Origin of the sequence: uncultured Desulfovibrio sp., assembly GCF_944324505.1 — a bacterium.
Taxonomy (GTDB): Bacteria; Desulfobacterota; Desulfovibrionia; order Desulfovibrionales; family Desulfovibrionaceae; genus Desulfovibrio.
The window spans coordinates 1-57,671 of the sequence record NZ_CALUWO010000005.1 but is presented as its reverse complement, the minus strand read 5'-3'; the positions used below and the strand labels follow the sequence as shown (position 1 = coordinate 57,671).

Genomic DNA, 57,671 nt, shown 5'->3' with positions numbered 1-57,671 from the left:
TGACTGCTGCCGGGGAAAACGCAAGCCACGCAGCACCGATGCCCGCGCCCATGCCCGTCTGCCGACAGGGTACGGGATGCGCCTCTTTGAGGATTTCTGTTTTCCGTTTGAGGGATTTCTGTTTTTCCGCCTGGCCAGACGTGCCGCGGCCCCGCCGGGGACAGTTTTCTGTCAGCCCTGGAACAGGCCCGGAATGGGAAAACCAAGGGAACAGGGCGTCATCTGCGCGGAAAAACGGCCACCACAGGCAGGCGAGAACCTCTGCCCCTCGCCGCGCGATCCACCACGGGCAGGTAACAAACAGCCGTGCCCCGACAGCAGCCGGCGCCCCACAGAACGACAGAACAGACGAAGATGGCAGCGATCCGGCGGAAAACGACAGGGCTATCCGGGGCTATTCCAGGGGTATTCTCTTCCGGGCTATTCCAGGGCTGGCCGCAATGTGGTCGCAAAAACAAAAAGAGGTTATCCCACGCCGTGGTCTAACCTCTTGCTGTTGTCTGGTCGGAGCGACTGGATTCGAACCAGCGACCCCCTGCTCCCAAAGCAGGTGCGCTACCAAGCTGCGCCACGCTCCGTAATCTCCGAGTATATGTCAGCCGGCTGTGCTTTGGCAAGCCGTGCATGCCGGCACCGCATGAAAAAGCCCCGCACCGAAGTGCGGGGCATGCTTTCTGGGGCGAAAGAAGGGGCTTGAACCCTCGGCCACCTGGGCCACAACCAGGTGCTCTACCAACTGAGCTACTTCCGCCGTGTGGAAAAGGTATTTATACAAACTTTTTTGCTTTGGCAAGTAAAAATTTCAAAAAAGAGGCTCTGGATTTTTTCTAGAAAAAGGACTAGCCTTGCCTCGTATTTTCTATCCCGCACGCATATCTGTCGAGGCACCATGGACAAGCTCATCATCCAGGGGGGCCATGCCCTGCATGGCACCATTGACATCAGCGGCTCCAAGAATGCCGCCCTGCCCATTCTCTTTGCCGCCATCCTGCCGGAAGAGGGCGTTACCTTCCGCAATGTGCCGGACCTGCGGGACATTCACACCACGCTCAAGCTGCTGGATGTGCTGGGCTGCCAGTGCACGCATGACGATCACAGGGCAACGGTGCAGGCCGGCGCCCTGCGCCCTGAAGCGCCCTATGACCTGGTCAAGACCATGCGGGCCTCGGTGCTCTGCCTGGGGCCGCTGCTGGCCCGTATCGGCCAGGCCCGTGTGGCTCTGCCCGGCGGCTGCGCCATCGGCGCCCGCCCCGTGGACCAGCACCTCAAGGGGCTGGAACTCATGGGTGCCCGCTTTGATCTGGAAGGGGGCTATATCCTGGGGCACTGCCAGCATCTGCGGGGCGCGCACATCACCCTTGACATGCCCACCGTGGGCGGTACGGAAAATCTGCTCATGGCCGCTGTGCTGGCCCAGGGAGAAACCGTGCTGGAAAATGCGGCCAGAGAACCCGAAGTGGTGGACCTGGCCCGCTTCCTGCGGGCCTGCGGCGCCCGCATCGAGGGCGAGGGCAGCAGCACCATCCACATCCAGGGCGTGAGCGCGCTGCATGGCGCCGACTATACCATCATGGCTGACCGCATCGAAGCCGGAACCTTCATGGCCGCCGCAGGCATCACCGGTGGCGACCTGCTGCTGCGGAACTGCCCTTACGACGAGCTGGAAGCCGTCATCCTCAAATTGCAGAGCATGGGCATGCTCATCGAAAAAACCGCCGACGGCGTGCGCGCCGCCTGCCCCGGCCCGCTGCGCGGCACGGATGTAAAAACCCAGCCCTTTCCGGGCTTTCCCACGGACATGCAGGCCCAGATCATGGCCCTCATGTGTCTGGCGCAGGGCGCCAGCGTGGTGGAGGAAAGCATTTTCGAAAACCGCTTCATGCACGTGCAGGAACTGGCGCGCATGGGCGCGGACATCAAGGTTTCCGGGCATACGGCCATGGTCCGGGGCGTGGATCGCCTGACCGGGGCACCGGTCATGGCCTCTGACCTGCGGGCCAGCGCCTCCCTTGTGCTGGCCGGTCTGGCGGCCCGGGGCGAAACCCACGTCCAGCGCATCTATCACCTGGACCGCGGCTACGAACGCATCGAAAACAAGCTCAATGCCGTTGGCGCGCACATATGCCGCGTTGCCGAACAGGCCTGACCCCAAGGAGAAATTGCATGCGTCTCTTCGCCTGCCTGTTGCTTCTGCTGAGCCTCTGTTCCCTCACAGGCTGCGGCGCCGCCTATGGCCTGTATGACGACAAGCGGCTCATGGATACCATCACCGATGACAAAGGTATCGCCACGTCCATCAAGAGTGACCTCATGAGCAGCAACTTCAGCAAGGGCTGGGATACCTCGGTCTACTGCTACTACGGGCGCGTCTACCTGGTAGGCGAGATCCCCGAGCACATGCGCGACCGCGCCGTGGCCATTGCAAAGGGAACCAAGGGCGTGCGCAGCGTCACCACCCACTGGTTCAGCCCGGCCAAGAGCGATACCAGCAATGTGGTCCTGGCCACCCGTCTGCGCACGGCGCTCATCGGGGCCAAGGGGCTTAGCTCCACCCGCGTGGATACGGAGGTCAATGCCGGACGCATTGTGCTCCTGGGCGTGGTGGACAGCGCCAGAGAACGAGACATCGCCGTGGATACCGCCCGGCGGGTGGAAGGCGCCGTTTCCGTCACGAGCTATCTGATACTGCCCCCCACCAGCAGCGGCGGACAGCTTTCCCCCAAGACGGTCAAGGCCATTCCGCCCCAGAAGAAAAAGGCCACGCCCAAGGCCACACCCGACGAGACCCCGGAACTGGATACCGGCCCCTCGGACCAGAGCCGGGGCGTGGAAGAACGTCCCCTCTAATCCCGCAACCTTCCTTCGGCGGCGTCTGTCTTCGGGCAGGCGCCGCTTTCTGTTGTCCGGCCGCCGGAGACACCGGCTTTTCGCCGCCGGCGCAGGGCCTCTGCCAGACGACGCACCGCCGGCGCAGCCGCCGCCAGACCGGCATAGTTCTCGGCCCGCAGGCGCAGCACTGCCGCCACCACGTCCAGGGCCTCCTCGATGCTGTCCACCCAGGCGGTCATGGCGCCGTGCAGCATGAGGCCCGGCCCTTCCAGCGGACCGCGAATGCCCAGCAGCGGCGTGCCCACGGCGGCAGCCAGACCCACTTCCACCCCGGCATCCTGTCCTGACGCACCGTAATAAATGACCATATCCGCCGTAAGACAGGCGTCTCGGCAGAAGGCATAGACCTGTCCGCCGTTCTGGTCCGTATCCATCCAGAGGCGGCGCTGTGCCGGCGTAAGTCCGGGCGGAGGCGCAGCCTTTTCCGTCCAGTCCAGCACATGGCAGCCCAGGGCGCGCAGCTCGCGGCCCAGCAGACGGACGCCGTGCAGATGCCGGAACGAGGCACAGATGTACATACGCAGCATATCAGCTCCAGATGCCCGGCAGCGCATGGCCGCAGGCCGGGCACTGCCCTGCCGTGGTCCCCAGGCACTGAACGCGCCAGCCATCACGACGGATGCAGACCGCTCCGCAGCGCGGACACACGGTATGCCGGCTTTCGGTGTCAGGCACATTGCCCACATAGACAAAGCGCAGCCCTTCCGTAAGCCCCAGTTCCCGGCAGGATTCCAGCAGGGAAGGCGGCGTGGACGGATGCGTGCGCATGTGGTAGGCCCCGTGAAAAGCCGAGAGATGCCACGGCGTTTCCGGCCCCAGCTCCTGGCAGATGAAGCGGGCCAGCTGGCGCAGCTCGTCGCGGCTGTCATTGATGCCGGGGATGATCAGGGTGGTGATTTCCAGCCACCAGCCACAGGCCTTCATGCGGCGGAGATTGTCCAGCACAACGTGCAGCCGCCCGCCGCACCAGCGGGCATAAAAATCCTCGCTGAAGCCCTTGAGGTCCACATTGGCCGCCCGCACAAGCGGCCCCAGTGCCCGCAGGCAGTCCTGACTCATGAAGCCGTTGGTCACCAGCAGCGACGGCAGCCCCCGTTCCGCTGCCAGTGCGGCCGTGGGGCGCAGCAGCTCCAGGAAGACCGTGGGTTCGTTGTAGGTAAAGGCCACCGAGGCCGCCCCCTGCGCCACGGCCATTTCCACCAGCTGCGCAGGGCTGGCATGCTGCCCCGGCAGCTGCCCGCTGTCCGCGGGCGTGCGGGAGATGTGATGGTTCTGGCAGAAACGGCAGGAAAAGTTGCAGCCCGCGCTGCCCACCGAAAAGGTCAGACTGCCGGGCAGCACATGGTAGAGGGGTTTCTTTTCCACCGGGTCCATGGCAACGCCGGTCACCACATCTTCCACCAGGCTGATCAGCGTGCCGTTCTCATTGACGCGCACGCCGCAGCGCCCGCGCTGCCCCGCGTCAAGATGGCAGAAATGGGCGCACAGCCGACAGCGTACGGCCTGACGGGGCAGCGCTGTCCAGAAGGCAGCGGGCATGATGCTCTCCTTTCCGGCGGCAGACCGGTGCCTCCCGGCCCGGCAGTCTGCCGCGGGCAACAGATTTTCTGCCCCTAGCGCTGGGGCGGATACTGCCCCGGCTGGGGGTACTGATCCCAGGGGCTGTAGGGCGGCGCAGGCGGCCAGGAGGACGAACGCCGCCCGGTATTGCCCGGATCCGCCGGGCGCAGCGGGTCCGCCGGACGCCTGGCCCGCGGCGAAACCGGAACAAGCTGACGGGGCGGACGCATGGCCGGCGCCGGTGACGGGGCCGGACGCGCCGGCAAAAAACTGCCGGAGCCCGCAGACATGCTCCCGCCCACGGCAGCGGACAATACGGGCGGCAGATGCCCTGCCGCGGCAAAAAGCGGCACGGCAGCAGCGGTCAGCAGGACGCACAGGCCCCCGCAGAAGCAGAGTGTTCTTACGCGCATGCTTCACTCTAGCAGCGAGGCGCCGCGCGGTCCAGACATGGCCCGGCCTGTGCGTTGCTGGCGTGGTTCTGCTGCCAAAAGCCAAAAAATCCCCCATGATGGCCCTTGGGATTTCCGGAAAGATATGCTAGGTAAGGGGGCGAAGGAGGCACGTGATGAGCACAGACCGTTCCAAGGCATATACCGCTGCCGGCGTCAACATTCAGGCCGGCAATGATCTGGTAAGCCGCATCAAGCATCTTGTTTCCAGCACCCATACCAAGGGTGTCATATCCGATATCGGCGGCTTTGGCGGCCTGTTTCGTCCCGAACTGAGCGGCATGAGCGACCCCGTGCTGGTCTCCGGCACCGATGGTGTGGGCACCAAGCTCAAGCTGGCCTTTGCCTTCAACAAGCACGATACCGTGGGCATCGACCTTGTGGCCATGAGCGTCAACGACATTCTGGTACAGGGCGCCGCCCCGCTCTTCTTCCTGGACTATTTTGCCACCGGCAAGCTGGATGTGGATGTGGCCCATACCGTCATCAGCGGTGTGGCCGAGGGCTGCCGCCAGGCCGGCTGTGCCCTGCTGGGCGGAGAAACCGCCGAAATGCCCAGCATGTATGCCGATGGCGAATACGATCTGGCCGGCTTCTGCGTGGGCATTGTGGACAATGCCAAACTGGTGGACGGCTCCACCATTCGCGTGGGCGACCACCTTGTGGGCATTGCCTCCTCGGGTCTGCATTCCAACGGCTATTCGCTGGTGCGCAAGGTGCTGGAACAGAGCGGCCTTGGCGCGGATGATCCCTTCCCCGGCGCAGACGGCGCCACCGTGCGCGATGTGCTGCTGACCCCCACCGTCATCTATGTGGACACCGTGCGCCAGCTCCTGCGCGACATTGACGTGCGCGGCATGGCCCATATCACGGGCGGCGGCTTCTACGACAATATTCCGCGCGTTCTGCCCTCGCAGGTGGAGGCGCGCATCCGCTTCGGCTCCTGGGACATGCCGCCGGTATTCACCTGGCTGCATGAGGCGGGGGGACTGTCCTGGCCCGAAATTCTCCAGATATTCAATGCCGGTATCGGCTATGTGCTGATCCTGCCCCAGGATCGCGTGGAAGAAACCATCAGCCGCATCCGCGCCGGCAAGCTGGGCCTCGGCGCCTGGGACATCGGCACCATCGCCCGCCGCACCGGCGATGGCGAACAGGTCGTGGTCTCTTTCGACTAGGCCGGCACATCCTTCCCCCCGGCGGGAAGGCCACATGCGCTCACAAAGGACGCCCCTCTGCGGAAGGGCGTCCTTTGCTGTCTATGACAGCCGGGCCAGGCCCCGCCGCTCCACATGGCACCAGCCTGCCAGCGTCAGCAGCCCCACCACGCAGGCCATGCCGCCCAAGGCCCAGAAGGCATCGGGCCAGAAGGGCAGCGTGCAGAGAAACATGGATGCGCTGCCGCACAGCAGACCGCCGCTGTTGATCAGCGCCGTCATGGTGCCGGTATCCGTATCAAGCTGGTTGAGCATGAGCACCGTGGAGCGCGGACGCGTTGCCCCGGAGCAGAAGGCAATGGGCGCGCACAGGGCGGCAAAAGCCAGCGGATGCACGTGCCCAAAACAGATCAGGGCCGCTCCGGACACGGCAATGGCCCCCAGAAAACAGCAAAAAAAGCGCCTGTCCGACCACATGTGAAACCAGCGGCCGTAGCACAGCGGTCCCAGCAGGGACATGGCCGCATTGACGGCAAAAAAGCCGCTGAACTGCTGCGGCGTCAGCTGGAACACATCCTGATAGATGAGGGACGACACGGCCAGATAGCCCATGAAGGGCATGCACACGGCCGAAAAGACCAGAAGCAGCCAGCGGAAGCCCTGCTGCCCCATCACGTAGCCGATGCGTCCCAGCAGGCGGAACATGTGGCCCTCACTGCGCTGCACAATGGTTTCGCGCAGAACCAGCCCCCCCACGCCGGCCAGCAGGCCACAGCCGGCCAGGCAGAAAAAAATGCCCCGCCACGAGGTCACGGTGAGCAGCAGCCCGCCCAGCAGCGGCGCCAGCATGGGCGCCAGCGTGGTAAAGGTCTGAATGCTGGTCACCACACGAGTCATGGCACTGCCCTGCATCACGTCCTTCACAATGGCCAGCGACATGGAACTGATGCCGCCGCTGCCAATGGCCTGCACCACACGCCAGGCCAGCAGCACCTCGATGGAGCGGGCATAGGCAATACCCAGGCTGGACACCACATAGAGCGCCGACCCCAGCAGCAGCACGGGCCGCCGCCCCACCCTGTCGCTGTAAGGCCCCCAGATCAGCATGGACAGGGCAAAGGCCAGCAGAAAGCAGCTTATGGTCAGACTGGTCAGGGCATTGGTGGTTTGCAGGCTCGCTGCCATGCCGGGCAGGGCAGGAAGATACATATCCGTGGACAAGGGGGCAAAGGCGCTGATGAAGACCAGATAGGCCACCAGCAGCCGGCTGACGGGAAAAGAGGCACGCTGCGACATGAAGGCTCCGGAAAGGCCCGGCGGGTCCGGCCGGGTGTCCCCCGCCGCGCACAGCAGCGCAAGCGGTACCACCTGTTCCCGCGCCTGACGCAGAAACACAAAAGACCCGCCCAGTGGGCAAGGGAAGGGTAAGGTCGGTGCCGCCAATGGTCAAGGGGCACACGCCCCGCCGGGAAAGGCCCCTCCCGCCGGGACATGCCGGCGTGACAGGGCCCTGCCCCTGCCGCACACGGCCCGGCCTCCGCCAGCCCGCTTCACCAGGCGCGTATGCCGGGCGCGTATGCCGGCCCGTGTTGCCCGTGCGCCGGCGCCAGCGGCAAAGAAACGCGGCCCTGCCCGGCGCCGTATCCCCGGAAAAGCACACGGAAACGGAAAACACCGCGGGGGAGGAGGCTCGCCGCGCACAGGCAGCGAAGTTCCCCCTCCCCCCGGAAGCATATGTTTTTGTGGGCAGGCAGGTCTCGGCCTTTCCGCCGGATCAGCCCTGCTGACCGGCCAGACCGCCCCGCACCTGAATGGCGTGCAGCAGCGTGCCCAGCACCCCCTCGATATCCAGAGCGGACGTGTCCACGATGATGGCATCCTCCGCAGGCTTCAGGGGGGCAATGGGACGGTTGCGGTCCAGGGCATCACGCTGGCGGATCTGCTCGGTGAGGGTGGCAAGATCGGCCTGCTGCCCCCGTGCCTCCAGATCGCGCAGACGACGCAGGGCACGGACCTCGGGGGTGGCATCCAGAAAGAACTTGAAACGGGCCGTGGGAAAGACCACCGTGCCCATATCACGCCCTTCCACCACCAGCGGCCGCTGTCGGGCCAGCTCGCGCTGGGCGGCGCACAGATAGTCGCGCACCAGCGGCACGGTTCCCAGACGGGCAGCCAGCATGCCCACCTCTTCCGTGCGGATTTCACCGCGCACCGGCTGATCGTTACAGAACAGCTCGCTGAAGCCCCCGGTTCCCCGCAGGCTGAAGGTACAGGCCGCGCAGGCTGTGCGCAGGCGCTCCTCCGGCCACAGGTGCGCCCCGGCCCCCAGCCGGAGCGCCAGACAGCGGAACATGGCCCCGGTATCCAGATAGGCAATGCCCAGACTGTCGGCCATGCGGCGGGCCAGCGTGGTCTTGCCCACGCCGGCAGGGCCGTCCAGCGTTACTACAGGCAGCTGCCGGCTCATGCCTGTTTCCCCTGCAGAAAATCGCCCAGCGCCGCAAGAAAGACCGCATTTTCCTCTTCCGTCCCCACGCTGACGCGCAGATGCTGCGGCAGGTCATAGCTTTTGAGGGCGCGGATGATGATGCCGCGCCGCAGCAGAACGTCCACGCAGGCGCCGGCATCCTTGCCGCCGGGCAGCTGAAACATAAGGAAATTGGCCGCACTGGGCCATACCGTGCAGCCCAGTTCCTCCATCCCCTGACGCAGCTGCACGCGCCCCAGGCGGGTCACCCGCAGGGTTTCCTCGTGAAAAACCGTGTCTTCCAGCGCCGCCAGGGCCGCCTCCTCTGCCAGGATATTCACGGAAAACGGCAGCCGTGCTCTCCAGCAGTATCCGGCCAGCGCTTCAGGCAGGACGGCATAGCCCACGCGCATGCCGGCCAGCCCCCAGACCTTGGAAAAGGTGCGCACCACCGCCACATTGTCCGGCAGACAGCCCCCGGCCAGCAGCGAATACTGCGCTTCGGCCGCATCATCGTCCCCCACAAAGTCCATGTAGGCTTCGTCCACCACCAGCAGACAGTCCGGCGCCGTCTTGGCCAGGTGGGCGGCCAGGGCTTCCACCTCGGCCCGCGGCGGACAGTAGCCCGACGGATTGTCCGGCGTGGTCACAAAGACCAGACGGGTGCTTTCATCCACCAGCCCGGCCAGAGCCGCATAGTCATGGCTGAAGTCCTGACGCAGGGGCTGACGGCGCACCTCCACGCCGCAGACCTGTCCCTGAATGGGATAGATGCTGAAACAGGGCGCAAAGCAGACCATGGAATGCCTGCCGGGCGTCAGCAGCAGGCGGATGAGCAGGTCCAGGATTTCATCGGACCCATTGCCCACCACCACACGCGCTTCCGACACACCGTGACGCCGGGCCAGCGCCTTCACCAGACGGGGATTGCCCCCCTGGGGATAGCGAAAAGCCGTGGCGGCGGCATCCCGCAGGGCCTGCTGTGCCAGCGGGGGCGTGCCCAGGGGATTTTCGTTGCTGGCCAGCTTGATGACCTGGGAAAGACCGTATTTTTCCTGAATTTCAGCAATGGAAAGGCCCGGAACATAGGCCTTGAGGCCCCGAATGGCCTCACGCACGGGGGAAGCGTACATCTTGACTCCTGGGCAATGCCCGTAAAAAGAAGGGTGCGGTCCCGGAAGGAACCGCACCCCTGAAATGGCAACCATTTTCGCCACATCTGCCGACGGCGCAGACCGTCACGCTGCCGAAACGCGCGGTTTCCGGCCATGATCCGGCAGACTGTCAGGACAGGCGGAACAGGCCGCATGCCCCGGCACAGGCTGCTTAGTCTTCGTCATCGTCCGTGGGACGAATGGTCAGCACCGGCATGGTGGCATTCTTGACCACCTTTTCCGCCACAGAACCAAAGAGGATGCGGTCAATGCCCTTGCGGCCATGCGTACCCATGACAATGAGATCCACCTTTTCCTCTTCGGCACGGCTGAGGATTTCCTCGGCCGCATAGCCGATGAGCACATAGCCCTTGGCATCCATGCCGGCAAAGTTTTCCGCCACAAAGGCTTCCATGGACTTTTCCGCGCCGGAAACGATCTCGCCCACAAAATTCTCAATGGTGTTCGGCGGCACGTGGAAGCCCACGTACTGGCTCAGCGAGGGGGCCGCATACACAACGATGATGCTGGCGCCCATGCCCTTGGCAAGCATGGCGGCATATTCGGCCACGGACTTGCTGTGATCGGAGAGGTCGACTGCGCAAAGAATCTTCTTGATTTCCTTCATCATGAAAGCTCCAGGCCATGTCCGGCTGAGGTTGGCGCTGCCGCCTCCGCGCCGGAGCCGGAAGCCGCAGCTTGTCTCTGCAAACAGGATACGGGCTTTTCACCACTTAGACAAGCTCTTTCCGGCCTGCCCCGCTGCCGCCGGAATCCCGGCCCGGCACGCGGCAGCCGTGCTGCCCGCAAAAAAAAAGGCGCGGTCCCGCAGGACCGCACCTTGCAAAACGCTGTTAGTCGTCCGAGGGACGAATGGTCAGCACCGGCATGTCGGCATTCTTGACCACCTTTGCGGCCACGGAACCAAAGAGCACACGATCCACACCCTTACGGCTGAAGGCACCCATGACAATGAGATCCACCTTTTCCGTATTGGCACAGCGAAGAATCTCGTCAGCCGCATTGCCGCTGAGCACATAGCTCTTCACATCCATGCCGGCAAAGTTTTCTGCCACAAAGGTCGCCAGGCTTTCTTCCGCGCCGGCAGCCACCGCCGCCGCAAACTTTTCCACCGCAATGGGGGACACTTCAAAGTACACGTCCGCGCTGGGCGACGGGGCCACGGAAAGGACGACGATGCTGGCGCTCATGCCCTTGGCGAGCATGGCGGCATATTCGGCCACTGCCTTGCTATGAGCGGAAAGGTCGACTGCACAAAGAATCTTCTTGATTTCCTTCATGGGGGCACTCCCTGGTCATGTTCCGGCAGGGTGACAACTGCCGTATCCGCGCCGGTTCAGATACCGCAGCCTGATTTCCAGAACGTATGCCTGTATCCGAGACCCCGGATACAGCGGGGGAACTTCAACGAATGAGGTAATGTTCACAACATGCCCAATGCGCCCATGGCGCAGCCGGCACTGCCGGACCAGCAGGCTGATATGCCTTGCATGTCTTCCTGTTCACATTACGAACTTTTAAATGACTAGACAAGGATTTTTCTTGCCTGTCTGCCCGTATCCGGGCATTTTTTCGGTATCACACCGGAACGATAGCCTTTTTTGTGAAAAAATATTCAAACGCCGCCCCTTCCCTTTCGGAAGAGGCGGCGTTTTTCAGCACGAGCAGAACCAGAAGCAGCGTGCATTCACAACAGGACGCAACAGCTGCTCGCCGCGATGCACGGCATATTTCTCAGGGCGCAGTATCCGAAATGACGCGAGCGCCACGCATCATCGGGCGCACAGCCCTGTTTTCCGGCAGCGACGCCATGCGGAAAAGGCCGGCGTGCCGCAGGCAGCATAACCACCCTGCCCTAGACCTCCCACGAGGCGCGGTCCTTGCGGGCACGCAGCAGACCGTCCAGGATGCTCCACGGATGGGGAGGACAGCCGGGAATATAGACATCCACGGGCAAAAGGCCCTCAAGCCCGTTGCAGCATTCCTGACTGTCCCGGAAAACCCCGCCGGAAATGGGGCAGCTGCCCACGGCAATGACCAGGCGCGGCTCCGGCATGGCATGATAGGTGGCCAGCACGGCCTCGCGCATATTGAGGCTTATGGGACCGGTGACCACGATGCTGTCGGCATGCCGCGGCGAAGCCACAATGTCGATGCCGAACTTGCCCAGGTCATACACCAGCGTTCCCAGCACATTGATATCCGCTTCGCAGGCATTGCAGCCGGCAGCGCTGACCTGACGCAGCTTGAGCGAACGGCCGAACAGCTTGCCGGACTGCCGGGGGGGCGTCAGGGGACGCGGCGTCCGGGTCAGGATCAGATCCTCCCGGGCAAAGACCGCCACATGGTGGTCTCCGGTAAAGCGTATGCCCCCCTGTGGGCAGGCCCTGGCGCAGGCGCCGCAAAACAGGCAGCGCCCCATGTCCAGGGCCGGGCCGCGGCTTTCCCCGCCCGGGCCGGGCTGCTCCGGCGAAAGCATGCGCAGCGCGCCGGACGGACACACATCCACGCAGGCATGACAATCCCCGCACTCAACGGGCAGCACCTCGGGGCGGCCCAGATAGCGCGCCGGCAGCGTGGGCTGAACATACGGATAATCCAGGGTACGGTATTTCTGATGCAGGCGTTCCTTGATGATATGCAGCATGATGGCCTCTCCTAAAGGTCATGCCCGCAATAGGACAGGTTGAAGCTCTTGTTGCACAGCGGGAAGTCGGAAACCTGCTGTCCGCGCAGGGCCACTTCCAGGCCCGGCCAGTTGTGGAAGGACGGATCGTAAATCTTGTAGCAGGCCAGCCGGCCGTCTTCTCCCGTGATGGCCACATGGCACAGCTCGCCGCGCCAGCCTTCCACCTGCGCCACGGCCAGACGCCGGGGGGGCAGTGTCCGGGGCATGGCGGCGCGAATGGCGCCTTCGGCACCGGAAAGGGCCTTGAGGTCAGCGCTGACCAGCGTCACGGAATCGGCCAGCTCGCGACTGCGCACCCGGGTCCTGGCGGCCACGTCGCCCGTGCTTTCCATGCGTATGGTGGTATCGCACAGCGGCAGGCAGGACAGCGGCGCCTCAAAGCGGGCATCCCTGGCCAGACCGCAGGCGCGGGCAGGCACCCCCACCATCCCCAGTTCCGTGGCCTGCACGGCCGTCAGGGGGCCGGTGCGCTCGATACGTTCCAGCACACTGGGCGAAGCCAGCATGATGTCCACCGCCCCGTGCACATCGCGCCAGTACAGTTGCAGGCGCTGATAGATGTCCTCGCACATGGCATGGTCCAGATCGGGCAGCACGCCGCCGGGGCATATCCAGTCCCGCCCAAAGCGGTTGCCGCAGACCTCGGCCGTCAGATTGAGAAAATCGCCACGAATGCGGCCATTCCAGGCCGAGGTGGGCAAAAAGCCCGTATCCCCGGAGATGGCCCCCAGGTCCCCGGTATGGTTGGCCAGGCGTTCCAGCTCCAGCCCCAGACGCCGCAGGCGATTGGCCCGCTCGGGGATGGAAACCCCGGCCAGACGTTCCAGCGCCGTGGCATAGGCCGTGGCATGGCCGATGCTGGTATCCCCGGCCACACATTCCATCATGCGCGCCGTGCGCGGATACGGTCCGCCCATGAGCAGGCGCTCCACATCCCGGTGCTGAAAGCCCAGGCTGATTTCCAGGTGCATGACATTTTCGCCGTAGCACTGAAAGCGGAAATGCCCCGGCTCGATGACGCCGGCATGGACCGGCCCCACGGCCACCTCATGCACCTCGTCCCCGTGGACCTGATAGTTTTCCTGACAGGCCGGACCGGGCCGTTCCCCGTGCAGACCGGCAAGCACGCCGTGCGGCACAAAGCGCAGGGGTTTGCACCAGGGATGCCCCTCCGGCACGATATCCCACTGTTCGAACAGCTCGCGCTCAAAGCGCTGGGCCTGCGGGCAGTCGGGCGTCAGCGCAGCGTAGGACGTGAGGGGCTGGGTCCGAGCCGCCCAGATCACCTTTTCATCCGTATGCCAGAGCAGCGCACACAGGCCGGCATCCCGGGCGGATGCCGTGGCGGAAAAGACCCGCTCCGGCAGGCCGAACAGCGCCAGCAGGCGCCAGCCGTCAGCCACCCGGTCAAGGATGCCGCGACGCAGCGCGGGGGCATCCAGCACATCCACTTCTTTCAAATCAATGGATTTCTCATACGTGAACTGCATGCCTAGCCTCCGATGAGCGCTGCTGCGCGGGTGAGGAGATTTTCCAGCCACGCCGGCGTATAGATACCCAGCCCCAGCACCAGCAGGCCCAGGCAGAAGGGCGGCAGCACGCTGAGCATGCTCTCCCGCCGGGTCTTCTTCACGGCATCGGGCGGCGTGCCCTGCACCATGTGCAGCACGGGAACGGACATGCCCACAAAGATGATGCCCAGAGCCAGCAGATAGCAGCAGGCCACCAGCCAGCGCCCCTGACTGAGAATGCCCTTGAGAATAAGAAACTCGCTCACAAAGAGGCCGAACGGCGGCGATCCCACAATGGCCAGAAAGCCGGCCGTCCAGAGGGCGCCGGTTATGGGCATGGTCCAGCGCATGCCATGCACGTCATAACAGGCCAGGGTGCGGTAGCGCGTCAGGATATTGCCGGCCAGCAGAAAGAGCATGCACTTGGTCAGCGAATGCCCCACGGCATGGAACATGGCGCCGAAAACGGCAGAGCCGCCCAGGCCGATGCCCAGGGAAAGAATGCCCATGTGCTCCACACTGGAATACGCCAGCAGGCGCTTGTAATTGCCCTGCCCCACAATGAAGATGGCTGCCGTGAACAGGGAAACCAGCCCGAAGAAGATCATGAGGCCGCCGCTGAAATCCCCCAGGCCGGCCGCCAGCATGATCTGATGACCGCGCAGAATGCCCAGCAGCGCACAGTTGAGCAGCGCGCCGGACAAGAGCGCCGACACCAGGGACGGGGCCTGGCTGTGGGCATCGGGCAGCCAGTTGTGCAGGGGGGCCAGGCCCATCTTGGTGCCGTAGCCCACCAGCAGAAAGATGAAGGCAGCCTTGAGCCAGGGGGACTGCATGTCGTCCAGCCCGCTTTCCACCACGGCGCGGGCAATGGCGGAAAACTGGCTGACCTGGTCAAAGCTCTCTTCTCCCACGGGGCCGCCGCCGGGATTGTGAAAGGCGATGGAAATGAGCAGATTGCCCAGCAGGGCCAGGGCAATGCCCACGGAACAGATGATGAGGTATTTCCACGTGGCTTCCAGCGATTCGTGGTGCCGGTGAAAATAGATGAGCGGCGCACTGGCAAGAGTCGTGCATTCAATGCCCATCCACAGCGCCCCCATGTGGCGGGTGGTGGTCACCAGGGTCATGGCCGCCAGAAAGAAGCAGAGGCAGGCCGTGAAGCGGCGCTCCGGGGCATTGGTGAAGGTCTTGCCGTCCTGGAGACAGACGCGCCGCTCCTTGAGGCTTTCGGCATGCAGATAGCCCACGCCGTACACGCTTGCCGCCAGAAAGAGGGTGCTGGCCAGCGTCAGAAAGAGCATGCTGAGGGCATCAGGCGCCATGAGGCCAGCCAGGGCTTCGGGCGTCTGACCATTGCCCACCGCATGCAGGGTAAGAAGGGTGAGAAGGAAATGCGCCACGGCCGTCACCAGCAGCAGGCCGCGCCACAACAGGGGCGTTGGCAGGACGAAACTCAGCAGTCCTGCGCAGAGAGGGATGAAAAACAGTGCTTCGAGCATGTCACAATATCCGTGCGGCCGGGGCCTAGTCTCTGAGGTTATGGAAGCGGTTCACGTCGATGGATTCAAAGGTATTGTTGATGTGGTTGATGACGATGCCCATGACGAAAACCGCCACAAAGATGTCCAGCAGCAGGGTCATTTCAAACCAGATGGCGCTGCTGGTCATGAGGGGCATGCTCAGAAGAAAGATGCCGTTTTCCGCCACCAGATAGCCGATGACCTGCGACAGCGCGGTCACGCGGCTGACCACCATGATGAGGCCGCAGAACAGCGTGGTCAGCCCCACGGGCAGCAGCAGCGGCGGGAAGAATCCCCGCGGCAGCAGGGGCAGGCTTGCCTCCAGCCAAAGGGAAAAGACCAGCCCCGCCATGCCCAGCAGCGTGGCCCAGACACAGCCGAAGCGCTGCGTCAGGCGCGGATCGGCCCCAATGCGGCGCCGGGTGCGGTCCAGCAGGATGGGCAGGATAAAGCCCTTGATGGCCAGCACGGCCAGGGCCAGCGCAGCATGCCCCTGGGCCAGCAGCAGGCCGCTCAGCAAAAAGCCCTGCAAGGTGACCATGCGGATAAGCCCCCGGAAATAGGGCACGCCCATGAGGGCCAGGTCATTGAGGGCCAGACCAAAGATCAGTATCTGAAAGAGTGTGGACACGTGGGCCTCCCTAGCGAATCTGGGTCAGGATGAGAGCAAGGGCCGCCAGCGCGCCCGCACTGCCCAGAAACTTGGGCACGGACCACATGCGCAGGCGCGCCATCACCGATTCCACCACGCCCACCACCACGGCCACGGCCAGAATGACCAGCAGCCAGCAGAGACCCTGCAGCCAGAGGGGTAGATCAGGCACGATGATGCCTGCCAGCAAGGCCGCAAAAAACCACATCTTCAGCGCGGAGCCATAGAGCACAAAGGCCAGATTGGGACCGGAATGGTCCAGAATCATGACCTCGTGGATCATGGTCAGCTCCAGGTGGGTATCGGGATCGTCCACGGGAATGCGGCAGTTTTCCACCAGCAGCAGCGCAAAGAAGACCACCGGAACCAGCAGCAGCTCGGCGCGCCCCAGCAGCCATTCCGTGCCGGGACGCCCGCCCAGCATGCGCGACAGGGAAAGGTAGTCGTCCAGTCCCATGCGGACGCCCACACAGGCCAGCGTCAGCAGGCAGAGAAAGAGCACCGGCTCGGCCAGGGCCGAAAAGGCGGCTTCGCGGCTGGCGCCCATGCCCTCGAACGAGGACCCCGTATCCAGCGCGGACAGGATGAGGGCAAAGCGCCCCATGCCCAGCAGATAGGCAGCCAGCAGGAAATCACCGGTAAAGTGCAGGGGCGAGACCGCGCCCCCCAGCGGCAGCAGGGCCAGCGCACAGAAGGTGGTGGCCACGGTAACCGCCGGCCCGAGGCTCAGCACGCCGGAGGTGGTCGTGCTGATCACCTCACCCTTGCGCAGCAACTTGAAGATATCATAGTACAGCTGAAGCACAGGCTTGCCGTGACGGCCGGAATACTTGGCCTTGATGCGGTTGATGATGCCGGGCAGCAGCGGCGCCAGCACCAGGGCCAGCACAAGATGCAGAAGATAGGCCAGGAGCGGACTCATGCGTGCAACCCCCAGATCAGCAGCGCCACCAGTGTGACGAGAATGTAGAGAATATACAGGTAAATCCTGCCGTGCTGCATGATTTTCAACGCATTGCAGACATGGGCAATACCCGCGAACAGCGGCGTGTACAGCAGGGTGCGCAGACGGTCCGGCGCCGAAATGGACAGCATGGCCCGGCCGGGGAAATAGCCGTGCCCCAGCTTTTCCTGCACCTTCAGACCCATGGGCGAGGCAAAGATGCTGCTCAGAGGTTCGGCAAAGGACGCGCTGGTATACTGGATGCGTGCCGTTCCGAACTGATAGCCGCATCCCCAGGTTTCACGCCGCGCCACGCTGCGCCCGGCCAGCAGCCGGCGCCGCAGACACAGCAGGGCCACCACCAGAACAATGCAGCCCATCCCCACCAGCGCCACGGTATCCAGCATGCGCCCCACTTCCTGCACGGCACTGGCGCCGAAGCGTTCGGACAGGGGCGGCAGATGCGCGGCCAGCTGTGCCGTGGGGGCCACCAGCTCAAAGCAGCGCCCGGCCATGAGGCCCATGATCACGCAGGCCGCGGCCGGTACGGCAAGGGGCCATACCGTGCGCCAGGACGAGGGATGAATATGTATGGCCTCCGGGGTGCGGGCCTGTCCCAGAAAGGTGATGCCGTATGCCTTGGAAAAGGTGGCCGCCGCCAGGCCGCTGACCAGTCCCAGAATGACCAGCGAAAACAGCAGCCCCAGCTGCAATTCCACGGAATAGAGCTTGACCCCGTCCAGCAGGGAAAGCGCCAGCACGAATTCGCCGGCAAAACCGTTGAAAGGCGGCAGGCAGGCAATGGCTGCCGCCCCCAGCAGAAAGGCCCCACCCACCAGGGGCATGCGCTTCTGCAGACCGCCCAGACGGCTCATGATCACCGTGCCGGTGGCCTGCTGCACCTCGCCGGCGCACAGGAACAGCAGCCCCTTGAAACAGGAATGGTTGAGCATGTGAAAGAGCGCTCCGGCAAAGCCCAGCGTGGCAAGCCACGGGTAGTCGCTGGCGGCCCCCAGCATGCCGGCCCCTATGCCGATGAGCATGATGCCCACATTTTCCACGCTGGAATAGGCCAGCAGCCGCTTGAGATTGCTCTGGGCCTGGGCCTTGAGAATGCCGATGAGCGCCGACCCCAGGCCCACCACCAGAATGCTCCAGCCCCACCACAGGGGGGCATCGGCCGGCTGTCCCAGAAAGTCAAAGCCGCGCAGAATGCCGTACAGGCCCATATTGATCATGGCACCGGACTGAAGAGCAGCCACATGGGTGGGGGCGGCGGGGTAGGCTTCGGGAATCCAGACGTGCATGGGCGCCAGGCCCGACTTGGCCCCGAAACCCAGCAGCCCCAGCAGGAAGAGCGCCTGGGTGAATTCCGTATGCTTCTGGGCGGAAAGCACGCTGAAATCCGTGCTGCCGCCCACCTGCCAGAGCAGGGCAAAATAGGCAATGAGCAGCACGGCGCCCAGATGCGCCGCCACCAGATAGACCCACGCGGCATCGCGCACCTTGCGCTCGCCATGGTTGAAATCAATGAGAAAGAAGGGAGCCAGCGACATCACTTCCCACGAAATGAGGAAGAATACGGCGTCGCGTGCCGCCAGCACCAGGGCCATGCCCAGAACCAGCAGCACATAGAACAGCCAGTGCGCCGCCAGATTGTGCGCCTTGTGCGGCATGTCGCGCAGCAGCAGTCCCCCGTGCAGGGCACAGATGGCCCCCAGCCCGAAGACCGGCAGAAGAAAGAGTCTCGTCAGCGGGTCCAGCCCCAGGGACAGTTCGCCCACGGGCAGCCACCACGGACGCACCAGGCGCACCACCTGATCCCACGGTCCGCTGAATATGCCTGCCAGCCCCAGCCCGCAGGCCACCACCACCACGCAAGGCCCCACCGCATTGACCAGTGCCGTCAGGCCCCGCGTAGGTCGCAGGCAGGCCAGCAGCGCCAGCAATACGGCGACCCCGCCCAGCAGACAGAGCGCCACTACAAATAAGGTCATGAAAAGCTCCCTTCGCGGAAAACACAAAAGGCCCCACGGGCCTTCCTCACCGCCGCCAACCGGCTTTCTGCTCCGGAAACCGCGTTTTCCGGCAGCATGCGGCTCCGGGACAACCTTTCCCGGAGGTTGCAGATATGGTTGAGGCAGGCCCAGAGGCCTGCCTGCATGTACAATCGCCCTAGGCCAGTCCGGCCTTCAGCTGCGCGTCGAAATACGCAATGGTTTTTTTGAGGCCGTCCTCCAGTCGCACCACGGGTTCCCAGCCGATGACCTCGCGCGCCAGGGAAATATCGGGGCGGCGCTGCCTGGGGTCATCGCCGGGCAGCGGCTCATGGACAATCCTGGATGCGCTGCCCGTCAGCTCCACCACCTTCTGCGCCAGTTCCAGAATGGTGAACTCCCCGGGATTGCCCATGTTCATGGGGCCGGTGAAGGTATCGGGCGTTGCCATGAAGCGGCACATACATTCAATGAGGTCATCCACATAGCAGAAGGAGCGGGTCTGACTGCCGTCGCCGTAGATGGTGATGTCCTGCCCCTTGAGGGCCTGGATGATGAAATTGGAGACCACGCGGCCGTCATTGGGATGCATCTTGGGACCGTAGGTATTGAAGATGCGGCCCACCTTGATGGGCAGATTGCCCTGCCGGCGGTAGGCAAAGAACAGGGCCTCGGCGCAGCGCTTGCCCTCGTCATAGCAGGAGCGGATGCCGTTGGGATTCACATGGCCCCAGTAGGATTCGGGCTGCGGATGCACATCGGGATCGCCATAGACCTCGCTGGTGGACGCCTGAAAAATGCGCGCATGCAGGCGCTTGGCCAGCCCCAGCATGTTGATGGCCCCGTGCACGCAGGTCTTGATGGTCTGCACCGGATCGTGCTGATAGTGCACCGGCGAGGCCGGGCAGGCCAGGTTATAGATTTCGTCCACTTCCACATACAGCGGAAACGTCACATCATGCCGCATCAGCTCGAAGCGGTGATTGTCCATCAGCTCTTCCACATTGGAACGTGCGCTGGAAAAGAAATTGTCCACGCACAGCACCTCGTGCCCCTCGTTCAGCAGACGGGCACACAGATGCGAACCAAGGAAGCCGGAACCTCCGGTAACCAGCACACGTTTACGCAGATGCATAGTCTTGCTCCTTAAAAAGTCCAAACGGCGCCGTTACCATACGCCCAAAATCCGCATCATGCAATGCCCATGGACCATGATTCCCCGCTGCTTTCCCTGCCGTATCTTGTCACCGGGGCCGCGTCCTGCTACCACAGGCCTGCGACAAGGCGGAACATCATGAGCCACAAGAAAACCATTCGTATCGATCCCCTTACCCAGGCCCTGCCCCCCGTGGGTGTGGACAGCCACGCCCATCTGCACAGCGAAGACTTTGATGCCGACCGCGAAGACGTGCTGGCACGCGCCGCAGCCTGCGGTATTGCCCGCATCGGCAATATCTTTCTGGACCCGCTGGACTTTGACACGCGCAAGCACCTTTTTGACGCGCACCCCGAAGTCTTCTTTGTACTGGGCATCCATCCCTGCGACGGCCAGACCTGCACCCCCCAGGCCCTGAACGCCATGCGCGCCGCCTTTGCCAGCGAACCGCGCCTGCGGGCACTGGGAGAAATCGGCCTGGATTTCTTCTGGGACGACTGCCCCCGTGAACTGCAATACCTGGCCTTTCAGCAGCAGCTGGACCTGGCCCGCGAGCTGGAACAGCCTGTGGTCATCCACTGCCGGCAGGCTGAAGCCGAAACCCTGACCCTGCTGGAAGCGCGCGGCTTCATGGGCTATCCCCTGCTCTGGCACTGTTTCGGCGGGGATGCCGCCCTGGCCCGGCGCATCATCCGCAACGGCTGGCACATTTCCATCCCCGGCCCGGTGAGCTATCCGGCCAATACGGCACTGCGCGAGGCCCTGACCGTCATTCCCGATGACCGTCTGCTGCTGGAAACCGACTGCCCCTACCTTTCGCCCCTGCCCTGGCGGGGCAAGCGCAATGAACCGGCGTTCACGGTCTTTACCGTGCGCCACATGGCCCAGGCGCGGGGCATGCAGCCCGAAGCCCTCTGGCAGCTCTGCGGCGACAATGCCCGCCGCTTCTTCGGCCTGGACACCGCCCGCGAAAGGCCGCAGGACTGACCGGCGTTCCCGGCCGCCCTCCCCGCCTGTGCCCCCGGCAAGCGCATCCCTGGAAACGCCCAGGCAGCGCGCCCGGCCCTAGCGCAGCAGGCGGCCCAGCTCGCTGAAGCGCACCCAGTGTTCGGCCCGGCGCAGCAGGTCCCAAAAGTCCGGTCCCACCGCAAGGGCAAAGAGGCCCACCATGCCCGCCAGAAAGACGTATTCCCCCAGGCTGCCCGTGGAACAGAGCTTGAGCGAGAACTTGTGCTGCCGGCTGAAGGGCTGAAGCGGCACGCCTGACGGCGTCAGCATGTCCAGCAGCACATGGCTCAGCCCGCCAAAGCCCAGCCCCAGGGCCACGGCCCGCCAGTGCGGCGGCACAGGCAGCAGACTGGCCCCCAGAAACAGGGCCAGCCACCAGCCGAACCAGTGGGTGGTGCCCCGGTGCAGACGATTGAAGGCGCGCTGGGGGTTACGGGAAAGGCGGGCGGCCCGCTGATCCAGCATATCCGGCAGCACGGCCCCCAGACAGGCGGCCAGTATCCCTTCCAGAGGCAGATGCAGCAGCAGGGCCGTGCCCACGGCTGCCGTCTGATGTGTCATCCATTTCATAATTGTCCTTTGATCCTTCCCGCCCGCAGCCGGAACCGGCACGGGCTGCACAAAAAAGGGGAGGCCCTGCCACGGGTCTCCCCTCACCATATGCGTCATGCGCCCGCCCCCTTTCCGGCATCGTGCCCGGCAAGCACCTGCGGCCCGGGGCGGAGGCGCGCCCAGGTATGCCGGTCCCTAGCCGCAGCGGGAAAAGCCGCAGGCAGGGCAGATAAGGCAGCCTTCCTGAAAGACCAGCACGGCATGACATTCGGGGCAGTGCTGTTCCTCGATATCGGTCACCCCGGAACCAAGATGCTCTCCCTGAAGGTAGCGACGCTCCAGCACCCAGGCAATGGCATCGGGAATGGACAGCAGCAGGCCCTTGCCGCGAAACACGGGATGTTCGCCGCCAATGCCCTTGATCTGGGCCACGATGTCGCGCACTTCCACGCCGGAGCGCAGGGCCAGCGACACCAGGCGGCCGATGGCTTCGGCCTTGGCCGTGATGGAACGGCCGGACTTGCCGATGGTGGCAAAGACCTCAAAGGGCTTGCCGTCCACTTCATTGACCGTAAGATACATGGCCCCCAGCCCTGTCTGCACCTTCTGGGTAAAGCCGTTCACAATGTCGGGGCGCTTGCGCACGGCCGCTACGGGGGCCGGCTGTGCCGCACCGTCCAGCTTGCGCTGCCCTTCGCCCGTGGCCAGCACCTGCGAGGCCTTGCAGCCGTCACGATAGACCGTGACCCCCTTGCAGCCTTCGCGATAGGCCAGCCAGTAAATATCGTGAATGTCCTGTTCCGTGGCATTGGCCGGCAGGTTCACCGTCTTGGACACGGCATTGTCCGTGTGCCGCTGAAAGGCCGCCTGCATGCGCAGATGCCAGACCGGCGCAATATCCATGGCCGTGACGAAAACCCGGCGCATGTCCTCCGGCAGGAAATCCATTTCCTGGATGGACCCCTTTTCCGCCACGTAGTGCGTGAGTTCCTCGCTGTCCAGACCGGCCCGGATCACGGCTTCCTCAAAGTGGGAATTGACTTCCACCAGCTTCTCGCCATCAAGGATATTGCGCGTGAAGCAGAGGGCAAAAAGCGGCTCCACCCCGGAGGAACAGCCGGCAATGAGCGACAGCGTGCCCGTGGGAGCAATGGTGGTTACCGTGGCATTGCGGTAGGGACCCTCGTGGCGCTGCGCAAAGACGGACGTGCCGTAGGCGGGAAAGGCGCCGCGCGTCCGGGCCAGTTCGGCAGAAGCGGCATGGCCCTCCGCATTGACAAAGGCCATGATCCGTTCGGCCAGGGCTATGCCCTGTTCCGAATCATAGGCAATGCCCAGCTGGAAGAGCAGGTCCGCAAAGCCCATGACCCCCAGCCCGATCTTGCGATTCCGGTGCACGGTCTCCGTGATGCGCTCCAGCGGGAAGCGCGAAACATCGATGACATTGTCCAGAAAGTGCACGGCCAGGTGTGCCACGCGGCGCAGCTCTTCCCAGTCAATGCCCTCATCGGCGGGATTCGCGTCCTCGTTATGCCCCGGCCGGTAGAAATTGGACAGATTGATGGAGCCAAGATTGCAGGCCTCAAAGGGCAGCAGGGGCTGTTCGCCGCAGGGATTGGTGGATTCGATCTCTCCCTGGTCAGGCGTGGGATTGTCCCGGTTGATGCGATCCAGGAAGATGATGCCGGGATCGCCGGACTGCCAGGCCTTCTTGACCAGCAGGTCAAAGATTTCCCGGGCGCGCATGGTCCTCACCACCTCGCCGGTATGCGGGGCACGCAGCGCGTATGTTTCGTCCTTTTCCACGGCCTGCATGAAATCTTCCGTCAGCCCCACGGAAAGATTGAAGTTATTGAACTCCCCGTCCTTTTCCTTGGCCCGGATGAAATCCACGATGTCGGGATGGTCCACACGCAGGATGCCCATATTGGCCCCCCGCCGCGTGCCGCCCTGCTTGATCTGTTCCGTGGCCGTATTGAAAATGCGCAGGAAGGACACCGGGCCGGAGGCCACCCCCCCCGTGGACCCCACACGGCTGGCCTTGGGCCGCAGGCGCGAAAAGGAAAAGCCCGTGCCTCCGCCGGACTTGTGGATCATGGCCGCGTACTTGACGGCATCGAAAATCTCCTCGATGGAATCCCCCACGGGCAGCACAAAGCAGGCCGAAAGCTGCCCCAGCTCCGTGCCCGCGTTCATGAGCGTGGGCGAATTGGGCAGAAAGGTCCACGAGGTCATGACATCATAGAACTGCCTGGCCAGCCGGGCCTGTTCCTCCGGGGACGCGCCATAGGCGGCGTCTCCGGCGGCAATGCTTGCCGCCACACGCCAGAAAAGGTCTCGGGGTTCTTCGCAGGTTTGGCCGTAGTCATCCTTGCGCAGATAGCGCTTGTCAAGCACCACCTGAATATTGGGCTTGAGCTGCGGATGCGGCAGGTCTGAAGGCATAGCAATCATCATAACATTCCCGGCAATTCCAGGTTAAGGATCAAAAAAAAGCGACCGCAGAGGCGGCCACGGGAGGAAACATTCCATCCCGCACTGTATACGTCATGACAGCCCGCTTGAAAAGCCCGCCGGCGCCGTCACTGCCGCCGGCAGAAGGCCGTCCCCCCGTGTTTCCCGCAGCAGACCGGGCGGCTCAGGAACGTCCGCCCCGCCTGACCGCCGGTCGTCCCGTGACAGGCGCGCGACGTTTTTCGGGCCTGTCTCCGCGGGCAGGCCGTTCCTGCGGCCTGCCGCCGTCTGCGGCCTCCCGGCCGGCAGAGGAAGCCCCATGGCCGCCGTGCCGCATGGCCCGCGGCTCGCTGTGTTCCGGCCTGCGCTGTTCCGTCCCGCGGCGTTCCGGGACAACGGACCGCTCCCCAGCGGCCGGTTCCCGCACGGGCATGTCCTTGCCCAGCAGCAGCGCACCGCTGCGCCGGTCAAAAAGCGGGCGTTGCGGCACCACGGCTTCCAGCAGCCCCCCGGAGGTCAGGGCATCGGCCTGCGCCAGCAGGGCCAGGCCCCCTACCCCGCAGGCATAGCGCGCCCGGCCGGGCAGGCCCGGCACCGCAAAGGGCGCGGAGAGCACCCGCAGCATGACACGGGGCAGCCCCCCCTGCCGTTCGCTGTCCAGAGTATCCTGCAAGGTTTCCGCCCCCGGCGACAACAGCAGGGGCGCCAGACTCAGGCTGGCCTTTTCCAGACCGGCCGCGCCGGCCAGCTGCGTCAGCCATGACGGCGCGCCGCTGCAATCAAAGGTAAAGTGGCACCAGCCCCGCCCGCTGCGTCCCCGCTCCAGCGGGCAGTCCGCCCCATGCGTGCAGGGCGCCAGAGGCACCAGCCCCCGGTCCAGCGCAGCAGAGCGCAGACGCATGACCGTGGCCCCGCCCAAACGGGTTCCCGGCTCCACCACCAGCAGGGAGGGCGGCAGCGTATCCCCGGCGCCCACCTCGAAAATATCCTCGAACAGGTCCATGAGGCTTTCCAGACGCTGGGCCATGAGGCTGTCCGCCCGCGACGACAGGCCGTCATCCCGGGCGCCGCCGGCCTCGTCCGGCAGATCGTATTCCTCAAGGTCATCATCCGCCGCATGCCGGCGTCCTGCCCGGCCGGATGCCCCGCCCGACAGCAGCTCATTGAGCACATTGGCCGCCGAGACCAGCCAGAGGGCACTGCCCCGGCAGCCGTCATCCCCTGTTCCGTGCCCCTGCCGGCCGCCCCGCAGGCGGGCCAGCTGACGGGCCGCCTGCCCCAGCGGGGCACGCACGGTGCGCACCGTCCAGACAGGCTCATGCAGCAGATCGCCCAGGGCCTGGAACAGGGCGCGCCCCAGCTCCAGCGGCTGCGGCGAATTGTCCAGCGCCACCACCTCCAGGGGCACGGTGCGCCATTCCGGCCGGGCCAGCCAGAGGGCCAGCGGCAGACTCAGCGGGCCGGACCCCAGGTCCAGCAGCACGGGCCGCTGCCCCTGTTCCACCCAGGTCCGGGGATCGGGCAGGGGCATGGCCGCCAGTAGGCGCATCTGCCGCAGCACGTTCCACGGCAAAAAATAGTACAGATAGGCGCTGGTCAGGGCCGGCGATGCCCAGTAGGGCTGATGCAGGCCAGCCCGCTCCACGGTGAGCAGGCGGGACAGCCGGGCCACGTCCTCGGGAAGGCTGCGGGCATGCACGGCGCCCAGCGGGCGCACCCTGGCCAGCGCGGCCCCCAGCTGGTCCAGCTCCGCCGCCATGCGCCGGTTCGGCAGCGGCAGCAGCAAGTCCTGCTCCCGCCACGGGGAAAATGCCGGCTGACGGGGCTGGCCCCTGTCCGCAGGGTGCGCATCCCGTGGCGCTGTCCGCTGCGCATTGTCCGGCCGCGCCTCCTTCCGGGCATGGGACCGGGCGTCCTTCCAGGCATCGGACTGGGCATCCTTCGGGGCATCGGGCCGGCGTCTGTCCCGTGCGTTGTACAGGCCGTGATCCGCCTCCGCATGCGGCCGTGCGCCATGCAGTGCCGGTCCGTCCTTCCGGCGGGCGGCCCTGTTCCGCTGCCCGGTGTGGGGCACATCGCCGGCAGCGGACAGCCGCGATGCCGGCACCGGGCCGTTTTGCGCCGGCGGCCGCTGCGGCGGAACCTCGTCGACAAGCAGCAGATCATCCGTGAGCAGGGGGCTGTCCTCGTCCTGCCAGGGCGCAGCGGCGGCTTCCCGCCTGCGGGAGGAACGACGGCCTGCCGGCCTGCGGGAAGCAGGGCGGCCCGAAAAATGCGACGACATATCAGACTCCAAAGCGCATGTGGCGCAGATAGTTCTGGTGAAATTGCGTATCCTGAACCAGCGGCAGCAGATGCGCCGCCGCACAGGTGCGGGCCAGACGCTCCCGCAGTGACACGTCCCCGGCCAGCAACACAGCACCGTGCAGGGCCGCATTGCCCACACCACGCAGGCGCTCGCCCAGGCCGGACGGCACAAAGCCCAGGGCTTCCAGCCAGGCCGCGGACACGTGTTCGCCCAGCGCCCCCGCCAGACAGAGGGCAGCCAGGGAGGCCGCCGGCAGCCCCGCGGCCGCCAGCAGGCTTTCCAGCGCCAGCGAAAAGGCGGCCTTGACCTTGAGCAGCTCTTCCACATCCTGTGCCGACAGCCACAGACCGTGCGGCAGCCACAGGCAGGGCCGGCCGTGCCGCGTTCCCAGCCCGGCCGCCACCCGCCGGGCCAGCGGTGTGGGCGGCTGCGGGTCAAAGTGTCCGTCCGCATCCATGATGCCCCACTGACGCAGCAGCGCCAGCAGCGAAAGATAGCCCGTGGCGCTGATGCCCGTCACCGGCTCCGTCGGAGACCCGGCCAGGCCGCGCACAGCCTCCAGCCCCTGCGGTGTCAGGCGAAAGGCCGTGACGCTGCCCGGCCCGGCCTGTTCCCCGCAGTCGGGACCAATGCCCTCCAGCGCCGGCCCCAGCGGCACGCTGGCAATGAACAGGCGATCCGCCGCATCCAGCAGGGCCAGTTCGCCATTGGTGCCCAGATCGGCCAGCACCAGCGGACGGGGCAGACCGGCATGCAGCAGAAAGGCCAGGCCCGCACTGGTATCACCGCCCACAAAGGGCGCCATGAGCGGCGGAATATAGACCGGCGGCAGCCCGGGCAGGCAGACCGTTTCCTGCCCGGTGCAGGGCAGGCTGCCGGGCGCCGTGGCCAGGCAGCGCACATCCTTGTCCAGCAGAATGGCGGTCATGACCGTGTTTCCGGCCACACACAACTGCTCCACCCTGCCCCCGGCGGCCTCGCTGCGGCGCACGCACTGTGCCACGGCCTGACGGGCCAGCTGACAGAGGCGCGCCCGCCCTTCCGCGTGCAGGGCCACCTCCAGCCGGGAAATCACGTCCGCACCGGCACCGGCCTGGGGATTGAGAAACTGTCCGCCGGCAAGCACGCGCTCCGCGGCCGTTCCCTGCCGGGCCTCGGCCCGGAAGTGCACGGAGGTGGTCCCCAGGTCTATGCCCAGCACCACGGGACAGGCCCTGCCCGCCGTTTCGCCTGCCGCCGGCACATCGACCGGCCGCGTTGCCCGCAGCGCCGCTGCCGGCAGTTCCAGCCGCAGGCAGCCGTCCGCCGCCATGGCCGGCACCCGGTGGCGGCAGGCCAGCCGCCAGCCCAGGGCAAGGGCCTCCGGCCCCAGAATTTCCTCTTCCTCCCGCAGGGGCGGTGGCGGCGCATCCAGAAAGCGCACCCGGCAACGCCCACAGCGCCCCAGCCCGGAGCACATGGCCTGCGGCGCCACACATCCCGACAGCCATATGGCCCGCGACAAAACATGCCCCGCGCAGGCCGTAAACCGCGCGGCTTCCTGTGCTGCCTGTCCCGGCAGTCCGTACAGAGCTATTTCCATGAGCGCATGGTGCCGCAAGACGGCGCCCGACGCAAGACATCCCGCCGGGCCGCCCCCGGACGTCCGCCCACGACGTGCAGGCCGCAGGACGCCTTCTTGCCGTTTTCACCGGGGCAGGCCATGGCCCGGCATCCGCCTGCCGGGAACACCGCAGCGCAGCTCCGGCACCACCGCTTCCCTGAAAACGACGCACCGAAACGGGGCAGCACTCCAGAGAACGCAGAACGCCTCCCCACCGCCCCACCACCGGCGGGCCTTTCCCTTCTTCCACGCCCGGCGTCTGCCAGGATGACCGGCCAGGGCGAAAAAAGCCCGGCAGGAACCGGGCCTTTTGACGGGACAGCATCCAGGCGACAGCCGGCCCGCAGGGCAGACGCCCCGGGATGACCGCCGCATGACGGGGTGCCGGGCTGACGGCCTAGCGGCCGCGTATCCAGTAGGTATCGAAACCGTCATCCAGCCAGCCGTCGGACACATTCTGAAAGCCGCTGTCCGCAAACAGCTTCTGGTATTCCTTGCGGGTACGCCGCCAGCCCCAGAACTGCTGCCGCCGGATGCCCAGAAAGTGCAGGCCGGCCCGGATGATATTCTTGAGGAAATTGACAAAGCTGCCCACGGGCGAGTCCTCTTCCAGCAGGGAGGCCGACAGGCAGATCAGTTCTCCGCCGGGAAGCAGCTGGGCGCGCAGCTCGGACAGCAGGCGCTCCAGTTCACGCTGGGCAATGCCATAATCCACCGTGGACAGGTAGATCATGTCGTACTGCACATCCGAGGGCAGACAGGCCGGCGGCAGGCCGATATAAATGCGTTCGCTGGGCACATACTCGCGCAGCCAGCGCAGGCTCACCGTGCTGGGTTCATTCACGTGCAGTTCCAGCTCCGGCATTTCCTCCAGCAGGGTTTTTTCCATGAAGCCCACACCGCTGCCGATGGACAGCACGCGCACCGGTTCCGTGCGCCCGGGGGCCTCCTGGGCCAGCTGGGCGCGCAGTTCGCCGATGAGCCATCGGGCGTCCTTCTGCTTGTTCCGGCGCCATTCCGCCGGCAGGTCTGCCCAGCTCTGATAGCGCCGGAACAGCTCCTCGTAAAACACGGCATAGAACTTGGGTTCCGCCAGATGGAAGAAGGAGATGTGAGAAAAGGACGTAAAGGGAATGCCCTGCCAGCTTTCCTGATAAAATCGCCGCACGTTTCCTCCGCTTGCCGCCACGCCCGATATTCCGTGGACAGCCATTTGCTGAGCATAGCCCATTGCAGGGAATGGCGCAATGTCGGAACCCCTGCGCCGGCGGGCGCCTTCCGCCGCAAACGCTGCGCCGGTGCCCCGTCATGACATCATGCCCGGCAGCCATACAGCATGCCGGGCACCGTTTGTCAATCAGGCCGTCCCTTGTGGTGCCTCAGTCCGCGTGCCGCTCATAGGGGCCATCCCCCTGGCAGATGCGGCAGACCTCGCCCAGAACGGCCGGGTACCATTCGCCGCATTTGGGGCAGCGGCAGACAGCGCCCTTGCCCCGACGCACCAGAAAATCCGGATGAATCCGGGCGGGAATTGCCTGGAGCAGCTGCATGCCCGCGGCCTTGATTTCCGCCTGGAGCAGTTCCGGCTCCTGCTCGCGCTTGGGCTTTTCCTTGAAGAACCAGGCGCGCACATGCGGATACTCCTGAAGGGCATCCACATTCAGGCGTACCCGGGTACCTTCGCCGGTCTGCTTGTTGTAAAGGGTCAGGGCATAGATGCCGAAATGGTAGACGCGCAGCCAGCCATTGCCCACCGTACAGGGGGTCAGCAGCTGAATGGCATCCGGCAGGCACTGCACGGTTTCCGAAATGGCATCATACAGAATGCCCTCCGGCAGGGTGCGCCGGGCCATTTCCACCATGTAGCCGCCGATGATGACACCCGGGGCCACATGCCCATGAAAATTTTTTACCTGGGCCACGAACGCATCGTGATCCCACTCTCCGATCCGCATGCACATTCTCCACAAGGCCCGTGATCAGCGGGCAACACATAAGGAAAGGCCGCACGGCACCATACCGTGCGCAATGATGAGAGACGCTCCCGCACGACAGCCTGTCGCAGGGGTCCGCCGGAGCACACACCGGCCCCGCGCCCGACAGCGCCGGACGGTGATCAGGTCAGAAAACGGAAAGAACCTGCCCCGCAGGGCACTTCCCCGCGGGGCAGGCGATGGTCGGAAGCAGGCCTACTTGCCCTGTGCCGGCATGTGGCACGGACGGCAGCCGGGACCAATCATGGTCGTATGGCAGCCATAGCAGGAACGTTCGGAATTTCTGGTATGATAGGCCCAGAAGAGGCTCTGGGGATCACGTTCCTTGGTTCCCTTCAGGGCATGGCATTCCTCGCTGGCGCCGCAGGACACATAGGGGCTTTTGGCGTCAGAAGGCTGGGCGTGATGGCAGACCACACAGTCCACGCCTTCATGGGAAGCGTGGTCAAACTTCACCCACATCTTCTTGTGGGTGGAACTCTTGAGTTCAATGGTCTTTTCTGGCGCCTTGGCGTCTTCGGCAGCAGCCGACAGGGGTATGGCCCCTGTCAGCAGCAGCACGGATATGGCAATAAGTGCTCGTTTCATGCATCACCTCTTTGCGACGGTTGCCCGCCGCCAACATGCTAGAACGTATTCCAGAAGGCGGGATGGATGGGATGCAGGCCCTTTCCGGCTGCCACCATGTCCAGGTGCAGCATGCCAATGGCCTGCACATCCATATCCGGCGTGCCCGTGCTCTCGCGCAGGTCCACCGCCGGGCAGTAGGTGCGGCACTGCGTGCACCAGTCCACCCGTTCGCCACGGGCATCCTTGGTCTCGCGCAGAATTTCCATCACGTCATTGCCTTCCTTCTCGCAGAAGGGGCAGGCGCCGCGACGGAAAACCCAGTCTGTGCCGCACAGCGAGCAGTGCAGGTGCTTCTTGCCCCCGCCCCCCGCCAGGAATGCGTTTTTCTCGTCGAAAACAGGCCTGTCAAGATACGCAATGGACGGGCTGGACCCGCAGACAGGGCAATAGCCGTGCCTCCAGGCGCCATCCGCATTCCAGGGCGCATCCTTCCCGTCGCCGCCAGGACGCATGAGCACCAGTGCCCGCAGAACGGGCCCCAGAATGAAGCCGAACGCAAAAAGCAGCACCGGCAGCGGCACGCCGGCATCAGCGGCGGCCTTTTCCAGAACGGCCGTTTTTTCGTTCAGCATTCCTTCTGCCAGAACCTCCAGAGCCGCGGTCCGTTCCCGGGCGGCATCCTCTTCCTGCGGCACGGCAAACATGCGGCGCAGGCCATCCATATGCGGCCTGGTCACCGTCTGCGCCTCCAGCAGCGGCAGGATGGTTTCCGCCGCCGCCCGCAACGGGGCGGCAATGCCTGTCAGTGGCTGTTCCGCCAGCAGGGGAAAGCCCTGGGCCGCCCGCTCCCGATCCATTTCGGGCAGGCGGAGCGTCGTTTCCTCCAGCAGAGGCCGCAGCGTCTGCGGCAGGGCCGCACGCGCCGTCAGCAGCGGAGCAAACATGTTCAGAACAGGGCCAAGAACAGGACGACGTGCAAGGATACCGGCAATGGTCTCCTCCACACTTTGACAGGAAAGGGCCATGGAATCTCCGAAGGAATGGGGTGACAGATGCGTTGCAGCGACGGACGGCCTAGCCGAAGGTCGCGTATTCGTGATAGTACTGGGCCTCTTCCGCAAGCAGATAGATCACGCTTGTTTCATCGGGATCAGCCAGGAAGGCCTTGGGATGGGTCTTTTTGACCGTTTCCAGGCGCTTCTTGGCCATGGCCAGTATCTCGTCACGTTCGCCAAAGGCCATGGCCCCGGTGGGGCAGGTCTTGACGCAGGCGGGCAGCATGCCCGCGCTGATGCGGTCGATGCACATATCGCACTTGGTCAGGGTTTTCCTGGCCTTGTCGTAGCGGGGAATATTGTACGGGCAGGCATGGATGACATCAGCCACATCCTGCTCGCTCAGTTTGCTGACCTTGTCGGTCACCAGCACGGCACCGGTCTTGGCGTCCTTGATCAGGGCGCCGGGCACGGCCATGTCGGCCACGTCCACGCAGATGGGCTGCACGCAGTGGCGGCACTGGTCGGGGAAGAAGTTCCAGACCACGTTGCCCTTGTCGTCCAGATGCTCGTGGAAGCGCACGATCTTGTAGTTATTGGGATTGAGATCCGGGGGATTCTGGTGACTGCCCCGCTGCTTGGTCACGTTGGCAGGCAGGTCGTGCCATTCCTTGCAGGCCAGCTGACAGCCGCGGCATGCCGTGCACCGGGTGGTATCTATCAAAAAGGCTTTCGGCATTTTCTTGCTCCTTGGGGGGCGCGCCCCGAAGGGCGCGCCCTGTGCTGGTTAGCCAATTTCCGTCAACTTATCGGCCTTGCGAATGTTCACGCAGCAGACCTTGGCCTCGGGGATGGTCGTGTTGGGGTCACACGCCACAATGGTCAGACGGTTGGTAGCGTCACCACACTTGGGAGTGGTCCAGCCGTAGGCAAAGGGCATACCGATGAGGTGTACCGTCTTGCCCATGACCTTGAAGGGACGAAGCCGCACCGTCACCATGGCAATGGCTTCCACCCGGCCGCGGGCGCTTTCCACGATGACGCCGTCACCGTTGGCAATGCCCTTTTCCTTGGCCAGCTCATGGCTGAGTTCCACATAGAGCTGCGGTTCAGCTTCGAGCAGGTTGGGAACGTTACGGGTTTCGCCGCCGCCGCACCAGTGTTCGGTCATGCTGTAGGTAGTCAGGACGATGGGATACTTGGGATCCGCCGCCTTGGCGACCTTGTCCATATCACTGGTATGGAACTTGTAGACCGGGCTGCGCAGCTGCTTGGAGAAGGGATGCTTCGCCAAGGGCGTTTCCGCCGGCTCGTAGTGCTCGGGGAACGGGCCGTCCAGGCGGCCGGGACCGTAGAGCTGGGCATAGCCGTCGGTGGTCATGATAAAGGCCAGCTTGCCGTTCTTGGTATCAGCCTGAGGTGCCCACGGGCCGTCCGGCACGTCGCCCACCCACTTCTTGCCGTCCCATTCGATGACGGCCTTCTTGGGATTGAAGGGCTTGCCGTTGAGGTCCACGGAAGCACGGTTGTAGAGGATGCGGCGGTTCACCGGCCAGCACCACGACCAGTTGGGATACAGGCCGATGGCAGCCTGCATGGGCGTCTGGCTGGGGTCACGGCGCTTGGACTTGTTGCCGTCTTCCTCGGTGTAGCTGCCGGCATACAGCCAGTTGAGGGACGAGGTGGTGCCGTCGGCCTGGAGATTGCCGAAGGCCGGAACCAGGTCGCCCTTCTTGTAGGTCTTGTTGCCGACCTTGGTATCGGCCCAGAAGAAGCCGTTGATGCGGCGGGTCCACTCTTCGGCATCGAACTTCTGGGGCCAGTTCAGGTTGAGCAGGGCTTCGGGCAGGCGACCGCCCTCGGCCTTGTACATTTCGCGCAGCTTGTTGATGAGCGGCACGAACATGTCGGCGAAGTTGCGGGCTTCACCCGCCGGCTCCACCGCCTTGTCAAACCACTGCAACCAGCGGCCGCTGTTGCTGATGGTGCCGGCCTTTTCCACACGATGTGCGGACGGCAGCAGGAAGACTTCCGTCTTCACCTTCTTGGGGTCCACCCCCTTGCGGCGCCAGTTGTCCGTGGTTTCGGAGTTGTGGATTTCCGCGCAGACCATCCAGTCCAGATTGTCCAGGGCCTTGCGCATCTTGTTGGTGTTGGGGAAGCTGTTCATGGGATTGACGCCGAAGATGAAGCCACCCTTGATCTTGCCATGATACATCTTGTCCATGACATACATGTAGGAGTAGTCAGCTCCGGGTTCGCCCTTGGGCAGCAGGCCGTAGCAGAAATCATTCTCCTTGGTGGCCGCTTCCCCGAACCAGCCCTTGAGCAGGCTGGTCATGTACTTGGGCCGGTTGCCCCACCAGTTAGCACTGTTGGGAATCTTGGTCACCGGCGTATTGGCCTTGTTGAACTGGGCCAGGGTCTGCCACGGGGCCAGCGGCAGGCCGATGTAGCCGGGCAGCACATGGTACAGCAGGGCATGGTCCGTGGACCCCTGCACATTGGGTTCGCCGCGCAGGGCGTTGATGCCGCCGCCGGCCACACCGATGTTGCCCAGCAGGAGCTGCACCAGCGTGGAGCAGCGGATGTTCTGCACACCCACGGTATGCTGGGTCCAGCCCAGGGCATACAGGATGGTCCCGGCCTTGTCGGGCCGGCCCGTGGCGCAGAAGTGCTTGTAGACCTTGAGCAGGTTTTCTTCGGAAACGCCCGTCACATCGGACACGTTCTTCAGGGTGTAGCGCGAATAGTGCTTCTTCATGAGGTTGAAGACGCAGCGTTCGTGCTTCAGCGTGGGGTCGCGCAGGGGCGCGCCGTCGGCATCCTTTTCAAAGGCCCACTTGCTCTGGTCGTACTTGCGCGCCTTGGCATCGTAGCCGCTGAAGAGGCCGTCCTTGAAGGCATAGCCCTTGCCGACGATGAACGAGGCGTTGGTATAATTGACAACGTAATCACGGAAATAGCTGTTCGTTTCCAGGATATAGTTGACCATGCCGCCCAGGAAGGCGATGTCCGTGCCGGAGCGCAGCGGCACATGATAATCGCAGCGGGCGGACGTACGGGAGAACTTGGGGTCAACGTGAATGAGCACGGCCCCGTTGTCCTTTGCCCGCATGATCCACTTGAACGAAACAGGATGATGTTCAGCGGCATTACTGCCGATAATAAGAACCACGTCGGCATTCTTGATGTCGATCCAGTGGTTGGTCATAGCACCGCGTCCGAACGACTCTGCCAGAGCCGCAACAGTGGGGCTGTGTCAGACCCGTGCCTGGTGGTCCATCTGGACAACACCCAGGCCGCGCATGGCTTGATGGATGACGGCGCATTCCTCGTTGGAGGCATGCGAGGTACCCATCATGAAAATGCTTTCCAGACGGTTGACCGTCTGGCCTTTTGCGTTCTTGAGAATCAGGTCCTTGTCGCGCGTATCCTTCACGCGGCGGGCAATCTTCTCAAGCATCCATCCCCAGTCCTTTTCTTCCCACTTGTCACTGTAGGGAGCACGATACAGCGGCTTGGTGAGGCGGTGCGGATTGGTATACATGGAGAACAACGCTGCACCCTTGGCGCACAGCGATCCCTCGTTGACCGGAAAATCGGGATCCCCCTCCGTGCTCACCAGCTTGCCATTGCGCACATAGGCGATAACCTGGCAGCAGACCGCACAGAAGGGACAGACCGTCACGACTTCCTTGGCGCCTTCAATCTTGAGGCTGCCGGCGTAGGCCTTTGCCTCGCCGAGATTGAGGCCGAACTGGCTGAGCGAAAGGCACAGGGCGCTTATGCCGGCCAGTTTCAGGAACTCTCTTCGTGTGTAGCTCATAGGCTTCTCCTGAATCAGCGTAAACACAGACTCCGCCGGACCATCGGGCCACCCTCAGGCCCCGGCCCGGCCCGCTGCCAGACCCTTTTGCCGGCTGACAAAAGGTATGGCAGTCTGGACTCTTACGTTATGCAAAAAAACCGCCTTCCGCAAGGCCGGACACGGAAAAAACACTGTGCCGAAATTCTCATGCAGCGCCCTTCTGCCGCCCAAAAGACGCCGCCTTCGCCGGCTGAACCGCAGCCTGACGGCACGAACGGCTTCCCGCCGTTCCCGCCGCAGGCAAAAACGGCATTTCGCTAAAAAAATTTCCCTGCCCGGCCCTCCGGCGCCGCCCGTGTTCCAGGCACAGCATCCTTCGTTCCCGACTGAACAAGGGCACAAAAAAAAGAGGGAGCGCCGCGGACCATGCGGCACTCCCCCCTTCCTGGTCTGCTCCCGGCGGCTGTCCGCCGGACAAGCCTGCCCAGGGAACGCGGGGCAGATCATTCCCCGCCGTGCTTGTCTCCCATCCAGCCTTCCAGGGCATCAATGATCTTGCGTGCCTGATCCGCACTGGAAATGGTGAACTTGGACTGCATGCGGTACTCTCCGCCCACCTTCTTGTAGCGCCGGATGACGTACTTGTCCGGCCCGTAGGCATCGGCCTGGGGCCGCCATTCCTGATAGCGGAACAGAATGGTGGTCCAGGCTCCCTTGCTGAGGATGACCTTGTCCAGTTCGTTGATGATGGTGATGCCGTTCTCCTCATAGTGAACGGTCAGTTCGTCGATGGTCTCGTTCAAGGTTCTTGCTCCTGAGCATGCGGCTCCTGGCCGCACGCACTTGGGGGAAATCCCCGCTTCGTTGATGGCATTCCGTTTTCCCCGCACACACGGCCCGCCATGGCGGCCCGCAGGAAAAACGCCCCCTCCGCCCGGCCTGCCGGTCCACCGGCGTCAGCGGCAGCCATGACGGCGGGCTGAAGATAGCCGTTTCAGGATATCCCCGCAAGAGGACTTCCCGAAGCGTCTCAGCGCACGGCCCGCTGGGCCGCCAGCAGCGGCAGGACGTAGCGCTCCACAGGCGCAAAGTCATCCCGCAGGGGAGGCGTCCCCCCGGAACTGACAGACAGCCTGGCACCCAGCATGAAGGCCAGCTCCGGCCGCATGTCCTGCGCAGACGCATGCCACCAGTCTCCCCGCGGCTGCGGCAATGCCAGCAGCATGAGATTCTGGAGGCTGTCGGGGCGGTAGGGCTGCCCCACGCCAAAGACATGCACTTCCGCGAACTGGCCGGCCAGGGCGGCGTATATGCCCTGAAACAGGCGGGCATCCCGGCCTTCGGCCGCGCCGATGACATTCATGAGCACGGCGCCATCCGGGGCCACCGCCCGGCGCAGGGCCGCCGCGGCCTCCTGCGTGCCCAGATGAAAGGGCACGGTATAGCAGGAATTGAACACATCCACAAAAATCAGGTCATAGCGCTCGCCCTGCCGCTCCAGAAAGGCCCGGGCATCGGCATGCACCACCCGCAGGCGCGCATCGTCCGTATCAAGGGCAAAATAGTCGCGTGCCACGCGGGTCATGGCGGGGTCCAGCTCCACCACCGTGCATTCCAGACCGTCCGCCTCCAGACCGGAGCGGCCGGCCAGCAGCCACTTGGGCACGGAATAGCCTCCGCCGCCCAGCATGAGCACGCGCCGCGCCCCGGGCACCAGCCACGTCCCCAGCGCAAAATAGCGGGTATAGGGGAAATAGAGTTCCTGCGGATCGTCCAGATACATGCCGGACTGGCTGAAGCCGGGGTCCGTGGCCATGAAACGCACAGGACGCGCCCCGTCATGTGTATCCCACAGGCGGATGCTGTTGCAGGCGCTTTCCAGCAGCAGCCACGGCGCCCTGTCCGCCCGCCCCGCACCGGCCGCCATGAGCAGCAGGCAAAGCAGAAAAAGCCCCGCGCGCAGCAGCGTTGCCCCCCACGGGCGCAGGGGAGAGGCCAGCAGGGCCAGCAGCAGCATGCTCAGTGTCACCCCCCAGAGGATGACGCTGCTGGGCAGCCACGAAATGAGCACAAAGCCGCCCAGGAAGGTGCCCGCAATGCTGCCGGCGGTGGACAGCGCATACAGCCTGCCCACGGTGGCCCCCGCCGTTTCCAGACGGGCCAGACGCAGGCGGATGATGTAGGGACCAAGCATGCCGCAGCACAGGCCCGGCAGGGCAAAGACTCCCACAGCCGCCGCCAGGGCTGCCAGATACAGATTGTCAATGGTCATGGTACGGCTGCCGATGAGCTGATGGCAGGATGCCGTCACGGCACAGCTGACACCGGCCAGGGTCAGCACATGTCCGAGCACCCGCCGGGAAAGCCACCTGTCCGCCAGCCGTCCCCCGACGTAGCCGCCCAGGGCCAGACAGGCCAGCACCACCCCGATGAGGCTGGTCCAGACCACGGTGGAGGTGCCCACATGGGGCGCCAGCACACGCGCGCCCACCATTTCCAAGACCATGATCAGGAGGCCGCTGCAGAACATGAGCAGCTCAGGCATGCCGATCCTCCCCGCCGCGCTCCCGCCGCGCCTCGAAAAACGCCCGCAGCAGCGCCGCACAGTCCGCAGCCAGAACGCCGCCCATGTGCCAGACCCGGTGCTGGAGAAAGGGCTGATCCAGGGTCTCGGCACAGGAACTCACCGCCCCGGCCAGCCTGTCTGCCGCGCCATAGACCACGCCGGCCAGTCGGGCATGGGCCAGGGCCGCCGCGCACATGGCGCAGGGTTCCAGCGTGACCACCAGCACGCAGCCGCCCAGACGATAATTGCCCAGCGCCGCACCGGCAGCACGCAGGGCCAGCACCTCGGCGTGGGCCGTGGGATCATGCAGGGCCACGGGCCGGTTGTGGGCGCGGGCCAGCAGGCGACCGTCCGCCGCCACCACCAGGGCACCCACAGGCACCTCGCCCTGGGCGGCCGCCAGGCGCGCCTGATCCAGCGCCAGGCGCATGAGGCCGTCCCAGCTCCGGCCTGGAGGCGGTGACGGGCACGGCCCCAGGCGGGGCATGACCCAGGGCGCGCACGCCGCAGCCACGTCCGGGCCGTCTGCCGCGGGCATGCGCCGCGCGGCGTCTACAGAATGATGATCTTGCACAGATGGTCCACAACCTGCTCGGGAGTATCACAGACCGTGATGAGGCGGCTGATTTCCTCGCTGCTGATGTAGCCCCGCTCCACCATGCTGGTCCTGAGCCAGTCCAGCAGGCCCTGCCAGTAGCGGCTGTCATAGAGGATGATGGGGAAGGGGCGGATGCGGCCGGTCTGGGCCAGCACAAAGGCTTCGGACAGTTCGTCGATGGTGCCCATGCCGCCGGGCATGACCACATAGGCCATGGCATACTTGACGAACATGAACTTGCGGATGAAGAAATAGCGGAAGTCGCAGCGCGTGGTCACATAGGGATTGCAGCCCTGCTCATGCGGCAGATGGATGTGCAGCCCCACAGACACGCCGCCGGCCTCGGTGGCGCCCTTGTTGGCAGCCTCCATGATGCCGGGGCCGCCGCCGGTGATGATGCCGTAGCCCTTTCCGGCCAGCAGGCCGGCCATCTTTTCGGCCGCCTGATAGGCGGCATCGTCGGGATGGGAACGGGCCGAACCAAAAATAGAAATGCACGGGCGGTCCAGGTGATTGAGCGTATCCAGCGCTTCCACCATTTCGCCCATGATGCGGAAGGTGCGCCATGATTCCGTAGTAACGGAAGTGATGTCATCCACAAGATTCTGTTGCAGTTCGGGCATGCCAAGCCTCCTCTGGGCACAGCAGGGTGTGCCGGTTGTGTTTGCGCGAGTATACGTGCCGGCCCGCCGGGCGTCAAAACCTATCCCGTTCCTGCGGCCTTCCGGCCATGCCGGATGGATGCTTGCGCTCCCCGCGGATGCGGGGCATAGTAGCCCATCGTCCGCGGCTACGGCCGCCAACCTATGCAAAGGGGACACCCATGAAGGTGCAATTTCTGGGGGCGGCACAGACCGTCACCGGGTCCTGTTACGTCATCGAGGCCTGCGGCAAGCGCTTCTGCGTGGACTGTGGCATGCATCAGGGCAACAAGGCCATCGAAGACCGTAACCGCGACACCACGGTCTACCGCCCCGAAGCGCTGGACTTCATTCTGGTGACACATGCCCACATAGACCACTCCGGCCTCATCCCGCTCATGGTCAAGGACGGTTTCAGCAAGCCCATCTACTGCACCCCGGCCACCAGCGAGCTGCTGGAACTCATGCTCCAGGACAGCGCCCACATCCAGGAAATGGAAGCAGAATGGGAAGCCAAGAAATACAGCCGGCGCGGCCTCAAGAATCCGCCGGAAGCCCTCTATACCACCGACGATGCCGCCAGGGCCGGCACCCTGGTCAAGACCGTGCAGTATCACGACACCTTCGAGCCGGCGCCGGGCATCAAGGTCACCTACTATGACGCCGGGCACATCCTGGGGTCCGGTACGCTGCGCATCGAGGCCAACGAAAACGGCAAGACCACCAGCATCATCTTTTCCGGCGACATCGGCCGCCCGCAGGCCCTCATTGTGCGCGATCCCGAAACGCCCCCGCGGGCGGACTACGTGTTCATGGAGTCCACCTACGGCGACCGCAACCACAAGAACGAAAGCACCAGCGACGATGAACTGGCCGACGCCATTGCCTACAGCCACAGCAAGGGCGAAAAGGTCATCATCCCGGCCTTTGCCGTGGAACGCACCCAGGAAATCCTCTATTGCCTGCATGTGCTGCACAATCAGGGGCGCCTGCCCGACGACATGCCCGTATTTGTGGACAGTCCGCTGGCCATCCGGGCCACGGAGGTCTTCAAACGGCACCGCAACCTCTTTGACGAGGATGCCACGCGCCTGCTGAGCAAGGGCGAGGACCCCTTTGAACTGCCCAATCTGAAATATACGCTCAATGTGGCCGAATCCCAGGCCATCAACGAATATCAGGGTCCGGCAGTGGTCATCTCGGCCAGCGGCATGTGCAATGCGGGCCGCATCAAGCATCACCTCAAGCACAATCTCTGGCGGCCCGGTGCCAGCATTGTCTTTGTGGGCTATCAGGCCGTGGGCACCCCCGGGCGCAAGATCGTGGACCAGGCCAAGAAGATCACGCTCTTTGGCGAAGACGTGAACGTGGCCGCGCGCATCTATACCATCGGCGGCTTTTCCGCGCATGCCGGGCAGAGCCAGCTGCTGGACTGGCTGAAGCCGCTGGTGGGCAAGGAAACCAACGTGGTGCTGGTGCACGGCGAAGAAAAGGCCCAGACCACCCTGGCCGGTCTCATCAAGGAAAACTACGGCATTACGCCGCTCATTCCCGGCTATCTGGAAGAAATGACCCTGGAAGGCTGCACCCTGTGCGAAACCGTCACCCACGAGGCCAAGGCCCATCCGCGCGTGGACTGGGACTTCCTTACCAGCGAGGTGGAGCGCAAGTGGGGCATGTTCAAGGGCAAGCTGGCCGATCTGGAACAGCGCCCCTGGGTGGAACAGACCGAATTGCAGGATGCTCTGGAAAAGATGGATTACGCCCTGACGCGGCTTATTTCCCGCATGTAATCTTCCGGCGGCGGGGCACAGCCCCGCCGTCTCCGCCAGCAGCACAACAGGATCACTATGCGTATCATTGCCGGAACTCTGGGCGGACGCCGCCTGCGTACCGTGGAAGGCGAGGGCTATCGCCCCGCCATGGGCAAAACCCGCGAGGCCCTGTTTTCCATGCTCCTGTCCCGGGGGCTGGACTGGGACGGCCTGCGGGTGCTGGACCTTTTTGCCGGCAGCGGCAGCCTGGCCTTTGAATGCCTGAGCCGGGGCGCCGCCGAGGCCCTGCTGGTGGAAAATGCCCTGCCTGCGGTAAAATGCCTGCTGCGCAATATCGAGGACCTGGGCCTGACGGACAGGGCGCACCTGGTACGGGACGACGTGCGCAAGGTACTGCTGCGTCCGCCCCACTATCCCTACGGTCTGGTCTTTCTGGACCCGCCCTACCGCAAAAATCTCTGCAACATGGCCCTTACGGGCCTGGTGGAACGCGGCTGGCTGGCTTCCGGCGCCATGGTCTGCGCGGAAGTGGAGCTGGGCGCCCCCGTCAGCGCCCCCCCGCAACTGGAACTGCTGACCGAACGGACCTTCGGCCAGACTCGCATCATCCTATGGACACTGGCAGCATGAAAATCGCCCTCTATCCCGGAACATTCGATCCCCTGACCAACGGCCACATCAGCCTTATCCGGCGCGGTCTGGAAGTGTTTGACCAGATCATCGTGGCCGTTGCCGACAATACGCCCAAAAAGCCCCTGTTCACCCAGGAAGAACGTGTGCTCATGGCCAGAGAGGCTCTGGCCGGGGAAGCCAACGCCCTGGTGGAACCCTTTTCCGGGCTGACCGTGGACTATGCGGCCCAGCGCGGCGCCTGTGCCATTCTGCGGGGCCTGCGCGCCATCAGCGATTTTGAATACGAATTCCAGCTGGCTCTCATGAACCGGCGCCTCCAACGCCATATTCAGACCGTCTTTCTCATGACCGACTACCAGTGGCTCTTCATCAGCTCCACCATTGTGAAGGCTGCCGCCAGCCACGGCGCGGACATCAAGGGCCTGGTGCCGGAAAACATTCGCCGCTGCCTGGAAGCAAAGCATGCCAACGGCGAAGTGCGCCAGGGCACCCCCTGCCTCTCCGCCCCCTTCGGCGGCTTTCGCCGGACGGACAGGGAATGACGGCGCCTCTGCCGGTCATCTGCCTTGCCGGCCCCACCGGCTGCGGCAAGACCGAAGCCGCCATCCAGCTGGCCCATGCCCTCGACGGCGAAATCGTCAATGCCGATTCCCGGCAGGTCTATGCCCGCTTTCCGCTGATCACGGCCCAGCCCTCGCCGGAGGAGCAGGCCGCCTGCCCGCATCATCTCTACGGCTTTCTGCCCACGGACAGGAAGATCAGCGCCGGACGCTGGGCCGAGCGCGCGGTGGCTGCGGTGCGGGACATCCTGGCCCGCGGCCGGACGGCCATTGTGGTGGGCGGCACAGGGCTGTATTTTCAGACCCTGCTGCACGGCATTGCGGCCATTCCACCCGTACCGCCGGAAGTGACGGCCCGCTGGGAAGCCCGCCTGGCACAGGAGGGCGCTCCGGCCCTGCACGCCCTGCTGGCCAGCCACGATCCGGCCTATGCCGCACGCATCCATCCCAATGACCGCCAGCGCATTGTGCGCGCTCTGGAAGTACACAGCGCCACCGGCCGGCCCTTCAGCTGGTGGCATGATCATGCCATGAGCGCCCCCTTCTGCGCCGGACCGCTCTTCTACATGGCGCCCACGCTGGACTGGCTCACGCCCCGCCTTGCCCGTCGCATTGACCTCATGCTGCGCAACGGCGCCCTTGACGAGGCCCGCGCCGCCCGGCAGGACAATGACGACCCCGCCGCGCCGGGCTGGTCCGGCATCGGCTGTGCCGAGGTGCTGGCCCACCTGCGGGGCGAGCTGACGCTGGACGCCTGCCGCCAGCTCTGGCTGCACCATACCCGTGCCTACGCCAAGCGGCAGCTCACCTGGTTCCGGGGCCGTCCGCAGGCCCGGCCCTGCCCGCCGGCGGACAGCGCCGCCCTGCTGCGCCTCATCCGGCAGCAGCGGCCCTGACGCGCCCGCCTGTTTCCCAACTATCTGCCGCCTGTCTCCCCCCCGCCTGCCGGCTGGCTGCCCGACGGGTGCGGCCTTTCCCCGCCAGCAGCACCTGCTCCGCGCCGGCACGTTTCCACCCGCTACGGTCATGGCGCGCGCCCCTGCGCCGCCAGGCGGCGCAGGATGCCTGCTGCCCTTTCGCCCGGCAAGACAGCAGGGCGGCAAAGGCCCCTGCTGCCCCGGCCGTCTGTTCCCGCGTTCTGTCCCTTGTTGCCCTCTCTTTACCTTGACGCAACCATGCTCTGCGGGTAAATTCGGCACGTAATAGCATTTGTCCCGCTTTCGCAGGCACACAGCCTTCCGGCTGCCTGCATCACGTTTCTCAGGGGAATCTCTATGCGGTATTTATCCCGGTTCCTGTCAGGCATGCTGCTTGTGCTTGCCTCCTGTCTGCTGCTCGTTCCACCGGCTTCGGCAGACGAGCCGGCGCTGGAAGAAACCAGCAGCGGTGCGCCTTCGGCCATCATGATGCTGCCTGCCACAGAGGCCATGTCGCCCAAGGGCAGCAGCATGAAACCCGTCGTCTTCAATCACCTGCTGCACGAACGGAAAATTGAGGACTGTACCGCCTGCCACCATACCGGCGATCCGCAGAAATGCGGGGAATGCCATTCGCTGGAAGGCAAGAAGGAAGGGGGCTACGTCACCCTGGAACGGGCCATGCACGCCCGTGTCATCACCTCCCGCACCGGCGGCGTGGTGCCCAACAGCTGCGTGAGCTGTCACGAACGCCAGCTGAAGCAGCGCCAGTGCGCCGGCTGCCACAGCCTTGTCAAGCCCTCCCGCGATGACCGCTGGTGTGCCGTCTGCCATACCGTCACCAAGGACATGACGGCCGATCAGCTGCGCCAGGCCGCCATGGGCACCCTGCCGGACGAGGAACGCGAAGCCCTGGCCGTGAAGACCGTGCTGGAAAAGCGCTATGCCACGCCGCTGCGGCCGGAATTCCTGCCCACACGCCTGCGTCTGGACAGCCTGTCCCACAAGTACGGCCCCAACTATTTCGGACATCGCCGTCACGTGGCCTCGCTCATGAGCCGCATCGAGGGGGACAATCTGGCCGCGGCCTTCCACACCGATCCGGCCACGCTCTGCACGGCCTGCCATCACAACAGCCCGGCTTCGGCCACGCCGCCGCCCTGTGCCAACTGCCACGGCACGCGCCCCGATCCCACCGATCCCGGCAAGCCCGACCTCAAGGCCGCCTATCACCTGCAGTGCATGGGCTGCCATGACGCCATGCAGGTGGCACGCCCCATCAAGACCAACTGTGTCAGCTGCCACAAGCCCATTCACCAGTAGCCGCAGGGGATCATCATGAATCGCAGAAAATTCCTTGCCCTTCTCGGCTCTGCCGGCGTCACCGGTGCCCTGGCCGGTCCCGTGCCGACAGCGGCCAAGGGCCATGTCTTTCCTGGTTACCCGGACAGCTATGGCGTTCTTCACGACGTTACCCGCTGCATCGGCTGCCGGCAGTGCGAAGAAGCCTGCAATGCCGTCAATCATCTGCCCCAGCCTGAAATTCCCTTCAGCGACAGGGACATCCTGGGCGTACGCCGGCGCACGTCTGCCTATCAGTGGACCGTGATCAATCAGTACACCATTGACGACAAGCCCTTTTTCCGCAAGCTGCAATGCTTTCACTGCAACGAGCCGGCCTGTGCCTCGGCCTGCTTTGCCAAGTGCTTTTCCAAGAATCCCGACGGCAGCGTTTCCTATAACGGTGACCACTGCGTGGGCTGCCGTTACTGCATGATCGCCTGTCCCTTCTATGTTCCCGGCTTCCAGTACGACGAACCCTTCGACCCCCTGGTGCAGAAGTGCACCTTCTGCAAGTCCCGGCTGGACGAAGGGCTGCTGCCCGGCTGTGTGGAGGCCTGCCCCATGGATGCCCTGACCTTCGGGCACCGCAACGACCTCATCAAGCTGGCCCATCGCCGCATCGAGGAAAATCCGGGCCGCTATTCCGACTATATCTATGGCGAAAACGATGCCGGCGGCACGGCCTGGATGGTTCTGGCCCCGGCCAGCCGCCAGACGGCGGGCAAGGCCCACCTCACCCCCTACGAGGCATCGGGGGTCATGCACGACCTGGGGCTGGACACCCACCTGGGCGATCAGCCCATGGGCGAACTGACCTATGGCGCCCTGGGTACCGTGCCGCTCATTGTGGCCTTCTGGCCCATTCTCATCGGCGGGATATACGGCATCACCAAGAGCCGCGAGGCCCGCAACGAAATGCGCAACAAGATCATGCGCGCCGCCGTGCGCCAGGACATGGCCGCTGCCATGGACGACGCCGTGCGCCGCATTGAACGCGATCAGGGTCCCGAAGCGGCCGAAGCGGCCCGCAAGGCTCTGGAAGACGCCGTGGAAGAACGCCGGCTGGCCGCCCTGGACGCTGCCCAGCTGGCCCGCAAGGAGGACCACTAATGGCAGGACATTACGACATTCCCATGCCCACACGGGAGAAGATGCTCAACCTGTCGCCCTTCTTCCGGCCGACTCTGGGCAATATTCTCACCTACATCATCCTTGCCGTTGGTCTGGTGGTCACCATCCTGCGTTTCACCAAGGGTATCGGGGCCGTCTCCAACCTTGACGACAACTACCCCTGGGGCATCTGGATCGGCTTTGACCTGCTCTGCGGGGTGGCCCTGGCCGCCGGCGGCTACTTTACCACCGTGGCCTGCTACGTCATCGGCCTCAAGCGTTTTCACTCGGCTGTGCGGCCGGCCGTGACCACGGCCTTTCTGGGCTATTTCTTTGTGGTGGTGGCCCTGCACTATGACCTCGGGCACCCGCTGCGCCTGCCCTATGCCTTCTTCTTTCCGGGCACCACGTCCGTACTTTTTGAAGTGGGCCTGTGCGTGGCAACCTATGTGACGGTGCTGTTCTGCGAATTCTCGGTCATGCCCATCGAATGGCTGGCCTACCGCTTTCCCATACTGCGGGTCTTTCACAAGCTCATCACCAAGACCGTCATCCTGCTGACCATCTTCGGCGTGACGCTCTCCACCCTGCATCAGTCCTCCCTGGGGTCGCTCTTCCTCATTGCGCCCGGCAAGCTGCATCCGCTGTGGTATTCGCCCTTCATGCCCATGTTCTTCTTTGTCAGCTCCATGGCGGCCGGCGCTTCCATGGTCATCTTTGAAGGCATGCTGGCCCACCGCGGCCTGAGCTTCTACATGGATACCAATCATGCCAAGGATGCCCACCTGGTCACCCTGAGTTTCGGCCGGGCGGCTTCCTTCATCCTGGTGGGCTATTTCATGCTCAAGCTCATCGACATGCTGGTGCAGAACAATCTGTCCTATCTGCCCACGGTCTACGGCGCCATCTGGCTGGTGGAAATGCTGGGCTTTGTGCTGCTGCCGGCCTTCATCTATGCCAAGGGCGCACGGGACGGCAGCGCCCGCACCTGTCAGATCGCCTCGGTCATCACCGTGCTGGGCATCATCTTCAATCGCTTCAATGTGAGCATGGTGGCCTTCAACTGGCAGCTGCCGGCCGATCAGCGCTACTTCCCCAGCTGGGAGGAAGTCACGGTGTCCATCTTCATTGTGACGCTCATCATCACGGTCTACCGCTTCATCGTCTATCACATGCCGGTGCTGTACGAACACCCGCACTTCCGGCATCACGGTTAGGGAGGGAACATGGAATTCCAGACCTTCTACGACTACTTTCTGCATACCAAGGAATGGGCCTATCTGCTCATGTTCCTTACCCTTCCGCTGTATGTTCTCTTCTGGAACCTCTTTCTCTACCGGCCCGGCAATGACAAGCGCAAGCGGCGTCGCAGCCGGAGCAAGGCAGTACGGTAACGCACAACAGGGGCGCGGCCTGACCGCGCCCCTTTTTACAAGGAGACGACGCTATGTGTCTCGCCATTCCGGCCCAGATTGTGGAATTGCAGGAGGCGGGCATGGCCCGCGTGCGCGTGGGAGAAAGCCAGACCTTTCTCACCGCGTCCATGATGCTCCTGCCTGAAGAACCCAAGGTGGGCGACTATGTCATCGTGCATGCGGGCTTTGCCCTGCATGCCCTCACGCCCGAAGAAGCCCGCGAAAACCTGGCGGCACTGCGGGAACTGGTAGAAGCCGACGAGGGCCGGCCCGCCCCGTTCTAGCACGGGCAGGTCCTCCCGACGCGGCCTGTCCGCCGGCAGGCGCTGCCATGGCAGGCCCGGCGGCTGCCACCCCCTTTTCCGGTCACGGCCACGCCGCCCGGGGCAGGCACGGGCAGGGCCGCCTCCCTGCCGGACAGGAAACACCATGGTCAGAAAAAGGGGCACGGGCAGGGCCGAAAACAGGGACAGCCACAGCACAGGGACCGATCCCGTCTTTCCCGCAGCAGCGGCCGGCGCCACGGCCGGCTGACCGTTCCGGCGCATGCGGGGGCCGCCGGGCCATTGCTTGACTTTACTGTCGTCTTTGCGGAAAATTACCGCCTTACGTTGTTATCAGGGAGCCATCATGAGCGACTATAAAAAAAGCCTGAACCTGCCTCAGACCGCCTTCCCCATGAAGGCCAATCTTGCCCAGCGCGAGCCGAAGATGCTCAAGCACTGGGAAGACATTGACGCCTGCCGCGCCATGATCGAGCACGATACCCACAAGGGCACCTTCGTGCTGCACGACGGACCGCCCTACGCCAACGGGCACATTCACATGGGCACGGCCCTCAACAAGATTCTCAAGGATATCATCATCAAGGCCCGCAACATGCAGGGCCACGAGGCCCGCTACGTGCCCGGCTGGGACTGCCACGGCCTGCCCATCGAACTCAAGGTCGAGCAGGAACTGAAGGAAAAGAAGAAGGAGCTGCCCGCCCACGTGGTGCGCAAGTGCTGCCGCGACTATGCCACCAAGTGGATCAATACCCAGCGCAAGGAATTCAAGCGCCTGGGCGTGCTTGGCGACTGGGACAATCCCTATATGAGCATGAAGCCGGAATACGAGGCCACCACGGCCCGCGAGCTGGCCAATTTTGTGGAAAAGGGCAATGTCATCCGGGCCAAGAAGCCCATCTACTGGTGCTGCTCCTGCCACACGGCCCTGGCCGAGGCCGAGGTGGAATACGCCGATCACAGCTCCCCCTCCATCTTCGTGCGCTTTGCCCTTGATGACCCCCGCCTGCCGGAACGCCTGCCCGGCGCCGATCCCGCCCGCGCCTACGTGATCATCTGGACCACCACGCCGTGGACCCTGCCGGACAATATGGCCGTGTGCCTGCATCCGGAATTTGACTATGTGCTGGTGGAAACCGGCGGCGCGCAGTATCTGCTGGCTGCCGAGCTGCTGGAAGGCTGCGCCCGCACCTTCGGCTGGAGCGACGTGCGCGAAATCGCCCGCGCCACGGGCAGCAGTCTGGAAGGACTGGTGGCGCGCCACCCCTTCTACAACCGCCAGTCGCCCCTCATTCTCGGCCGCCATGTGACGCTGGACGCCGGCACCGGCTGCGTACATACCGCCCCCGGTCATGGCCGCGAAGACTATGAAGTGGGCCTGGAATACAAGCTGGACATCTATTCTCCCCTGGACGATGCGGGCCGTTTTCTGCCCAGCGTGGAATTTTTTGCCGGCCTCAATGTCTTTGAAGCCAATCCCCGCGTCATCGACAAGCTGAAGGAAGTGGGCGCCCTGCTGCACGCGGGCACCATTTCCCATTCCTATCCGCACTGCTGGCGCTGCAAGAAGCCGGTGATCTTCCGTGCCACCACCCAGTGGTTCATCAGCATGGAAAAAAACAATCTGCGCCAGCGTGCCCTGGACGCCATCAACAACGAAGTGCGCTGGATTCCCTCCTGGGGACGCGAACGCATCTACAATATGATCGAGTCCCGCCCGGACTGGTGCATTTCCCGTCAGCGGCAGTGGGGCGTTCCCATCATGGCCCTGCTGTGCGAAGACTGCGGTGAGGCCTGGAACGATCCCCAGTGGATGCGGGACCTCACCGAGCGCTTTGCCAAGCACCCCACGGGCTGCGACTACTGGTACGAGGCGCCGCTGGAAGACATTGTGCCCAAGGGCCTGGTCTGCCCCAAATGCGGCGGCACGCACTGGAAGCGCGAAAGCGATATCCTCGATGTCTGGTTTGACTCCGGCACCAGCTGGTCTGCCGTGCTGGAAGCCCGTCCCGATCTCTCCTTCCCGGCGGATCTCTATCTGGAAGGCTCCGACCAGCATCGCGGCTGGTTCCACAGCTCGCTGCTGGTGGCCGAAGGCACCCGCCAGACGCCGCCCTACCGCGCCGTCCTCACGCACGGCTATGTGGTGGACGGCAACGGGCGCAAGATGTCCAAGTCCGTGGGCAATGTCATTGCCCCGCAGGAACTCATCGACAAATTCGGTGCCGAAATCATCCGCCTGTGGGTCAGCTCCGTGGAATACCGCGAGGATGTGCGCATTTCCGATGAAATTCTGGGCCGTCTGGTGGATGCCTATCGCCGCATCCGCAATACGGCGCGCTTCATTCTCGGCAATCTCTTTGACCTGCACCGCAAGGACCTGCTGCCCCTGGATCGCCTGCTGCCCCTGGACCGCTACGCCCTGGACGTGGCAGCCCGCCTGCATGACCGCATCCAGCAGGCCTATGAGGATTACGAATTCCACAAGGTCTATCACTCGCTGCACAATTACTGCACCACGGACCTTTCCGGCGTCTATCTGGACGGCCTCAAGGACCGCCTCTATGCCTCGGCGCCTGCCAGTGTGGAACGCCGCTCCGCCCAGACGGCCCTCTATCTGCTGCTCTGCCTGCTCATCCGCGATATGGCGCCGGTGCTGTCCTTTACGGCCGAGGAAATCTTCCTGGCCCTGCCCAATGACCTGCGTGATGCCGATGTGCCCACGGTCTTTGCCCTGCCCGCCCAGGACAGCACCCCCTACCTGCTGGAAGACGGCGTGCGCGATGACTGGAATGTGCTCATGGCCGTGCGCGGCGCCATGACCCGCGCCATCGAGCCGCTGCGTCGCGACGGCGTGGTGGGCCATTCGCTGGATACGGAAGTGACCCTCTATGTGGCCGATGAACTCCGCGAACGCATCGAAAGCCTGCATGCGGACCTGCGCGAATTCTGCATTGTGTCGCAGATTGGCCTGGCGCCTCTGGCCGAGGCCCCGGACACGGCCCTGCGGGATGCCGACGTGCCCGGCCTGGCGGTGGGCGTGGCCAAGGCCAAAGGGGAAAAATGCGAACGCTGCTGGATATACAGCACGGAACTGGGAACGGATGTCATGCATCCCACTCTCTGCCCGCGCTGCGCGGCCGTCATCAAGGAAATGGGGCAGTGAGCCGCCGCTATCGCCTGCTCGGCGGCTATGCCCTGCTTGCCCTGCTGCTGGACCAGCTGAGCAAGTTCTGGGTCATGGCCGCCATTCCCGAGCATGCCAGCATTCCGGTCATTTCCGGTCTGCTGGACCTCGTCAATATCCGCAACCGGGGGGCTGCCTTCGGCTTTCTCAACCGTTCGGATATTGCGTGGCAGTTCTGGCTGTTTCTGGCAGCCACCCTTGTGGCCGTGGCAGCCATTGTCATGCTGGTGCGTTCCGCACACAGTCAGCCCTGGCTGTGCCGCGGTCTGGGGCTTGTCATGGGCGGTGCGCTGGGCAATCTGGTGGACCGCATACGCTTTCGTGCCGTGGTGGATTTTGTGGATGTCTACGTGGGCACATGGCACTGGCCGGCCTTTAACGTGGCGGATATGGCCATCTGCATCGGGGCGGGCATCTCCTGCCTTGTGCTCTGGCGCATGCCCTCCGAAAACAAGCGAGATGCCGCATGACCTTTGCCTGGTGGCACGTTCTGGTGGCCCTCATTCCCATGCTGCCCACCTTCTGGAGCATTGTGCACATCTGGGGACACCGCTTCGCAAACCCGACCCAGCGCGCCCTCTGGCTGGTACTGGTGGTCTTTCTGCCCGTCATCGGCGGGCTGATCTATATCGTCGCGGGACGCCGCAAGGCCGGTGCTCCGCTGTAGCATTTGAGGTACCCTATGAAAAACATGCGTCGACTTTCCGTCCTCAGCTTTCTCTGCGCTGCCGCGCTCATGAGCGGCTGCGTGGGTGGCACCTCCTCGTCCTCTTCATCCCTGGACCTTGAACAGCGCGTGCAGCAGCAGGACACCCAGCTGCGCCAGATGCAGCCTGCCCAGGCCGAAATGTGGGCACAGGTCCAGGCCATGCGCCAGGAAGTGGATTCGCTCAAGGGGCAGATATATGACCTCCAGCATGCCGGCGGCGCCCGCGCCATGGTGGATCGTCTCAACAAGCATGATGCTGCCCTGCGCCAGATCGAAACCAGCATGGCCCTCAAGTTTGATCTGGGCGATCCTCTGCCCACCCTGCCCGCCGGCAGCACGCCGCCCGCAGCAGCGCCTGCACCCGCAACAATGCCTGCGCCTGCAGCAACGCCGACTTCCGGCGCCTGGGGAGCCGCTCCCGCCGCAGCAGTCGCCACAGCCGCCGGGACCGCTGCCGCTGCCGACGCCTGGGGGCAGCCGGCCCCCGCACCGGCTGCGGGAACGGGCGAAACCTGGGGCCAGCCCGCTTCTGCCGCTGCGGCGCCGGCCGCTCCGGTCACGCCGCCTGACCAGGGAAGCACCTGGGGGCAGCCCACGCCGCAGCCCCAGCAGCAGGCGCCCGTCCCGGCCAAGGATGTGTCCATGGCCCTCTACGATTCGGGCATCAATGCCTTCACCAGCCGCAATTATGCCTCTGCCCAGCGCTCCTTCTCGGACTTCATGAAGAACTATCCCAATCACAGCATGGCTCCAGAAGCGCAGTATCACCTGGCGGAATGCTATTTCCAGCGCAACCAGTTCGCCGATGCCGCCCTGGCCTATGATACGGTCATCAACAAGTACGGCAAATCCTCCCGGACACCCGGCGCCTACCTCAAGCAGGGCATATGCTTCAGCAAGCTCAAGCAGCCCGCAGCCGCCAAGGCCCGCCTGCAGGAGCTGATCAAAAAGTATCCCAATTCGCCGGAAGCGGCCCGCGCCAAGAGCTTCCTCAAGACCAACAAGTAGTCGTACGGCCGTAATGCTCGTACCCGCAGGACCGGAGAGCCTCTCCGGTCCTTTTTTATGCCTGCACGCATTTGCGGACATATGCTGCGGGACACCGTGTCCTGCCTCCCGGCGAGGACAGATCATACGGATGCCTGCGTCACGATGACACACGGGGACGCAGCCGCACTACCCGTACACGCTAGAACGGTACACATGGCACACGCCGTCCTTTCCTTCAGCAAGGTGACTTGCGCATATGCCACCTGAACCCAAGAAAAGCGAACTCGTATTGCGCCCTGGGTGGGGCTGCCGCAGTCTTTCATCCCCAGCCAGAGTGGAAATCAGAACGACGCACAGAACGGGCATTCAGCCTTCTTTTGCCACCATCGCAGCCGACTGCACACGAGGGCATAGTATATTTTGCTGCGTTCTCTAGATGCGCTCAAACATCCAGCAAGCCCCATAAAAAACGTTTCCTCGCCCCAGGCCGCCAGCGAAACGACCATGTCGAAAAAATACTGGCGGCTGGTGCGATTCCCCCTGATGCCTTCCCGCACGGCGCCTGCCGCCTGCCCCTGAAAACACCTGGCAAATGGTTCTTGCCTTCCGCAGGCCGTTCAGAAATCTGAGTGTGTTCACAGACTAACGACTTAGCGTCATTTGTGTGCTATAAAATTACATGAGCGAAAAGCGCTCATGTCCAAAATGTCAATTAATGGAAGTTATCAAGAATGGAGAAAAGTTCAATGAAAACAAAGAGATAAGTATAAATCTTGCTCCTTGCAATTTACGAGACTTACTCCTCGTGGTCGGCCTGCACACGAAAAGGCTATGGCTGCGACTTATACACACAGGGGCTTAATACGGGCGGTAGCAGGCTCATTGGGGCTTCTCCGAGTACTGTTTTGAAGTGGATAAAAGCATTTGCAAAAGCGCACTATGAAAACCCTGTGCTTGGCGATGCCATTATCATTGAGATCGATGAAATGTGACACTACTTAAAGTCAAAAAAACAAGTTATGTATCTGGAAGGCATATCGTAGAGAGACTGGAGAACTCATTGACTGGGAGTGTATCTTGAAGTGTTCGCTGTCTGTAAACTCTGCCAGAACAAATCACAAACGGTGTCCTTGAGCAGAATAACGGAAGGCAAAGGATTGATTTGCACGTTTCAGAAGCAAATCAATAGTCATATCTAAAATCATTGAAATGGAAGCTGGAAAGAATAAAATTATCTTTTAGTTAACACTTCACTTTTTGAAAACAAATAAATACTCGTGGGCAATCAGTAAAAAATTGTACTTCACACTATTTGTTTTCCAGTATCCCGTAGCTTTGCAATTATGTTGTTCTTTTATGATAAGCTCTTTCAACTTAAAACCAGCATCTTCAAAAATACGCATCACGTCAAATGACATTGGTATCATATGACCTTTTTGACGTGTGTCACCCATAAGAACAGCACAGAACTTATCCTTTTTCAGAACACGATAGCTTTCAGTTGATACTTTTTTCATTTCCTCAAGAAAATCTTTGACCTTTAACAAAGATAAATCTTCGGGAATATCCTCACTATACTGAATAATATCGGCATACGGTGGATGAGTACAAATTAAATCAATGCAGTTGTCCGGCACAAAATCAAGGTTTCTCGCATCCCCTTTGTGCAGATACACTTTTCCGTTTGCACCTTCGTATTCAAATGTCGTTTTTTCTTTGCACCGTGCAAGCGCAACATCGTTCACATCCACACCGATAATATTTCTATTTAGCAACTTTGCTTCTACAAGGGTCGTGCCACCGCCTGCAAATTGATCAAGTACCAAGTCTTTCTCTTTTGAATAACGAAGCAAAATGTTTCGAGGAATGTATGGCGACCAATTACCACGCCATGTTGCATCGTGAGTTGCCCAATTGCCACGCTTGGGGAAAGACCAATGCGTAGTCATTTCAAGTTCAAAATCTTCCGGCTCCCATTTTGTGATTTTCTTTGCCATTATTTAAAAACCTCAGTAATAATACCATTCTCCAAATCCTTGATGCTGTAGATGGTATCCATAACATCAAAAGTTTCTTCAAGGTTATTCCGGGCGTTTGTCCAGCCTTTGCCGTCAGTAAACCAAACAAAGGTAAAACCATCAATCGTATCAGCCTCCGCAGCAAGAGTTTTATAACTACGGGCAGTTTCATTGAGCTTGCTTCCACCACTGCCGTAGAAATTGGTTTCAATGCCGTAAATCATAGTTGGGGTTTTCACAACAAAATCAAAACGTTTTTCCATTTTGCCTTTGTTAGAAAGTGCAGAAAGGTCGATACCCCATTTATCTGTAATTTGATGTATGTACATCTCTTTGAAGTAGTTTACCCCCTTGACAAAACCAGCTTTTTTGATGAAATTTTCCACCAAATTTTCCATCAAATGACCACCACGATTTTTACGTCCATTGGAATCCAAGCCGGTTTCAACGCCGGTAACATAGTCAACGAGACTATTGATGATGTGATTTGAAAGCAAATCAAATAGACCAGTCTGCTCCATAAAATAGGAATAACGTTCATAATTGGCGCAACTTTTTGGAGGATATTTGCCGAAATCAAACTGATACAAGTACCCACCATTTTCGTCCTGGCAGTAAATTTCGTTTGCTCTGACTGCCAAGAGCAAAGGAATACACTTCAAAACTTCTGGATATTTATTGATAAGAGACTTGAAGTCATCCTTAATATTCTTAGAACCAATAAGGGAGTTAAGAATATTTAACTCTACTTTAATACCATCAACATTGTGATGGACTTTTGCAAAATCAATATAATACCCGTAGTCTGCAATGCTATCACGGAAACCGGTTAACCAGTCGTTAAAATTTCTCGCCATATTAACCCCTTCTTCCATTGAAGCCTGCTGCTGATATGATTTTAAATATATCTCGGTTAGCTTCAAGTAGTTCTTCAATAATTTTTCCGAACATATATGCGTCTGATCGATTTGTCTTTTCTTGTACCGCCAATAATTTCATTAGTACATACAAAAATTCCACGTCATATTCACCAAACATATTAAGCGAAAAATACTGCGCAATTTCAATTTCACTCTCACCGTTCTCAATTAACATTTTCAAAGTGTTAAAATCGTTATTAGTAAGGGGGACACAGGTGTTCCAACAATTTTGAACTGCTTTTAAATACCGCTTTGTGAGATATTCATTTCCTTGCATTTTTATTAAAATATCAACCACCCAATGAATATGCTTCGGCGTACGAATTCGACTTCCATCTCTCTTATATTTGATTACAATGTCGAATTTTGACAATACACCTTGAAAAACATAAATGACATAATCGTCAAAGACAAATTCTATAATTGCTTTTTGAGTGCTATTTTTTATAAGTTGTGTTCCTTCTCTTATTTTCATAGCCGTTCCTCTTAATAGTTACTAATAAGTAACTCCTTGATTTTCCCTCTTGCCTCGCTATTGCAGTTAATCATACGAGTCGCTTCAACACGCTTAATTCGATGCGAGGAATAGATGTTATCAAAGAAATCATCATCTGTGTTGGAGTTTTTGGGATCGGAATTACTGATAACTATCTTTGCACCTCTCCGATGCATATCGTCAACAAATCGTGCAAGTTCAATTTGTTCTTCATCGTTAAACAGGTTTTCGGTATATGCGGTAAAACTTGCAGTCTCGGTGATAGGACGATATGGAGGGTCGAAATAAACAAAGGTGTTTTCATCAATAAAATCTGTTGATTTTCTATAATCACCACAAACAATAGTTACGTTTTGCAGGTTCTCCGACACCGCACGAAGGTTATCCTCGCCACAAATCATCGGATTTTTATAAGAACCCATCGGAACGTTGAAAAGTCCTTTTTTATTCACACGAAAAAGACCGTTGAAACAAGTCTTATTGAGAAAAATCATCAATGTCGCTTTTTCAATATTGATGATTTCATCTCTATTGACCTTCAAATCATTAAACCGCTCACGCTTTGCAAGATAATATTCTTTTCTATGCTCAGTATCCATCGGAACAAATTCATTCTGCATAACTGCGAGCATTGCAATTAACTCATCAATATCGTCGCGAATAATGCGATAGGTATTAATAAGTTCTGCGTTGATGTCGCTGATATAAACTTCTTTCAAATCATATTTGCTTAGAATATCGAACAAGACAGCACCACCGCCGACAAAGGGCTCGGCGTATTTTGTTATTTTTCCATCTGCAAAAGGATAGTATTTTTCAATTTCGGAAAGGAGCTGACCTTTGCCGCCTGCCCATTTCAAAAATGGTTTTACCTTATTACCATTACTCTGCACATAGCGGATACTTCTCGCATCAATCGGCTTTTCGGCAGTAGTCGGGATAATCCACATATTGCCGACCATTGTGGCGTTATCGATTCGACTTTCAGAGCAAAGAACTGCAACTCGTCTTTGGGAAATCCCCCATTTAGCAGCAGCTTCTCTTGCAGACATAAATTCCATAACCACGCCTCCATATATACTAATAATATTATATTCTAAATCTCGAATAATAGCAATACGAAAATTTGTTTGTATCTTTTTTGAGACATCCGGACAATAAGGCAATCAACTATCAACGGGCTTATACTGTGTGGCCGGTTTCAGATACTTCTCCGGGGCTCCGTTAAGACTCCAATCATCATATTCCCACGGAGCATTAAATCAAGTAATCCAACTTTGACCGCTGATACATATTGTCGGCAACCTCGCTTGCCACGGCAATGGTATCAATGACAACTATCGTGCCATCGAATACCGAAGCTTCACGCAAACGGTATCCATGTTGAATTTGCAAGATAATATCTTTACTGTTCACTCCCCTTACATTTGGGGTGTGTTTCTTTGCCTGCTGCCCAGCTACGCGGAAATGAGCGGTGGCAGTCAACCGATCCCCCGAAGAGCATACTTGGCGGCATACTTTCTTTATAAATGCTGTCCACGAACACTTCCAGCGCCGGAACAGAGCTAGCGGCATGGCAGAGATTTATCGCGTCCTTCTTGCAGAATATGGATGGCTCTTTGTTGCGGGCTCCGGCGCGCTCCCAAAAAGTCAACAACAGAGGGACGCGGGAGAAGAGATCTGCCAGAGAGACCACTATTCAGGCAGAGACGACGAGCCACAGGGATTCAGCGTTACGCGCAAAGCATCGGAAGTGACTGACTCCGTTTTCATTCTAGCTAGCTTTGGCGCGGAAGGCTTTCGTTGTTTGCCTCAGGCGGGCGGAGGGAAAGCGCGTGATGACGAAAAAACGCAGGAAGGATCGGCAGGATGCCGTCAGGAAGGGGTAGCAGCGCGAGCAGGGCGCAACGCCTTCAGGCAGAGCGTCGGGCCGGATACCGGACGTGCCCCGAAGGATAGATAACAAAAGAACCCCTCGCGCGCAACGCAGCGAGGGGTTCTGGAACAATCTTTGGCAGCGGCCTACTTTCCCACATGACGTT

51 protein-coding genes and 2 tRNA genes are annotated in these 57,671 nt (G+C 62.2%); 17 read left to right on the top strand and 36 right to left on the bottom strand.

Features of this window, described 5'->3' with window-relative positions:
- Positions 1–501 precede the first annotated feature (501 nt).
- Positions 502–578 (bottom strand) — tRNA-Pro (locus Q0J57_RS06810).
- A 97-nt stretch (positions 579–675) separates the two neighbouring features.
- Positions 676–751 (bottom strand) — tRNA-His (locus Q0J57_RS06805).
- Between the two features lie 138 nt (positions 752–889).
- On the opposite strand from Q0J57_RS06805, the gene murA reads away from it, so the two are divergent.
- Together murA and Q0J57_RS06795 are read left to right on the top strand one after the other, a co-directional pair.
- On the top strand, positions 890–2,146 hold the full coding sequence (murA, locus tag Q0J57_RS06800; protein ID WP_297218577.1) for a UDP-N-acetylglucosamine 1-carboxyvinyltransferase: 1,257 nt from the start codon (positions 890–892) through the stop codon (positions 2,144–2,146).
- Positions 2,147–2,163: 17 nt separating this feature from the next.
- Positions 2,164–2,847, top strand: a complete 684-nt coding sequence (locus Q0J57_RS06795; protein ID WP_297218575.1) for a BON domain-containing protein — start codon at positions 2,164–2,166, stop codon at positions 2,845–2,847.
- Here Q0J57_RS06795 and Q0J57_RS06790 read toward each other — a convergent pair.
- The 3 genes from Q0J57_RS06790 to Q0J57_RS06780 all read right to left on the bottom strand — a co-directional run bounded on the left by Q0J57_RS06790 (position 2,844) and on the right by Q0J57_RS06780 (position 4,679).
- Positions 2,844–3,416 (bottom strand): translation initiation factor 2, encoded by a 573-nt coding sequence (locus tag Q0J57_RS06790; RefSeq protein ID WP_297218573.1) that lies wholly within the window; start codon positions 3,414–3,416, stop codon positions 2,844–2,846. The two genes, Q0J57_RS06795 and Q0J57_RS06790, sit on opposite strands and share 4 nt — an antisense overlap.
- A gap of 1 nt (position 3,417) precedes the next feature.
- The gene (gene amrS, locus Q0J57_RS06785; RefSeq protein WP_297218571.1) at positions 3,418–4,428 is read right to left on the bottom strand and encodes an AmmeMemoRadiSam system radical SAM enzyme; all 1,011 of its coding nucleotides are present in this window, start codon (positions 4,426–4,428) and stop codon (positions 3,418–3,420) included.
- 74 nt (positions 4,429–4,502) lie between these two features.
- A complete protein-coding gene (locus tag Q0J57_RS06780; protein ID WP_297218569.1) occupies positions 4,503–4,679 on the bottom strand; it encodes a hypothetical protein in 177 nt (58 codons plus the stop codon).
- Between the two features lie 338 nt (positions 4,680–5,017).
- Here Q0J57_RS06780 and purM point away from each other — a divergent pair, with 338 nt between their 5' ends.
- A complete protein-coding gene (gene purM, locus Q0J57_RS06775) occupies positions 5,018–6,079 on the top strand; it encodes a phosphoribosylformylglycinamidine cyclo-ligase (RefSeq protein WP_297218567.1) in 1,062 nt (353 codons plus the stop codon).
- Positions 6,080–6,160: 81 nt separating this feature from the next.
- On the opposite strand, the gene Q0J57_RS06770 is transcribed toward purM, so the two are convergent.
- The 12 genes from Q0J57_RS06770 to Q0J57_RS06715 form a co-directional block, all read right to left on the bottom strand.
- Positions 6,161–7,354: an MFS transporter gene (locus Q0J57_RS06770; RefSeq protein ID WP_297218565.1), complete on the bottom strand. Its 1,194-nt coding sequence runs from the start codon at positions 7,352–7,354 to the stop codon at positions 6,161–6,163.
- Positions 7,355–7,832: 478 nt separating this feature from the next.
- Positions 7,833–8,525 carry a (d)CMP kinase gene (gene cmk, locus Q0J57_RS06765; protein ID WP_297218563.1) on the bottom strand — a complete coding sequence of 231 codons (693 nt, stop codon included), beginning with the start codon at positions 8,523–8,525 and terminating at the stop codon, positions 7,833–7,835.
- Positions 8,522–9,658, bottom strand: coding sequence for a histidinol-phosphate transaminase (hisC, locus tag Q0J57_RS06760; RefSeq protein ID WP_297218561.1), 1,137 nt, complete (start codon positions 9,656–9,658; stop codon positions 8,522–8,524). Before hisC ends, cmk begins: the two co-directional genes overlap by 4 nt.
- A 193-nt stretch (positions 9,659–9,851) precedes the next feature.
- Positions 9,852–10,307, bottom strand: a complete 456-nt coding sequence (locus tag Q0J57_RS06755) for a universal stress protein (protein ID WP_297218776.1) — start codon at positions 10,305–10,307, stop codon at positions 9,852–9,854.
- Between the two features lie 226 nt (positions 10,308–10,533).
- Complete coding sequence (locus Q0J57_RS06750; RefSeq protein WP_297218559.1) at positions 10,534–10,980, bottom strand: universal stress protein; 447 nt, start codon at positions 10,978–10,980, stop codon at positions 10,534–10,536.
- A 575-nt stretch (positions 10,981–11,555) separates the two neighbouring features.
- Positions 11,556–12,347: a 4Fe-4S dicluster domain-containing protein gene (locus Q0J57_RS06745; protein WP_297218557.1), complete on the bottom strand. Its 792-nt coding sequence runs from the start codon at positions 12,345–12,347 to the stop codon at positions 11,556–11,558.
- 11 nt (positions 12,348–12,358) lie between these two features.
- Positions 12,359–13,879: a hydrogenase gene (locus tag Q0J57_RS06740; RefSeq protein WP_297218555.1), complete on the bottom strand. Its 1,521-nt coding sequence runs from the start codon at positions 13,877–13,879 to the stop codon at positions 12,359–12,361.
- A 2-nt stretch (positions 13,880–13,881) separates the two neighbouring features.
- Complete coding sequence (locus Q0J57_RS06735) at positions 13,882–15,402, bottom strand: proton-conducting transporter membrane subunit (RefSeq protein WP_297218553.1); 1,521 nt, start codon at positions 15,400–15,402, stop codon at positions 13,882–13,884.
- A 25-nt stretch (positions 15,403–15,427) separates the two neighbouring features.
- Positions 15,428–16,054: a hydrogenase-4 component E gene (locus tag Q0J57_RS06730; RefSeq protein ID WP_297218551.1), complete on the bottom strand. Its 627-nt coding sequence runs from the start codon at positions 16,052–16,054 to the stop codon at positions 15,428–15,430.
- 10 nt (positions 16,055–16,064) lie between these two features.
- Complete coding sequence (locus Q0J57_RS06725; protein WP_297218549.1) at positions 16,065–16,997, bottom strand: NADH-quinone oxidoreductase subunit H; 933 nt, start codon at positions 16,995–16,997, stop codon at positions 16,065–16,067.
- Complete coding sequence (locus Q0J57_RS06720) at positions 16,994–19,015, bottom strand: proton-conducting transporter membrane subunit (protein ID WP_297218547.1); 2,022 nt, start codon at positions 19,013–19,015, stop codon at positions 16,994–16,996. The genes Q0J57_RS06725 and Q0J57_RS06720 overlap by 4 nt, the downstream gene beginning before the upstream one ends.
- Positions 19,016–19,193: 178 nt before the next feature.
- On the bottom strand, positions 19,194–20,150 hold the full coding sequence (locus tag Q0J57_RS06715; protein ID WP_297218545.1) for a UDP-glucuronic acid decarboxylase family protein: 957 nt from the start codon (positions 20,148–20,150) through the stop codon (positions 19,194–19,196).
- 159 nt (positions 20,151–20,309) lie between these two features.
- Here Q0J57_RS06715 and Q0J57_RS06710 point away from each other — a divergent pair, with 159 nt between their 5' ends.
- The gene (locus Q0J57_RS06710; protein WP_297218543.1) at positions 20,310–21,158 is read left to right on the top strand and encodes a TatD family hydrolase; all 849 of its coding nucleotides are present in this window, start codon (positions 20,310–20,312) and stop codon (positions 21,156–21,158) included.
- A gap of 78 nt (positions 21,159–21,236) precedes the next feature.
- Here the strand turns inward: Q0J57_RS06710 and Q0J57_RS06705 are convergent, their stop codons facing one another.
- The 14 genes from Q0J57_RS06705 to Q0J57_RS06640 all read right to left on the bottom strand — a co-directional run bounded on the left by Q0J57_RS06705 (position 21,237) and on the right by Q0J57_RS06640 (position 39,253).
- Positions 21,237–21,749, bottom strand: coding sequence for a metal-dependent hydrolase (locus Q0J57_RS06705; RefSeq protein WP_297218541.1), 513 nt, complete (start codon positions 21,747–21,749; stop codon positions 21,237–21,239).
- 177 nt (positions 21,750–21,926) lie between these two features.
- Positions 21,927–24,185 carry a vitamin B12-dependent ribonucleotide reductase gene (locus Q0J57_RS06700; protein WP_297218774.1) on the bottom strand — a complete coding sequence of 753 codons (2,259 nt, stop codon included), beginning with the start codon at positions 24,183–24,185 and terminating at the stop codon, positions 21,927–21,929.
- 184 nt (positions 24,186–24,369) lie between these two features.
- Positions 24,370–26,469 carry a small ribosomal subunit Rsm22 family protein gene (locus Q0J57_RS06695; RefSeq protein ID WP_297218539.1) on the bottom strand — a complete coding sequence of 700 codons (2,100 nt, stop codon included), beginning with the start codon at positions 26,467–26,469 and terminating at the stop codon, positions 24,370–24,372.
- A gap of 1 nt (position 26,470) precedes the next feature.
- Positions 26,471–28,075 (bottom strand): ASKHA domain-containing protein, encoded by a 1,605-nt coding sequence (locus tag Q0J57_RS06690; protein WP_297218537.1) that lies wholly within the window; start codon positions 28,073–28,075, stop codon positions 26,471–26,473.
- A 418-nt stretch (positions 28,076–28,493) separates the two neighbouring features.
- Entirely contained in the window at positions 28,494–29,264 is a 771-nt protein-coding gene (locus Q0J57_RS06685; protein WP_297218535.1) for a hypothetical protein, read from the bottom strand.
- Positions 29,265–29,475: 211 nt separating this feature from the next.
- Positions 29,476–30,051, bottom strand: coding sequence for a formylmethanofuran dehydrogenase subunit E family protein (locus Q0J57_RS06680; protein ID WP_297218533.1), 576 nt, complete (start codon positions 30,049–30,051; stop codon positions 29,476–29,478).
- A gap of 234 nt (positions 30,052–30,285) precedes the next feature.
- Complete coding sequence (locus tag Q0J57_RS06675) at positions 30,286–30,678, bottom strand: cytochrome c3 family protein (protein ID WP_297218531.1); 393 nt, start codon at positions 30,676–30,678, stop codon at positions 30,286–30,288.
- Positions 30,679–30,716: 38 nt separating this feature from the next.
- Positions 30,717–31,685, bottom strand: coding sequence for a formate dehydrogenase accessory protein FdhE (locus Q0J57_RS06670; RefSeq protein WP_297218529.1), 969 nt, complete (start codon positions 31,683–31,685; stop codon positions 30,717–30,719).
- A gap of 49 nt (positions 31,686–31,734) precedes the next feature.
- The gene (locus Q0J57_RS06665; RefSeq protein WP_297218527.1) at positions 31,735–32,394 is read right to left on the bottom strand and encodes a 4Fe-4S dicluster domain-containing protein; all 660 of its coding nucleotides are present in this window, start codon (positions 32,392–32,394) and stop codon (positions 31,735–31,737) included.
- Positions 32,395–32,442: 48 nt separating this feature from the next.
- Positions 32,443–35,484, bottom strand: coding sequence for a formate dehydrogenase-N subunit alpha (gene fdnG / locus Q0J57_RS06660; RefSeq protein WP_297218525.1), 3,042 nt, complete (start codon positions 35,482–35,484; stop codon positions 32,443–32,445).
- 485 nt (positions 35,485–35,969) lie between these two features.
- Positions 35,970–36,269 carry a hypothetical protein gene (locus Q0J57_RS06655; protein ID WP_297218523.1) on the bottom strand — a complete coding sequence of 100 codons (300 nt, stop codon included), beginning with the start codon at positions 36,267–36,269 and terminating at the stop codon, positions 35,970–35,972.
- Positions 36,270–36,496: 227 nt separating this feature from the next.
- Positions 36,497–38,011 carry a fused MFS/spermidine synthase gene (locus Q0J57_RS06650; protein ID WP_297218521.1) on the bottom strand — a complete coding sequence of 505 codons (1,515 nt, stop codon included), beginning with the start codon at positions 38,009–38,011 and terminating at the stop codon, positions 36,497–36,499.
- Positions 38,004–38,462, bottom strand: coding sequence for a tRNA adenosine(34) deaminase TadA (tadA, locus tag Q0J57_RS06645; RefSeq protein ID WP_363315466.1), 459 nt, complete (start codon positions 38,460–38,462; stop codon positions 38,004–38,006). The genes Q0J57_RS06650 and tadA overlap by 8 nt, the downstream gene beginning before the upstream one ends.
- A 122-nt stretch (positions 38,463–38,584) precedes the next feature.
- Positions 38,585–39,253 (bottom strand): TIGR00730 family Rossman fold protein, encoded by a 669-nt coding sequence (locus Q0J57_RS06640; RefSeq protein WP_297218519.1) that lies wholly within the window; start codon positions 39,251–39,253, stop codon positions 38,585–38,587.
- A gap of 200 nt (positions 39,254–39,453) precedes the next feature.
- Here Q0J57_RS06640 and Q0J57_RS06635 point away from each other — a divergent pair, with 200 nt between their 5' ends.
- The 13 genes from Q0J57_RS06635 to ybgF all read left to right on the top strand — a co-directional run bounded on the left by Q0J57_RS06635 (position 39,454) and on the right by ybgF (position 52,213).
- Entirely contained in the window at positions 39,454–41,064 is a 1,611-nt protein-coding gene (locus tag Q0J57_RS06635) for an MBL fold metallo-hydrolase (protein ID WP_297218517.1), read from the top strand.
- Between the two features lie 57 nt (positions 41,065–41,121).
- Entirely contained in the window at positions 41,122–41,676 is a 555-nt protein-coding gene (gene rsmD, locus Q0J57_RS06630) for a 16S rRNA (guanine(966)-N(2))-methyltransferase RsmD (protein ID WP_297218515.1), read from the top strand.
- Complete coding sequence (gene coaD / locus Q0J57_RS06625; protein WP_297218513.1) at positions 41,673–42,221, top strand: pantetheine-phosphate adenylyltransferase; 549 nt, start codon at positions 41,673–41,675, stop codon at positions 42,219–42,221. The genes rsmD and coaD overlap by 4 nt, the downstream gene beginning before the upstream one ends.
- A complete protein-coding gene (gene miaA / locus Q0J57_RS06620) occupies positions 42,218–43,135 on the top strand; it encodes a tRNA (adenosine(37)-N6)-dimethylallyltransferase MiaA (protein ID WP_297218511.1) in 918 nt (305 codons plus the stop codon). The genes coaD and miaA overlap by 4 nt, the downstream gene beginning before the upstream one ends.
- 408 nt (positions 43,136–43,543) lie before the next feature.
- Positions 43,544–44,479, top strand: coding sequence for a cytochrome c3 family protein (locus Q0J57_RS06615; RefSeq protein ID WP_297218509.1), 936 nt, complete (start codon positions 43,544–43,546; stop codon positions 44,477–44,479).
- 15 nt (positions 44,480–44,494) lie between these two features.
- Entirely contained in the window at positions 44,495–45,610 is a 1,116-nt protein-coding gene (locus tag Q0J57_RS06610) for a 4Fe-4S dicluster domain-containing protein (RefSeq protein ID WP_297218507.1), read from the top strand.
- Between the two features lie 41 nt (positions 45,611–45,651).
- Positions 45,652–46,827, top strand: coding sequence for a sulfate respiration complex protein HmcC (gene hmcC, locus Q0J57_RS06605; RefSeq protein ID WP_297218770.1), 1,176 nt, complete (start codon positions 45,652–45,654; stop codon positions 46,825–46,827).
- Positions 46,828–46,836: 9 nt separating this feature from the next.
- Entirely contained in the window at positions 46,837–47,004 is a 168-nt protein-coding gene (hmcD, locus tag Q0J57_RS06600) for a sulfate respiration complex protein HmcD (protein WP_297218505.1), read from the top strand.
- A 53-nt stretch (positions 47,005–47,057) separates the two neighbouring features.
- Complete coding sequence (locus Q0J57_RS06595) at positions 47,058–47,309, top strand: HypC/HybG/HupF family hydrogenase formation chaperone (RefSeq protein WP_297218504.1); 252 nt, start codon at positions 47,058–47,060, stop codon at positions 47,307–47,309.
- A gap of 346 nt (positions 47,310–47,655) precedes the next feature.
- Positions 47,656–50,475 carry an isoleucine--tRNA ligase gene (gene ileS / locus Q0J57_RS06590; protein ID WP_297218502.1) on the top strand — a complete coding sequence of 940 codons (2,820 nt, stop codon included), beginning with the start codon at positions 47,656–47,658 and terminating at the stop codon, positions 50,473–50,475.
- The gene (gene lspA / locus Q0J57_RS06585; RefSeq protein ID WP_297218500.1) at positions 50,472–50,966 is read left to right on the top strand and encodes a signal peptidase II; all 495 of its coding nucleotides are present in this window, start codon (positions 50,472–50,474) and stop codon (positions 50,964–50,966) included. Before ileS ends, lspA begins: the two co-directional genes overlap by 4 nt.
- Positions 50,963–51,163, top strand: coding sequence for a PLD nuclease N-terminal domain-containing protein (locus tag Q0J57_RS06580; RefSeq protein WP_297218498.1), 201 nt, complete (start codon positions 50,963–50,965; stop codon positions 51,161–51,163). The genes lspA and Q0J57_RS06580 overlap by 4 nt, the downstream gene beginning before the upstream one ends.
- 15 nt (positions 51,164–51,178) lie before the next feature.
- A complete protein-coding gene (gene ybgF, locus Q0J57_RS06575; protein WP_297218496.1) occupies positions 51,179–52,213 on the top strand; it encodes a tol-pal system protein YbgF in 1,035 nt (344 codons plus the stop codon).
- A gap of 1,232 nt (positions 52,214–53,445) precedes the next feature.
- On the opposite strand, the gene Q0J57_RS06570 is transcribed toward ybgF, so the two are convergent.
- The 5 genes from Q0J57_RS06570 to Q0J57_RS10155 all read right to left on the bottom strand — a co-directional run bounded on the left by Q0J57_RS06570 (position 53,446) and on the right by Q0J57_RS10155 (position 57,204).
- A complete protein-coding gene (locus tag Q0J57_RS06570; RefSeq protein WP_297218494.1) occupies positions 53,446–54,192 on the bottom strand; it encodes a DNA methyltransferase in 747 nt (248 codons plus the stop codon).
- Positions 54,192–55,088 carry a type II restriction endonuclease gene (locus Q0J57_RS06565; protein ID WP_297218492.1) on the bottom strand — a complete coding sequence of 299 codons (897 nt, stop codon included), beginning with the start codon at positions 55,086–55,088 and terminating at the stop codon, positions 54,192–54,194. The genes Q0J57_RS06570 and Q0J57_RS06565 overlap by 1 nt, the downstream gene beginning before the upstream one ends.
- On the bottom strand, positions 55,072–55,608 hold the full coding sequence (locus Q0J57_RS06560; protein ID WP_297218490.1) for a hypothetical protein: 537 nt from the start codon (positions 55,606–55,608) through the stop codon (positions 55,072–55,074). The genes Q0J57_RS06565 and Q0J57_RS06560 overlap by 17 nt, the downstream gene beginning before the upstream one ends.
- 11 nt (positions 55,609–55,619) lie before the next feature.
- Positions 55,620–56,690 carry a DNA adenine methylase gene (locus tag Q0J57_RS06555; protein ID WP_297218488.1) on the bottom strand — a complete coding sequence of 357 codons (1,071 nt, stop codon included), beginning with the start codon at positions 56,688–56,690 and terminating at the stop codon, positions 55,620–55,622.
- A gap of 196 nt (positions 56,691–56,886) precedes the next feature.
- Positions 56,887–57,204 carry a DUF6061 family protein gene (locus Q0J57_RS10155; RefSeq protein WP_363315465.1) on the bottom strand — a complete coding sequence of 106 codons (318 nt, stop codon included), beginning with the start codon at positions 57,202–57,204 and terminating at the stop codon, positions 56,887–56,889.
- Positions 57,205–57,671: the final 467 nt, after the last annotated feature.

Coding starts and splice junctions, on each gene's coding strand:
- murA (WP_297218577.1), top strand. CDS start 890: ATGGACAAGCTCATCATCCAGGGGGGCCATGCCCTGCATGGCACCATT.
- Q0J57_RS06795 (WP_297218575.1), top strand. CDS start 2,164: ATGCGTCTCTTCGCCTGCCTGTTGCTTCTGCTGAGCCTCTGTTCCCTC.
- Q0J57_RS06790 (WP_297218573.1), bottom strand. CDS start 3,416: ATGCTGCGTATGTACATCTGTGCCTCGTTCCGGCATCTGCACGGCGTC.
- amrS (WP_297218571.1), bottom strand. CDS start 4,428: ATGCCCGCTGCCTTCTGGACAGCGCTGCCCCGTCAGGCCGTACGCTGT.
- Q0J57_RS06780 (WP_297218569.1), bottom strand. CDS start 4,679: ATGCGTCCGCCCCGTCAGCTTGTTCCGGTTTCGCCGCGGGCCAGGCGT.
- purM (WP_297218567.1), top strand. CDS start 5,018: ATGAGCACAGACCGTTCCAAGGCATATACCGCTGCCGGCGTCAACATT.
- Q0J57_RS06770 (WP_297218565.1), bottom strand. CDS start 7,354: ATGTCGCAGCGTGCCTCTTTTCCCGTCAGCCGGCTGCTGGTGGCCTAT.
- cmk (WP_297218563.1), bottom strand. CDS start 8,525: ATGAGCCGGCAGCTGCCTGTAGTAACGCTGGACGGCCCTGCCGGCGTG.
- hisC (WP_297218561.1), bottom strand. CDS start 9,658: ATGTACGCTTCCCCCGTGCGTGAGGCCATTCGGGGCCTCAAGGCCTAT.
- Q0J57_RS06755 (WP_297218776.1), bottom strand. CDS start 10,307: ATGAAGGAAATCAAGAAGATTCTTTGCGCAGTCGACCTCTCCGATCAC.
- Q0J57_RS06750 (WP_297218559.1), bottom strand. CDS start 10,980: ATGAAGGAAATCAAGAAGATTCTTTGTGCAGTCGACCTTTCCGCTCAT.
- Q0J57_RS06745 (WP_297218557.1), bottom strand. CDS start 12,347: ATGCTGCATATCATCAAGGAACGCCTGCATCAGAAATACCGTACCCTG.
- Q0J57_RS06740 (WP_297218555.1), bottom strand. CDS start 13,879: ATGCAGTTCACGTATGAGAAATCCATTGATTTGAAAGAAGTGGATGTG.
- Q0J57_RS06735 (WP_297218553.1), bottom strand. CDS start 15,402: ATGCTCGAAGCACTGTTTTTCATCCCTCTCTGCGCAGGACTGCTGAGT.
- Q0J57_RS06725 (WP_297218549.1), bottom strand. CDS start 16,997: ATGAGTCCGCTCCTGGCCTATCTTCTGCATCTTGTGCTGGCCCTGGTG.
- Q0J57_RS06720 (WP_297218547.1), bottom strand. CDS start 19,015: ATGACCTTATTTGTAGTGGCGCTCTGTCTGCTGGGCGGGGTCGCCGTA.
- Q0J57_RS06715 (WP_297218545.1), bottom strand. CDS start 20,150: ATGCATCTGCGTAAACGTGTGCTGGTTACCGGAGGTTCCGGCTTCCTT.
- Q0J57_RS06710 (WP_297218543.1), top strand. CDS start 20,310: ATGAGCCACAAGAAAACCATTCGTATCGATCCCCTTACCCAGGCCCTG.
- Q0J57_RS06705 (WP_297218541.1), bottom strand. CDS start 21,749: ATGAAATGGATGACACATCAGACGGCAGCCGTGGGCACGGCCCTGCTG.
- Q0J57_RS06700 (WP_297218774.1), bottom strand. CDS start 24,185: ATGATTGCTATGCCTTCAGACCTGCCGCATCCGCAGCTCAAGCCCAAT.
- Q0J57_RS06695 (WP_297218539.1), bottom strand. CDS start 26,469: ATGTCGTCGCATTTTTCGGGCCGCCCTGCTTCCCGCAGGCCGGCAGGC.
- Q0J57_RS06690 (WP_297218537.1), bottom strand. CDS start 28,075: ATGGAAATAGCTCTGTACGGACTGCCGGGACAGGCAGCACAGGAAGCC.
- Q0J57_RS06680 (WP_297218533.1), bottom strand. CDS start 30,051: ATGCGGATCGGAGAGTGGGATCACGATGCGTTCGTGGCCCAGGTAAAA.
- Q0J57_RS06675 (WP_297218531.1), bottom strand. CDS start 30,678: ATGAAACGAGCACTTATTGCCATATCCGTGCTGCTGCTGACAGGGGCC.
- Q0J57_RS06670 (WP_297218529.1), bottom strand. CDS start 31,685: ATGGCCCTTTCCTGTCAAAGTGTGGAGGAGACCATTGCCGGTATCCTT.
- Q0J57_RS06665 (WP_297218527.1), bottom strand. CDS start 32,394: ATGCCGAAAGCCTTTTTGATAGATACCACCCGGTGCACGGCATGCCGC.
- Q0J57_RS06650 (WP_297218521.1), bottom strand. CDS start 38,011: ATGCCTGAGCTGCTCATGTTCTGCAGCGGCCTCCTGATCATGGTCTTG.
- tadA (WP_363315466.1), bottom strand. CDS start 38,462: ATGCGCCTGGCGCTGGATCAGGCGCGCCTGGCGGCCGCCCAGGGCGAG.
- Q0J57_RS06640 (WP_297218519.1), bottom strand. CDS start 39,253: ATGCCCGAACTGCAACAGAATCTTGTGGATGACATCACTTCCGTTACT.
- Q0J57_RS06635 (WP_297218517.1), top strand. CDS start 39,454: ATGAAGGTGCAATTTCTGGGGGCGGCACAGACCGTCACCGGGTCCTGT.
- rsmD (WP_297218515.1), top strand. CDS start 41,122: ATGCGTATCATTGCCGGAACTCTGGGCGGACGCCGCCTGCGTACCGTG.
- coaD (WP_297218513.1), top strand. CDS start 41,673: ATGAAAATCGCCCTCTATCCCGGAACATTCGATCCCCTGACCAACGGC.
- miaA (WP_297218511.1), top strand. CDS start 42,218: ATGACGGCGCCTCTGCCGGTCATCTGCCTTGCCGGCCCCACCGGCTGC.
- Q0J57_RS06615 (WP_297218509.1), top strand. CDS start 43,544: ATGCTGCTTGTGCTTGCCTCCTGTCTGCTGCTCGTTCCACCGGCTTCG.
- Q0J57_RS06610 (WP_297218507.1), top strand. CDS start 44,495: ATGAATCGCAGAAAATTCCTTGCCCTTCTCGGCTCTGCCGGCGTCACC.
- hmcC (WP_297218770.1), top strand. CDS start 45,652: ATGCTCAACCTGTCGCCCTTCTTCCGGCCGACTCTGGGCAATATTCTC.
- hmcD (WP_297218505.1), top strand. CDS start 46,837: ATGGAATTCCAGACCTTCTACGACTACTTTCTGCATACCAAGGAATGG.
- Q0J57_RS06595 (WP_297218504.1), top strand. CDS start 47,058: ATGTGTCTCGCCATTCCGGCCCAGATTGTGGAATTGCAGGAGGCGGGC.
- ileS (WP_297218502.1), top strand. CDS start 47,656: ATGAGCGACTATAAAAAAAGCCTGAACCTGCCTCAGACCGCCTTCCCC.
- Q0J57_RS06580 (WP_297218498.1), top strand. CDS start 50,963: ATGACCTTTGCCTGGTGGCACGTTCTGGTGGCCCTCATTCCCATGCTG.
- ybgF (WP_297218496.1), top strand. CDS start 51,179: ATGAAAAACATGCGTCGACTTTCCGTCCTCAGCTTTCTCTGCGCTGCC.
- Q0J57_RS06570 (WP_297218494.1), bottom strand. CDS start 54,192: ATGGCAAAGAAAATCACAAAATGGGAGCCGGAAGATTTTGAACTTGAA.
- Q0J57_RS06565 (WP_297218492.1), bottom strand. CDS start 55,088: ATGGAAGAAGGGGTTAATATGGCGAGAAATTTTAACGACTGGTTAACC.
- Q0J57_RS06560 (WP_297218490.1), bottom strand. CDS start 55,608: ATGAAAATAAGAGAAGGAACACAACTTATAAAAAATAGCACTCAAAAA.
- Q0J57_RS06555 (WP_297218488.1), bottom strand. CDS start 56,690: ATGGAATTTATGTCTGCAAGAGAAGCTGCTGCTAAATGGGGGATTTCC.
- Q0J57_RS10155 (WP_363315465.1), bottom strand. CDS start 57,204: ATGCCGCTAGCTCTGTTCCGGCGCTGGAAGTGTTCGTGGACAGCATTT.